The following is a 57671-nucleotide window of genomic DNA, read 5'->3' as shown; positions in this document are numbered from 1 at the left end:
CTCCTTGCTGGCGTTGGTCGAGCGGGGACGTCATCGAGGCGTGAGATCTTAGCGTTTAGCCTCGCTCAAAGCGACGAGACCTCACGCTTCGGCGTCAGCGCCCGCTGGCGTCAGCGCCCGGTTTCCGCCAGCGCCGGAAGGATGTGGTCCGTGAGCAGCGGCGCCAGGTCCCCGGGCCATTCCGCCGCGAGGTCCAGCCACCGGATCTCGGCGATCTCCGCGGAGGGGTGCGCCACCCAGGTGCCGGGCGCCGTGAAGACCGTGGCCTCGATTTCCGTGGCTGCCTCGTTGGCGGCGTCGGCCAGCCAGACGCCCATGAGCGTCAGCTCGCGGGGATCGACGACGATGCCGACCTCCTCCTGGAGCTCCCGCGCGGCGGCCTGCACAGCCGTTTCGCCGGGCTCGGGCTTGCCGCCGGGATGCATGAACTTGTCCGTGCCGCGCTTGCGGACGGTCAGGAGCCGGCCGTCGGCGTCGTAGACACACACGGCGGAAACGATGATGCGGGGATTCACGGTTTCGAGCCTAGCCCGTCTGCCCCTGCCGTCGCGGGCAGCCGCCTCAGGAGCGACTCCAGCAGCAGGTCCTTGCGCGGGCCGGTCACATCCCAGGTGTAGCTGAACTCGTCCTCGCCGTGGCGGATGTACGTGACCCGGTAGGTATCGGGATTGCACCAGTGCCGGTCCTGGCTGGCCTCGGGCGAGAAGCTCATCCGGTGGAACGGCCGGCCGTCCGGAAACAGCATGTCCATGGCGTCCGGTGTGTCCGCGGGCCTGAGCAGGTAATCGCGGGTGGCGGGGCCGGTGAAGGTTTCGCCGTCGCCGGCCGGCGAGTTAACTGAAGGCCAGACCACGGTGCCTTCCTCATGGAAGCGGAGCCCGCCGTCGTCGTCGGGGGAAAGGATGACGACGCCGGTAAAGGTGCCGCGGGTGCCGGCCGCCCGGTCCAGCATGGTCCGCTCCACGGACCAGCGGCCTGGCTGGGGGAGGTTCGGGAGGGATGGGTCCGCCGGCGCTGTGCCCAGCAGATAGTCGCGGAGCCCGGACGGGTGCTGCAGATTCAAGTGCCCTCGATTGGAATCGAACCAACGACACCGGCTTTAGGAGAGCCGTGCTCTATCCACTGAGCTACGAGGGCGGGCGCCCGCCGCGGCCGGGTTTTGGACCGGCCCGTTCGGGCACGCTTACAAGCATACAAGGTGACGGCGCGTACTACGCTCTTGGCATGGCCGCCGCAGCTCAAGTCCCCACCGCCCGGGCAACCTTCCTGCCAGACACCGCCTCCACGCGCCAGTACATCGGGGCATGGGCGGTGCTCAGTGTGGTCCAGTATTTCGTGGCGGAGGCAGCCGTCATCGGCGCCTGGGCCGGACCCGCCCCCTACAGCCGGCGGACCGGACTCATCAGTGACCTCGGTGCCCTCACCTGCGGGCTCTACAACGGCCGCAGCATCTGTTCGCCACTGCACGTGCTCATGAATTCCTCCTTCGTGGTGCAGGGCCTGGGAATGCTGCTCGGCGCGCTGCTGCTGAGCTCGGCGCTGCTGCGCGTGGCCGCCCGGGCCGGCATGCGGGTGGCAGCAAGCCACTCAGGGGAAGTGCCCTGGTATTCGGCCGTGGCGGCGCGGATCTTTACCGGGACGGCGGGCGCGGGCACGATCATCGTGGGCCTGGTCCCGGAGGACCTGGAGTCGGGCTGGCACTACGCCGGGGCCGTGATGTACTTCATCGCCGGTTCCCTGGCATTGCTGCTGCTCGGCGCGCTGTGGCTCCGGCAGTCACCGCTGGGCTGGTTCGTGCTGGCCAGCGGCGGGGTGTCCGCAGCCGCGCTCGTCACCGCCGCCTTCACCGGCCTGGACGTCCCCGAGCCCGGGACCCTGGAACGGCTGATGGGCTATCCCATCACGATCGGCCTGGCCGCGGCCGGCCTGGTCATCGCCCAGCGCGTCCGGCAGGAACGGCAGGTTCGCAAGGCCTTCGCCCGGGCGCAGGTGGCGCGAGGGGCTTAGGCTGGCTTGCGCTTAGGCTTCCTGCTGCGGGCCGGCCGGCTGACCGGCGGCTTTCTTCGCGGACCGGCGCCCCAAGAGCACGGCGGCGCCGCCGGCCACCAGGCTGGCCACAAACAGTACCCAGCCGGCCACGGTGAGGCCGGATGCCAGGGCGACCTGGCCGCCGTCGAGGTCTACCGCCGCGATCATGGAATCGATGGTGACGTTGCCCCACAGCCGGACCACCACGAACAGCAGCGGCAGAGCCCAGAGCGCCCAGCGCAGCCCTTTCCGGGCCACGTTGGTGCCGATCAGCAGCAGCCAGGTGAAGGCGAAGATCAGCGGAAACAGGGTGCCCGCGGTCTTGTGGACATAGTTGAGCTGGCCGCGGGCGTCCCCGTCCAGGGCGCGGCGGATCTGCTCGGCGTAACCGGTGTCGAAGCCGCCGACCAGGGAATCGGGCATGGCCAGGCCGCCGGACAGCTGGGTGAGCTGGTTCAGCGTGAGCAGGTGGACGTACCAGAACAGGAACAGGCTGGCCACCACGCCGGCGATGACAATCAGGTTGGCGTTGTTTTGCGCCTTTGCCGGCGTGCGGTCCGTGCCGGGATTGATCACCGGCGGCAGGTGGTGCTGGGGTACTGCGGCCTTCGCGCCGTGCTTCTTGATCCGCTGTGCAGGTGTTTTGGCCATGCGTCCATTATCGCCCGCCACACCGCCGCTGCAGTGCAGCGCATCTGCTGGCCATGGACCTCTGCTGTGCAGCGCATGCCCGGCGCCGATAGGGTGGGAACCGTGACGGAACTGGGCAGACACAAACTGGGAAAACACAGCGCCACCAACCTGAGCCCCGAGCTCGACGACTACGAGCTGGCCGCCGAGCTGGTCCGCGAGGCCGGGCAGCTGGCCCTGCTGATGCGGCAGGGCGGCCTCGATGCCCAGCACAAGACCTCGATCTCCGACGTCGTCACCGCCGCGGACCACGCCGCTGAAGCGTATGTGCTGGAGCAGCTGCAGCGCTGCCGCCCGGACGACGGCGTCCTGGGTGAGGAAGGCGCCGCGGTGCACGGCAGCAGCGGGCGGACCTGGGTCATCGACCCGGTGGACGGCACGTACAACTTCCTGCAGGGATCCACCTACTGGTGCTCGGCCATCGCGCTCAAGGACGAATCCGATGTGCTGCTCGGCGCCATTTTCCAGCCCGAGGAGGACAAGCTCTGGATCGGCGGCAAGCAGCGCGCCACCACCCTTAACGGCGATCCGGTCACCACTTTCCGGGAGGACGGGGCCAACCGCAACGCCGCGGACGTTTCCCACCTCGGCGCCGCCACCTACATCCACCCCCGGTGGCTCTCCGACCCGATGTGCGCCATGCCGTGGCACGCCGCCGCGACATCGGCCGCGACGCTGCGGATGCTCGGGTCCGGCTCGTGTGACCTGGGGCGCGTCGCCGACGGGCAGCTTGGCTGCTGGTTCCAGCACAGCTGCCCGGAATGGGACTGGCTTCCCGGGAAGGCCATCGTGACGGCCGCCGGCGGCGTCGCCGGCAGCGTCCACGTCAACGGCCTGGAATGGTTCATGGCGGGAGGAACGACGGCGGTGCACCAGTTGCGCGCCGCGCTAGAGTCAGGCTCTGTGGACTAGGTTTCCGCCGGCTTCCGGCTTGGGTATTTCCGCGCTCCACCCCGCCCCGCGCCGGGGTTATCCACAGGGCGGATTCGAGTGTCAGCCCCACCGCCTAGACTTGTAGTCACCATGGATATGTTGTTTGACCCCTACGCTGACGGTCCGTTCAAAGCTGGTTCCCACGCCGGTGCCATCACCAAGTCGCGCCCCGAAACAGGGCTGATGACGCCCGCGTTCGGCAGCGGGCCGGGCGAATCCGCAGGCCACCCGGCGGTTGGCCCGGCAGCCGGCGCCGCATCCGGCCCCGTCGATGGGGGCCCTGGCGGGGAACATGCCCGGCACCACCTTCCTGACGCCGGGGCGCTGCTGGCGGGCCTGAACCCGCAGCAGGAAGAGGCGGTCAAACACTCCGGCAGCGCACTGCTGATCGTGGCCGGTGCCGGCTCCGGTAAAACCCGCGTCCTCAGTAACCGGATCGCCTACCTCATCGCCACCAAGCGGGCCCACCACGGCGAGATCCTGGCCATCACGTTCACCAACAAGGCCGCGGCCGAAATGCGCGAGCGCATCGAGGCACTCGTGGGCGGCAGAGCCAAAGCCATGTGGATCTCCACGTTCCACTCGTCCTGCGTGCGGATCCTGCGGCGCGAGGCCGCCAACGTCGGCCTGAAATCCAACTTCTCCATCTATGACTCCGCGGACTCCCTCCGGCTGATCACGCTTGTGGCCAAGAACCTGGACCTGGACCCCAAGAAGTTCGCGCCCAAGGCCATCCAGCACAAGATTTCCGCGCTCAAGAACGAACTGATCGACGACGACTCCTTCGCGTCCGCAGCCAACCACAGTGACCCCTTCGAAAGTGCCGTAGCGGACGTCTTCAAGGGCTACACCCAGCGGCTGCGCCAGGCCAACGCCATGGACTTCGACGACCTGATCGCGCAGACCGTCTACATGTTCCGGGCCTTCCCTGCGCTCGCTGACTCCTACCGCCGCCGGTTCCGGCACGTCCTGGTGGACGAATACCAGGACACCAACCACGCGCAGTACGCCCTGGTGCGCGAAATCGTCGGCGAGGGGCCGGGATCGGCGGAACTGACCGTCGTCGGCGACTCAGACCAGTCCATCTACGCGTTCCGCGGTGCGGACATCCGCAACATCGTGGAGTTCGAGAAGGACTACCCGGACGCCCACACCATCAAGCTGGAGCAGAACTACCGCTCCACCCAGAACATCCTGAGCGCGGCCAACTCCGTTATCTCCCGCAACCCCAACCGCCCGGAGAAGAGGCTGTGGACCGCGGAGGGGGAAGGCCACAAGATCATCGGCTACGTCGGTGAAAACGAGCACGACGAAGCCCAGTTCATCGCCAAGGAGATCGACCGGCTCCAGGACGAGGACAACCTGCGCCCCGGCGACGTCGCCATCTTCTACCGCACCAACGCCCAGTCGCGTTCCATCGAAGATGTCCTGGTGCGCGTCGGCCTGCCGTACAAGGTGGTGGGCGGCACCAGGTTCTACGAGCGCAAGGAAATCAAAGACGCCCTGGCGTACCTGCGCGTGCTGGTCAACCCGGACGACGACGTCAACCTCCGCCGCGTCCTCAACGAACCCAAGCGCGGGATCGGGGACCGGGCAGAGGGTGCCGTGGCCGCCCTCGCCGAGCGGGAGCGCACCTCCTTCATCGCCGCCGCCCGCCGCGCCGATCAGGCGCCCGGCATGGCCACCCGCTCCGTCAACGCGGTGCTCGGCTTTGTGAAGCTCCTGGACGATCTCGCCGAGGTCGCGGCCGGCTCCGGTGCGGCTGCCGCGCTTGAGGCCGTGCTGGAGCAGACCGGCTACCTCGCCACCCTGCGCTCCAGCAACGATCCGCAGGACGAATCCCGCGTGGAGAACCTCGCCGAGCTCGTCGCCGTCGTGCGTGAATACGAGCAGGAGAACCCCGAAGGTTCCCTCGAGGCCTTCCTGGAGCAGGTGTCACTCGTCGCCGACGCCGACCAGATCCCGGACGCCCCCGGCGCCGACATCGACGCCGCCGTGGCGGAGGCCAAGCGGCTGGGTGTGGTCACGCTCATGACGCTGCACACGGCCAAGGGCCTGGAATTCCCGGTGGTGTTCCTGACAGGCATGGAGCACGGGCTCTTCCCGCACCAGCGTTCGGCCACGGACCCCAAGGAACTGGCGGAGGAGCGGCGGCTCGCCTACGTGGGACTGACGCGCGCCCGGAAGCGCCTCTACGTCACGCGGTCCGAGGTCCGCAACATGTGGGGCCAGAGCCAGTACAACCCGGCCAGCCAGTTCCTGGAGGAAATTCCCTCCGAGCTCGTCGAATGGAAGCGCGAGGGCACCAGCCGGCAGGTCGGCGGCTGGGGGAGCGGAGCGTCCATCGGATCGAGCCGTTACAGCGGATCCTTCTGGGGCGCCGGAACGGCCCGCGGCAGCCGTGCCGACCCGTCCGCCGGCTTCAACGCCGACGTCCCTGCCGCCGTCGCAAAAAACCGCGTGCAGCCGCAGAAGGAAGTCATCGCCGTCAGCGTGGGGGACAAGGTCAACCACACCAGCTTCGGCAACGGCACCGTGCTCGCCGTCGAAGGCGCCGGGGACAAGACCGTGGCGAAGGTGAAGTTCGATGTCGGCGAGAAGCGGCTGCTGCTCCGGTACGCGCCGCTGACCAAGATCGACGCCTGAGCGTGCAGGTGCGGCGCCTGGACCACGCTGCCGCCGGCCCCGCCATGGTGTTTTCGTTGGCCATGTTGGCAGTGACACTGGCCGGCTGTTCCGTCACCGTGGCGGATCCGGACTACACCCCGCCCCCGCCGCTGCCCGCCCTCGAACAGCTGAAACAGGCGCCGCTCACTGACCCGGCCGCCTTTGCCGCGGGTGAGGACGTGCTGGCGTTCGTCACCGCGGACCGGAACATCGTGTGCGCGCTCACGTCAGCCCGCGGGCCGCACCTGAACCTGCCCTACGAAACCAACAACTTCAGCGATCCCGGCAACGCGAAACTGGCCACCGTGCCCGTGGCGCACTGCGAGCTCGCGGCATATCCGGCACCGGCGGCCACGGACATCGCAGACGACTGCTCCGGGACCGGACTCGGCTATCTGGGCGGGACGGCACTCGCGACGCCCGGCCAGGCCCGGTACGGGGAATGCCGGTCCGGCATCACGCAGATGGAAGCCGAATACGGGCCAAAGGGCACACCCGGCGGGCCCGTCTCCAAGCTGCCCGTCCTGCCCGACGGCGGCAACCTCGAACGGAACGGCCTGCGGTGCTCCGCCTACCACTCGGGGGTGGCCTGCGGAAACGTCTCGGGCGGCGTTGGTTTCTTTATCAGCCGGGATCATTACGAGCTCATCTCCGCGAAGGGCAAAAACGTCCAAACGGTGCCCGCCAAGGCCCCAAAAACCCCGTAATCCCGGGGTTTTTCTACGGTCCATAGAATAGTGTCCTTACTCACAGAACAGGTAGTCTGGAACGGGCCGGTCCCTCCAAAGGACTAGAGTTCCCAAAGGAGCATTGCGCCGCGTGGCTCGTTTCCGGACCTGCCGCAGGGCGCGTTAATTCCGCAGCCCGGTCCGCACCTTTTGGTGTTGTCCGGCTGTACAGAAACTACTTCGACGTAGAAGGACACAAACCGTGGACCTGTTTGAATATCAGGCGCGCGATATGTTCGAAGCGCACGGTGTACCCGTGCTCGCCGGCATCGTGGCGCACACCCCTGAAGAAGCAAAGGCAGCTGCCGAGAAGATCGGCGGCGTAACTGTCGTCAAGGCACAGGTTAAGGTCGGTGGCCGCGGCAAGGCTGGCGGCGTCAAGGTTGCCAAATCCGCCGATGAGGCACTTGAGCACTCCACCAACATCCTGGGCATGGACATCAAGGGCCACACCGTCAACAAGGTGATGATCGCCCAGGGTGCGGACATCGCCGAGGAATACTACTTCTCCGTCCTTCTGGACCGGGCCAACCGCAACTACCTGGCCATGTGCTCGGTTGAAGGCGGCATGGAGATCGAGCAGCTCGCCGTTGAGCGGCCCGAGGCCCTGGCCAAGGTAGCCATCGACCCTGCCGTGGGCATCGACCAGGCCAAGGCTGACGAAATCGTCGCTGCCGCCGGGTTCGCTGAAGAACTGCGCGGCAAGGTCGCCGGCGTCATTCTGAAGCTCTGGGACGTCTTCAAGAAGGAAGACGCCACCCTCGTGGAGGTCAACCCGCTGGTCAAGACCGGCGCGGGCGAGATCGTTGCCCTCGATGGCAAGGTCACCCTCGACGAGAACGCCGAATTCCGCCACCCCAAGCACGCCCAGCTTGAGGACAAGGAATCGGCAGACCCGCTCGAGGCCAAGGCCAAGGCGCAGGACCTGAACTACGTCAAGCTGGACGGCGAAGTCGGCATCATCGGTAACGGTGCTGGCCTCGTCATGTCCACCCTGGACGTCGTCGCCTACGCCGGCGAGAACCACGGCAACGTCAAGCCCGCCAACTTCCTGGACATCGGTGGCGGAGCCTCCGCCGAGGTCATGGCCGCAGGCCTGGACGTCATCCTGGGCGACGAGCAGGTCAAGTCCGTGTTCGTCAACGTCTTCGGCGGCATCACCGCCTGTGACGCTGTCGCCAAGGGCATCGTGGGCGCACTGGCCGAGCTGGGCCACTCCGCCAACAAGCCGCTGGTTGTCCGCCTCGACGGCAACAACGTCGAAGAAGGCCGCCGCATCCTCGCCGAGGCCAACCACCCGCTGGTTACCCTGGCCGCCACCATGGACGAGGGCGCCGACAAGGCCGCCGAGCTCGCCAACGCCCGCTGATCGAGCCTGTCGAGATCTAGGAAAGAAAACATGTCTATTTATCTGAACAAGGACTCCAAGGTCATCGTCCAGGGCATCACGGGCGGCGAGGGCACCAAGCACACCGCCCTCATGCTCAAAGCCGGCACCAACATCGTGGGCGGCGTCAACGCCCGCAAGGCCGGCACCACCGTCCTGCACGGCGAAAACGAGATCACCGTTTTCGGCACCGTCAAGGAAGCCATGGCAGAGACCGGCGCCGACGTCTCCATCGTCTTCGTCCCGCCGGCATTCACCAAGAACGCCGTCGTTGAAGCCATCGAGGCCGGCATCGGCCTGGTCGTCGTCATCACCGAAGGCGTGCCGGTCCAGGACTCCGCCGAGTTCTGGGCACTGGCACAGTCCAAGGTCGACGCCGACGGCAACCAGGTCACCCGCATCATCGGACCGAACTGCCCCGGCATCATCACCCCGGGCGAGGCCCTCGTGGGCATCACTCCGGCGAACATCACCGGCAAGGGCCCCATCGGCCTCGTCTCCAAGTCCGGCACGCTGACCTACCAGATGATGTACGAACTGCGCGACCTCGGCTTCTCCACGGCCATCGGCATCGGCGGTGACCCCATCATCGGCACCACCCACATCGACGCCCTGGCTGCGTTCGAGGCTGACCCGGAGACCAAGGCCATCGTGATGATCGGTGAAATCGGCGGTGACGCCGAAGAGCGTGCCGCCGACTTCATCAAGGCCAACGTCACCAAGCCGGTCGTCGGCTACGTGGCAGGCTTCACTGCGCCGGAAGGCAAGACCATGGGCCACGCAGGCGCCATCGTCTCCGGTTCCGCCGGTACCGCCCAGGCGAAGAAGGAAGCCCTTGAGGCTGCAGGCGTGAAGGTCGGCAAGACGCCGTCCGAGACCGCCAAGCTGCTGCGCGAAGTCTACGCAGCGCTCTAAGCCTCACCTCAGGCAACGCGGGGTCACTCCCAGCCCAATCCACCCCCCGGATTGGGCGCAGAGTGACCCCGCGTTTCTTTTTAACCATTGCCCTCGGAGGGTTTGAGGTCTACGGTTTGGCTCCAGCCAGGAAGGACCGATCATGAGCAACGCACTAAAACTCACCGTCCCCGACGGCGTCCCGTTCATCGACTTTGAGCGGGAGTTCGATTTTCCGGTTTCGGAGGTGTTCCGCGCGCACAAGGACCCTGGGCTGATCGCGCAGTGGCTGGGCCCGCACGGCACGAAGATCGATATCGACCACTATGACTTCCGTTCCGGAGGCACGTATCTGTACCACCACACCGGCCCGGACGGGGTGGCGTACGCCTTCAGCGGCGTCTTCCATACCGTCCGTGAAAACGACTTCGCCATCCAGACCTTCGAGTTCAGCGGCTACCCGGACGTTGTCAGCATCGAATTCATGAGCTTCGAGGACCTGGGCGGAGGCAGGTGCCGGCTGCGGGCCCACTCCGTCTATCCCAGCCTGGAAGCCCGCGACGGCATGGCCCAGTCCGGCATGGAAGCGGGACTGCGCGAGGGCTACGAGCGGCTCGAGGAGGCGCTGGCCAAGTAGCGCCCGCACCTCAAACAACCCGCACCTCGAATAAACCATGCGACGGGCGGCCGGTGACCTTCCCCGTGAAGGTCACCGGCCGCCGTCGTCCGTTAACACCCAACTAGGTAGCAGCACAGGGCGTTCCCAGCGCTGGGAACGCCCTGTGCTGCTACCTAGTTGGGGGCCTTGCATGCTTAAATTAGTTTGATAGTATGTCAGGACAAACTATCAAAGGAGACGATATGCCTCTCGTTCGAATCGACGTCCACTCCGGCCGCGGCCGCGATGAACTCAACAGCCTCAGCCGCGGCATCCACGACGCCATTCTGGCTGAATACGGCATCCCGGAGCGCGACTACTTCCACATTGTCACCGAGCACGCACCGGGCCAGATTGTGGCGCAGGATGCCGGGCTTGGCTTCGAGCGTACCCGCGACGTCATCATGATCCAGATCTTCACCCAGGGCGGGCGCAGCCAGGAAGCGAAGCAGAGTCTCTTTGCTGCGGTGGCGGAGAAATTGGCGGCGCTGGGAGTCGCCGGCGAGGACGTTTTTATCGGCTATGTCGAGAACACTGCGGGGGACTGGTCCTTCGGATTCGGCCGAGCCCAGTATGTCACCGGCGAACTCGCCGTGCCGAAGAAATAAAGGCGGGGATACGGCCCTCCCGCATCCTTGGGAGCACCTGCGCAACTACGCTTTTCGGACGCAGTTCTGCTTGTTGTAAGTATGTCAGTACAAACTTTTGACAGGACATAAATTCTAGGGCACAGTAGTTCATGTGGTCCCGCTCACGGGGCCGCGGAACGCCGGAGCCTTGGCCGTTCGGCTGCTTAGAGGTTGAGATCCAAAAGAAAGGTCCACGATTACCGTGACCCACGAACTGCTCACGATCGGGCGCATCAGCGTTGATATCTACCCGAACGACATCGGGGTAGGACTGGAGGATGTCTCGTCCTTCGGCAAGTACCTCGGCGGCTCGCCGTCCAACGTTGCTGTTGCCGCTGCCCGCCACGGCCGCCGGACCGGCGTAATCACCCGCACCGGCGATGACCCGTTCGGCAAGTACCTGCACGGCGAACTGGAAAAGTTCGGCGTGGACGATTCCTTCGTCAGCCCGGTCCAGGGCCTTCAGACGCCGGCCACGTTCTGCGCCATCCAGCCGCCGCACGACTTCCCGCTGTACTTCTACGGCCGTTTCCCCACCGCACCGGACCTGCAGATCAAGGCCGAGGAGCTGGACACGGACGCCATCCGGGACGCGCAGATCTTCTGGTCCACGGTGACCGGACTGTGCCAGGAGCCCAGCCGCGCGGCGCACATCAAGGCCCACGAAGCCCGGCCCCGCACCGGCCTGAAGGAGGGTCAGTACACCATCCTGGACCTCGACTACCGGCCGATGTTCTGGGCTTCCGAGGAGGAAGCGCGGGAGCAGGTGGCCCGGATCCTGCCGCACGTCACCGTGGCCATCGGCAACGACCAGGAATGCTCCGTGGCCGTGGGCCCGGGCACCCCGGATGAGCAGGCGGAGCGCCTGCTGGACGCTGGCGTGGAAATCGCTGTCGTCAAGCTCGGCCCGGAGGGCGTGATGGCCAAGACCCGCACCGAGCGCGTGGTTTCCGCCCCCGTCCCGGTCGAGACCGTCAACGGACTCGGTGCCGGCGACTCCTTCGGCGGCGCCTTCGTGCACGGCCTGCTCTCGGGCTGGCCGCTGGCCCAGGTCCTGGACTACGCGAACGCGGCCGGCGCGATTGTCGCTTCCCGGCTGTCCTGCGCCGATGCGATGCCGACGCCGGCCGAGGTCACCTCGCTGCTCGCCGAGCGCGGACGCCTGGTTCCCGGCAATGCTGTCCCCACCATCTCTGTTCCCGAAGGAGCGGCCCTGTGAGCCTCAATCCCGGCACCGCTACCCTCGCGGTGGATGACAACCCCCGCCGCTACGAGCACCTGAGCACCATCCGGCTCGAGGACCCGTCGGCCATCTCCCGGGCCGCGAAGGCCCGCCGCCGCCACCCCGGCCTGAAGCACGGCCGGCAGAACTTCATCGTCGCGGCCGACCACCCGGCCCGCGGCGCCCTCTCGGTCGGCAACGACCCGGTGGCCATGGCGGACCGCCGCCAGCTGCTGGACCGCCTGCAGATCGCGCTGGCCAACCCGGCAGTGGACGGCATCCTGGCCTCGCCAGACATCATGGATGACCTGCTGCTCCTCGGGGCGCTGGAAGGCAAGCTGGTCTTCGGGTCGATGAACCGCGGCGGACTCGCCGGCCTGGTCAACGAGTTCGACGACCGTTTCACCGGCCACACCGCCGCAGCGCTGGAAGAGCTGGGCGCGGACGGCGGCAAGATGCTGACCCGCATCTGCCTCGGCGACCCGGACACCGTCTCGCTGCTCGAAGCCACCGCGAAGGCCATCGATTCGCTCGCCGAGCGCAAGCTGATCGCCATGGTGGAGCCCTTCCTGTCCGTCCGGGAAAACGGCCGGGTCCGCAACGACCTGAGCCCGGACGCCGTGATCAAGTCCATCGCCATCGCCGAAGGCCTGGGCTCCACCAGCGCCTACACCTGGATGAAACTGCCCGTGGTCGCGGAGATGGAACGCGTCATGGCCGCCACCACCATGCCCACCGTGCTGCTCGGCGGAGACCCGGCAGGCACCCAGGACGAGGTGTTCGCCACCTGGGGAGCCGCACTCGCCCTCCCCGGCGTGCAGGGACTCACCGTCGGCAGGACCCTGCTCTACCCGGCTGACGGCGATGTCGCCGGCGCCGTTGCCGCGGCCGCCTCACTCCTCCACCACACCACAGAAGCATCGGAGTAACTTCCCATGGGGACGAATACAGGAACTGGAACCCGCCGGATGACCGTGGCGCAGGCCGTGGTCGAGTATCTTTCCAAGCAGTACACCGTTGATTCCGTAGGTGGGGTCGATTTCCGTGAGCGCCTGATCCCGGGCACGTTCGGTATCTTCGGGCACGGCAACGTGGCCGGTGTGGGCCAGGCCCTGAAGCAGTACCAGCAGCTCGATCCGACGATCATGCCGTACTACCAGGGCCGCAACGAGCAGGCCCAGTCCCACCAGGCCGTCGGGTATGCCCGGCACACCCGCCGGAGGCAGACGTTCGCGATCAGCACCTCCATCGGCCCGGGCTCGTCCAACTTGCTCACCGGCGCCGCGCTGGCCACCACGAACCGTTTGCCGGTCCTGCTGCTCCCGTCGGACACGTTCGCGACCCGTGCCGCGGATCCGGTGCTGCAGCAGCTCGAACAGCCCTACGCCTACGACCTGACGGTCAACGACGCGTTCCGGCCGCTGTCCAAGTTCTTCGACCGGGTCACCCGCCCCGAGCAGCTGTTCTCCGCGTTCCACCACGGCCTTCGCGTCCTCACCGACCCGGCCGAAACCGGCGCGGTCACCATCTCGCTGCCCCAGGACGTCCAGGCCGAGGCATTCGACGTTCCCGAGGAGTTCCTGGCCGAGCGGGAGTGGCGGATCCGCCGCCCGGAAGCGGACGACGACGACATCGCCCGCGCCGCCGCAGCCATCCGGGCCGCGAAGCGGCCGCTGATCATCGCCGGCGGCGGCGTCCTCTACGCCTACGCCAACGACGAACTCGCGAAGTTCGCCGAACTGACCGGGATCCCGGTGGGCAACACGCAGGCCGGCGTCGGCGTCCTGCCCTGGGACCACAAGTACTCCCTCGGCGCGATCGGCTCCACCGGCACGACGGCGGCCAACGCCCTCGCGGCCGAAGCGGACCTGATCATCGGCATCGGCACCCGCTACGAGGACTTCACCACCGCCTCCCGGACCGCGTTCCAGAACCCGGACCTGAAGTTCATCAACATCAACGTCGCCCCGATCGACGCGTACAAGCACGGCACCAACCTGCCGATAGTGGCCGACGCCCGCAAGGCCCTCGTCAAGCTGAACCAGGCCCTGGGCGGCTACCGCGTGGGCGCCGACCTGGAGCAGAAGATCGCGGCCGAGAAGAAGCGCTGGAACACCACGGTGGATACGGCCTTCGACACCCGGTACACGCCGTTGCCGGCGCAGAACGAGATCATCGGCGCCACCAACCGGGCCATGGACGCGCAGGACGTGGTCATCTGTGCCGCCGGGTCGCTGCCGGGTGACCTGCACAAGATGTGGCGGGTCCGTGACCCGTTCGGCTACCACGTCGAATACGCGTACTCCTGCATGGGCTACGAAATCCCCGGCGGTTTGGGCGTCAAGCGCGCAGCGATCGCCGAAGCCAAGGCAGGCGGTACCCAGCGCGACGTCGTCGTGATGGTGGGGGACGGCTCCTACCTGATGATGCACACCGAACTGGTCACCGCCGTCGCCGAACGGATCAAGCTGATCGTGGTTCTGATCCAGAACCACGGCTACGCCTCCATCGGCTCGCTCTCCGAATCCCTCGGCTCGCAGCGCTTCGGCACCCAGTACCGGACCCTGGACGAAGAGAAGCACTCCTTCGACGAGGGCGAGACCCTGCCGGTGGACCTGGCCCTGAACGCCGAGTCCCTGGGCGTGAAGGTGATCCGGATCGAACCGGGCGAGAAGGCCATCGCCGAACTCGAACAGGCCATCCGCGAAGCCAAGGCAGCCCCCGAACGCGGCGGCCCGATCGTGATCCACGTCGAATCCGACCCGCTGCTGGACGCCCCGTCTTCCGAATCCTGGTGGGACGTGCCCGTCTCCCAGGTCGCCGACCTCGACTCCACCCAGCAGGCCTACCAGACCTACACCGACCACAAGAACCGCCAGCGCAAACTGCTCGGCTAACCCCCAGGCCGCAGTCTTTCCGAACAGCCAGACGAAGGAAGTCATCTCTATGTCAACGACGACCGTCACCACCACCATCAACCATTTCATCAACGGGGCCGAGACCGCCGGCGAAGGCGACCGCACCACCCCGGTCTACAACCCGGCGACCGGGCAGGTCAGCGCCGAGCTGCGCCTGGCCAACCGCGCGGACCTGGACACCACCGTCGCCGCCGCCCGCAAGGCCGCCGACACCTGGGGTGACATTTCCCTGGCCAAGCGCACCGCCGTGCTGTTCAAGTTCCGCGAACTCGTCGCCGAACACGTGGACCAGCTGGCCGAGCTGATCACCGCCGAACACGGCAAGGTCCTCTCCGACGCCAAGGGCGAGATCGGCCGCGGCCTGGAAGTCATCGAGTTCGCCTGCGGCATCCCGTCCCTGCTCAAGGGCGACTACTCCGACCAGGTCTCCACCGGCATCGACGTCTTCTCCTTCCGCGAACCCCTCGGCGTCGTCGCCGGCATCACGCCGTTCAACTTCCCCGTCATGGTGCCGCTGTGGATGGCCCCGATGGCGATCGCCACCGGCAACGCCTTCATCCTCAAGCCCTCCGAACGCGACCCCTCCGCCTCCCTGCTGCTCGCCGGGCTCTGGAAGGACGCCGGCCTGCCCGACGGCGTGTTCCAGGTCCTGCACGGCGACAAGGAAACCGTCGACGGGCTGCTGACCCACCCGGACGTGGACGGCATCTCCTTCGTCGGCTCCACCCCGATCGCCAAGTACGTCCACGAAACCGCCACCAAGCACGGCAAGCGCGTCCAGGCCCTCGGCGGGGCGAAGAACCACGCCATCATCCTGCCCGACGCCGACCTGGACAACGCCGCCGACCACCTCGCCGCCGCTGCGTTCGGCTCCGCCGGGGAACGCTGCATGGCCATCTCCGTCGCCGTCGCCGTCGGGGACGCCGCCGACCTGCTGGTCAAGAAGGTCGAAGAACGCGCCCTCGACGTCAAGGTCAACAACGGCACCGTGCCCGGGGCCGAAATGGGCCCGGTCATCACCCCCGCCTCCAAGGACCGCATCGTCAAGATCGTCACCGAAGCCGAGCAGGCTGGTGCTGCGATGGTCGTGGACGGCCGCGACCTCGTCATCCCCGGCCACGAAGACGGCTTCTGGGTCGGCCCCACCGTCCTGGACCACGTCAAAACCGAAATGAGCGCCTACACCGAGGAAATCTTCGGACCCGTCCTCGTCGTCGTCCGCGTCGACACCCTCGAAGACGGCATCAAGCTGATCAACGCCAACCCCTACGGCAACGGCACCGCGATCTTCACCTCCTCCGGCGCCGCCGCCCGCAAGTTCCAGCGCAGTGTGACCGTCGGCATGATCGGCATCAACGTGCCGCTGCCCGTCCCGGTGGCCTACCACTCCTTCGGCGGCTGGAAGGCCTCGCTCTTCGGCGACAAGCACATCTACGGCCCCGAAGGCGTCTCCTTCTACACCCGCGGCAAAGTCGTCACCTCCCGCTGGCCCGAACCCACCCACGCCTCCGGCGCCTCCTACAACTTCCCCTCCAACTAATCCCCACACCACCATCGATCGCTCCGTAACCGCCGTTTTGAGCGTCCGTAAGGGCGTCTGCGGAGCAATCGATGAGAAGGAACAGTCATGACAGAGAACAAGCTGATCATCGGCACCGCGCCCGACTCCTGGGGCGTGTGGTTTGCGGATGACCCCAAGCAGACCCCGTGGGAGCGCTTCCTGGACGAGGTGGCCGAATCCGGCTACAAGTGGATCGAACTGGGCCCCTACGGCTACCTGCCCAACGACCCCGCCCGCCTCGCCGCGGAACTGAAGCAGCGCGACCTGCAGGTCTGCGCCGGCACGGTCTTCACCGCCTTCCACCGCGGCCTTGACCAGTGGGAGTCGGCCTGGGAACCGGCCCGCAAGGTCGCCGAACTCACGGCGGCCATGGGCGGGGAGCACATCGTGGTCATCCCCGCGATGTGGCGTGACGACGTCACCGGTGAGGCCGTGGAGAGCGGCACCCTCAGCGACAAGGCCTGGAGCGACCTGTTCGCCGGCCACAACCGGCTCGGCAAGACGCTGCTCGAGGACTTCGGCCTCAAGCAGCAGTTCCACTCCCATGCCGACTCGCACGTCGGCGCCCAGGAGGACATCGAAACGCTGCTCGGCGCGACCGACGCGCAGTACCTCAACCTGTGCCTGGACACCGGCCACGCCGAATACTGCGGCGCCTCCAGCCTGGAGCTCATCAAGAACTACCCGGACCGGATCGGCTACCTGCACCTGAAACAGATAAACCCGGACGTCCTGAAGAAGGTCAACGAGGAAAACATGACCTGGGCGGCTGCCAACCTGGCCGGCGTCATGACCGAGCCGCCCAACGGCCTGCCGGACCTGCGCGCGGTCATCGAAGCCGTCGAGGCCCTGGATCGGCCGATCTTCGGCATCGTCGAGCAGGACATGTACCCGGTAGCCTTCGACGTACCGATGCCCATCGCCAAGCGCACCAAGAACTACCTGCTGTCCTGCGGTTCCCGCACGGCGGTCAACTAGCCTCCGCCCCGGCATTCCAAAACGTAAGGAAAGAACAATGACTGAAACCCTTCGCGTCGCCGTTATCGGCGCCGGCCGCATGGGCGCGGACCACATCCAGCGCCTCAGCAAGCGCATCCACGGCGCTGAAGTTGCCGCCGTCGTCGACGTTGACCTGGCCCGCGCCCGGGCCGCCATCGAAGGCATCCCCGGGGCCGTGGCCTTGGCCGACGCCGACGAGGCGCTGAACAACGGCGACGTCAACGCCGTCCTCATCGCCACCCCGGGCTTCCTGCACGAGGAGATCCTGCTCAAGGCCATCGCCAAGGACATTCCCATCCTGTGCGAGAAGCCGCTGACGCCGGACGCCGAATCATCCTGGAAGATCGTCCAGGCCGAGGAGAAGCTGGGCCGCAAGCGCATCCAGGTGGGCTTCATGCGCCGCTTCGACGCCGAATACGCCGCCCTGGGCGCTGTCATCCGCGACGGCGAGCTGGGCGAACTGCTGATGCTGCACCACCAGCACCGCAACCCGAGCACCCCCGCCGGTTTCACCAACGAGATGCTCATCAACGACTCCGTGGTCCATGAGTTCGACGCCATCCGCTTCTTCACCGGTGAAGAGATCACCTCCGTCCAGGTCCGCCTCGGCAAGGCCACCAAGAACGCCCCGGCCGGCCAGCACGACCCCCAGCACGTCCTGATCGAAACCGAATCCGGAGTCCTGGCCGACGTCGAAATTTACGTGAACGCGAAGTTCGGCTACGAAGTGGCCACGCAGGCCTCCTTCGAAGACGGCATCGTCAGCATCGGCGGCGACAGCGGACCGTACCTGCGCAGCAACGGCCGCTGGGGCGGCAAGGTCACGCCCGGGTTCGAGGAGCGCTTCGGCGCCGCCTACGACGTAGAAATCCAGGCCTGGGTGGATGCCGCGCTCCGCGGCGAAATCGGTGGACCCAGCGCCTGGGACGGCTACGCCACGGCCGCCTGCTGCGAAGCCGGCGTGGAGGCCCAGAAGAACGGCGAGAAGGTCGCCGTGAAGCTGAACGCCAAGCCCGCCCTCTACAGCTAGGCCACCTTTGGAGTTTTTGTCCAGATAACGCGACTTGGAGGCCCTCGAGGTTGCGATATCTGGACAAAAACTCCGTTCGTTACCCGTCTCTTTCCACAATGGAGTGTTCCTCGTGAAAATCGCCCTTGATCCCACCCCCTTCCACCACAGCCACAGCCTGCTGGAATTCCCCAAGGTGGTGGCCGACCTTGGCTACAAGTACATGCAGATGACGCCGCACCCGGATTTCATCCCCTTCTACAACCACCCCAAGGCCGACGACGACCTGGTGGGCCAGCTGAAGAAGGCGTGCACCGACGCGGGAATCGAAATCGCGTCCATCCTGCCTGTGCTGCGCTGGTCCGGCCCGGACGAGGATGCCCGTGAGGCGGCGGTGCGGTACTGGAAGCGCGCCATCCAGATCGCCGTGGACCTGGGCGTGAGCACCATGAACACCGAATTCAGCGGCCGGCCGGAGCTCGCCGAGGAATCCGAGCGGGCGTTCTACCGCTCCATGGAGGAACTGCTCCCCATCATTGAGCGTGAAGGCATCGACCTGCTCATCGACCCGCACCCGGACGACTTCGTGGAGGAAGGCCTCGCTGCGATCCGCGTCATCCGCGGCCTGAACTCCAAGAACGTCGGCATGGTCTACGTGGCCTCGCACAGCTTCCACATGAAGAACTCGCCGCTGGACATCATGCGTGCCGCGGGGGACAGGCTCCGTCTGGTCCATGTGGCCGACACCATGGACCACCACGCCTCGCACGGACTGCGCTACATCACCAACCCGCCGGGCAACGCCGTCCGGGTGCACCAGCACCTGAAGATGGGCGACGGCGACGTGAACTGGGACGAGTTCTTCGGCGGCCTGAAGGAAATCGGCTTCCTGGACCGGGATGACACCGTCATGGTTTCCAGCGTCTTCGCCGAAAACGAGAACGCCGAGGAGGTGTCCCGCTTCCAGCTGGACACCATGAAGCAGTACGTGCAGAAGGTCAGCGTATGACGGCCGCGCCTTCTGGGAAGGCCGACTTAAAACACCAGCGGGCGCTCCGCACCGTCACCATCATTTCCACTTTCGGCGGCCTGCTCTTCGGCTATGACACGGGCGTCATCAACGGTGCCCTGCCCTACATGCAGGAGGACCTGGGACTGACCCCGCTGGCCGAGGGCGTGGTCACGTCGTCGCTGCTCTTCGGCGCCGCCTTCGGTGCACTTTTCGGCGGCCGGCTGGCGGACCGGAACGGCCGCCGCAAGATGATCATGGTCCTGGCCGTCATCTTCCTGGTCGGGACGCTGTCCTGCACCCTGGCACCCAGCACCGAGTTCATGGTGGCGGCCCGCTTCATCCTCGGCCTGGCCGTGGGCGGCGCGTCCGTGACGGTGCCGGTGTACCTCGCGGAGGTGTCGCCGTCGGCGCGCCGCGGGCGGATCGTGACGCAGAACGAGCTCATGATCGTCACCGGCCAGTTGCTCGCCTTCATCTTCAACGCCTACCTTGTCAACACCTTCGGCGAGGCCGGGGGCATCTGGCGCTGGATGCTGGTGATCGCCACGTTGCCCGCGGTCGCCCTGTGGATCGGCATGGCCTTCATGCCCGAAAGCCCCCGCTGGCTCGCCTCGATGGGCAGCTTCGGCGAGGCCCTCGGCGTGCTCCAGCGCATCCGCTCCAAGGCCGAGGCCACGGTGGAGTTCGAAGAAGTCAAGGCCATGGCCGTGGAGGACTACAAATCCAAGATGGGTTCCTGGAAGGACTTGCAGGTTCCCTGGCTCCGGCGGATTTTCTTCGTCGGCGTCGGCCTTGCCGTGATCCAGCAGATCACCGGCGTGAACTCCATCATGTACTACGGCACGCAGATCCTGGCGGATGCCGGCTTCGGCCGGGAAGCGGCGCTGAGCGCCAACATCGCCAACGGTGTCATCTCCGTGCTGGCCACCTTCGCGGGCATTTGGCTCCTCGGCAAGGTGGGGCGGCGCCGTATGCTCATCACCGGGCAGGTCGGCACCACCTCGGCGCTGCTGCTGATCGGCCTGTTCTCGCTGGTACTGCCCGAGGGCACCGGCCGCGGCTACGTGATCCTGGCGCTGACCGTCACGTTCCTCGCATTCCAGCAGGGGGCCATTTCGCCGGTCACATGGCTGATGCTCTCGGAGATCTTCCCGCTGAAGCTGCGAGGCCTGGGCATGGGGGCATCGGCCTTCGTGCTCTGGATCGTGAACTTCCTGATCGGCTTCGGCTTCCCGCAGCTGCTCGCGGCCATCGGCATCTCCAACACGTTCTTCGTGTTCGCCGTCCTTGGAGTGGGTGCGATCCTGTTCGCCGCCAAGTACGTTCCCGAGACCAAGGACAAGAGCCTCGAGGACGTGGAGCACTACTTCAAGCATCAGGCGGGCGTCGCCGTCGAAATTAAGACTGACGCCGAAATTGAGACTGGCGCCGAATCTAAGACTGACCCCGAAGCAACGACCCGCCCCGAATCACAGGCCGGCGCCGGAGCCGGAATCCGGGTGCACTAAGCCGCTCTCACTACGGAGTTTTTGACCAGATAATGCCCTCTCGAGGCCCTCGAGGGGGCATTATCTGGACAAAAACTCGTCAGGAAAAGGCGTTCGACGGCGGGTGGCCGGCCGGGCGGGGATGTCCGACGGCGGGTGGCTGGCCGGGCGGGGATGACCGACGGCGGGTGGCCGCGCGGTCAGACGCCGGCGTGGAGCCGGGGGAGGGCGTCCACCAGGGGTGCCAGCTCCGGGACCTGCTGCGCCTCGGCGAGGGTCCGCTCGAGGGTGGCGTCGTGGACCGGCCGCGCTTCGGCGAGCAGCTTGCTTCCGCTGTCGGTCAGTTCTGTGTAGATGCCGCGGCGGTCGTCCGCGCACAGGATGCGGGTCAGCAGGCCGCGGTCCTCCAGCCGGTTCACCAGCCGGGTTGTCGCGCTGGCGCTGAGAGCCGTGGCCCGCGCCAGCTGCTGCATGCGCATGTGCCACCCGTCCTGCCGGCTGAGCGCGTCCAGCACCGTGTATTCGACGACGGACAGCTGCGCCTGCCCCTGCAGCGACCGTTCCAGTTCGGCCTCGATCAGCCCGTGCAGGGCCGCCAGGGTACGCCATCCCTGGGCGCGAACCTCCACGGCGTCGTCCTTGATGCCCACGGGCTCTCCTCCTTCAGTTCTCCGGCTCACTCGGAACAGAGCACGGCAGATAGTTGCTTGCGCGCTATATCTTTTTGTGCAATATTTGCTTGTGCAACGAAATATAGCGCGCCTGCAACTAATACCTTACGCCGCGCTCCCCATTCAGTACAGTTCCGAAGGAGCACACCCATGCCTGTTGGCCTGATAGCCCTAGCCCTTGGCGGGTTCGGCATCGGACTCACCGAATTCGTCATCATGGGGTTGCTCCCTGAAGTGGCCGCGGACTTCCGGGTGAGCGAAGCCTCCGCCGGCTGGTTCATCTCCGGCTACGCCCTCGCCGTCGTGGTGGGAGCGCTGGGACTTACCGCTGCGGTTTCCCGCTTCCAGCGCAAGCCCGTCCTGGCCGTGCTGCTGGTGCTCTTCATCGCCGGCAACCTGCTGTCCGCCATTGCCCCGGACTACTGGGCCATGATGGCGGGCCGGGTGGTTGCCGCCCTCGCGCACGGCGCCTTCTTCGGCATCGGGGCAGTGGTTGCTGCGGGGATGGTCCCGCCAACGAAGAAGGCCGCCGCCATTGCCATCATGTTCACCGGACTCACGGCCGCCAATGTCCTCGGGGTTCCGCTGGGCACGCTGCTGGGGCAGGCCGCAGGCTGGCGTTCCACCTTCTGGGCGATCACCGGCATCGGAGTGCTGGCGCTCGCCGGCATCCTTGCCCTGGTGCCCAAGGCAGGGACGGGCGACACCGCAAACGGCGGCGTCCGCAGCGAGCTGCGCGCCTTCCGCTCCGGCCAGGTGTGGCTGTCCATTCTGGTAACCATCCTCGGCTACGGCGGAATGTTCGGTGCCTTCACCTACATCGCTTTCACCCTCACCGAGGTCTCCGGATTCGCCGCCTCCACCGTGCCGTGGCTGCTGATTGTCTTTGGCGTGGGCCTGTTTGTCGGCAACACCCTCGGTGGCAGGGCGGCCGACCGCGACGTCGACCGCACCCTGCTCGTCGTGCTCTCGGTCCTCGTCGTGGTGCTGGTGGTTTTCGCCCTGAGTGCGGGCAGCCAGGTGCTCACGGTCGCCTCGCTGCTGCTCCTGGGCGGTTTCGGGTTCGCGACGGTGCCCGGCCTGCAGATGCGCGTCATGAAGTACGCGGCCAAGGCACCCACGCTGGCGTCCGGAGCCAACATCGGCGCGTTCAATGTGGGCAACGCCCTGGGCGCCTGGCTCGGCGGCGTGACCATCACCGCCGGCCTGGGCTACACCTCGCCCATTTGGGCCGGGGCGGCGATCACTCTGGTGGGCCTCGTGGTGATGGCCGGGGCCGCCGCCCGTGCCAAGGCAACTGCCCGTCGGGTTGCGGTTCCGGAGGCAACTGCCGCCACGGCCGCGTCCCAAACACGCGCGGAGACGGAAGCGGCCGGTTCAGTCCAGGCTGAACCGGCCGACGTCGGACCCGTTTCCGTCCGTTAGTCGCGCGCCTTTAGTTCCGGGCCGCCGCGCCCAAAACGCGGCGGAGGGCCCGGCAGAACTCAGGCCCCGAACGGCAGCCGGGGGTCCAGGTTCTGGCTGTCCCAGGTCTGGCGTACCCAGCCGTGGTGCGGATCGTCGCTGATGAGCCAGTCGCGCACGCGGCCGGGACCGGCCATGACGTTGAGGTAGTACATGTCGTAGCCGGGTGCGGCCATCGCTGGGCCGTGCCAGCCGTAGGGCACCAGCACCACGTCGCCCGTGCGGACCTCGGCCGAGACATCGATGGGCCGGTGGTCGGAGGCGTAGACGCGCTGGTATCCGATCGCGTCCGCATTCCGGCCGGGGCCGTTTGAACCCGGGGCGGCGGCCACCCGCGTCTCGAAGTAGTAGATCTCCTCGAGTTGGGTCTCGCCCTCCTTCTCCTCGTCGTGCTTGTGGGGAGGGTAGGAGGACCAGTTGCCGGCGGGGGTGAGGACCTCGCAGACGATGAAGCGGTCGGCTTCCAGTGCGGCGGGGGTGCCGAAATTGTGGACCTGGCGCGAGCAGTTCCCGGCGCCGCGAAGCTCCACGGGCGTTTCAGCCGCGGTGATCAGGCGGGTGGGGTACTGGACCCTGGCGGGCGCCGTCGCAATGGCAACCCGGCCGCCGTCGGACGACGTGACGGTCACCGCCTTGTCCGTTCCGGTGTACAGCACGTCGGTGGGGCCGCTGAACACGCTGGCCCGCCCGGCCAGGGGGTGGTCCAGCCCGTCCACGGTGGCCGTGAACGCCCCGCTCAGCGGGATGACAATCCGTTCCTCCGCAGCAGGGGGAAGTTCGACGACGGCGCCCGGGGCCAGCGTGGCCACCTTCAGTCCCGTGTGTTCCCAGCCTTCCACGGCAAGTTTCGAGTCGGACGTTCCCAGCGAAACGTCCCAGCAGCCTTCGGCTGCACTGCCCAGGGGGTAGACCCATTCGGCCATAAGTTGGTGTCCTTTCGGAGGTGTGGTGGTCGGTTCGTGGCACGGCGGACCTGCGCAACGGCCGGCATGTTGCCGCCCCTGCGTGCTGCCGCTGCCGCTGCGGGCTAGCGCTGGACGAGTGTCATTTCGAAGCTGTAGGAATCGCCGCGGTAGACGTGGTGTCCGGTTTCCACGTTCCGCCCCGTGTCATCGACGGCGGTGCGTTCCATGGTCACCAGGGCCGAGCCGGCTTCGGTCTCTAGGAGCGGAGCCTGGTAGTCATTGGCCACCATGGCCCCGATGCGCTGTGTGGCCAGCCGGAAGTTGACGCCGCCGCTGCGCAGGATGCTGTACAGGCCCTGCGTCCTGAGCAGGTCCTCGTCGATGTGGGTGATGTCGTCGCGCACCCAGTTCTCCATCAGGGCCAGCGGTTTGCCGCCCACCTTCCGGAGTCTGGTGAAGTGGTAGACCTTGGCCCCGGCAGCGAGGTGCAGGGCCTCCCGGGTGGCGGCGTCGGCCTCGACATGCGCAAAGGTGAGCACTTCGGTGGTGGGCTTGCTGCCGTTGTTGGTCAGGTCGTCGTACAGGCTGGACAGCTCAAGGGGGCGGCGGACCTGGCTCGACACCACCTGAGTGCCGACACCCCGCTTCCGGACGAGCAGCCCCGAGCGGACCAGTTCGTCCATTGCCTTGCGCATGGTGGGGCGCGAGAGGTTCAATTGGGCGGCGAGGTCGATCTCGTTCTCCAACCGGCTCCCAGGTTCCAGCAGGCCGGTGTGGATGGCAGCTTCAATGCCCTGGACGACCTGATGGTACAGCGGCACCGGCGATGAGCGGTCGATGCTGAGGTGAAGTTGGTTCGCCATTGAGTGCTCCCTTTGTGCTGCAGGTTCCTGCGTCCAGAAGCCTGTATGTCAGTGCATGTCCGTTTGTTAGGACATACTCTGATTTTGATCATAGCAGGAGGGCGCCGCCAGTCAAGGAAGTCGCCATTCCAGGAAGGCGGCAGTGTGGGAACGCGGCCGGTCCGGGCGGCTGGTGGGCGCCCCGGGCACTCAGCGCGTGCGGCAGGCCTCCACGAACACCCTGAACGGTGCCAGCCGTTGCTCCTCGGTCAGTTCCAGGGCCTCCGGATGCCACTGCACCGACGCGACCCACCGCTCGGGGTCCTCCAGGGCCTCCACCGTGCCGTCATCCGCCACGGCGGTTACCAGCAGCCCCGGCGCCACCCGGTCCACAGCCTGGTGGTGGCCCGAAGCGATCTTGACCTCGACGGCGGCCGCATCACCCGCTGCGGCAGCGTCTGCTGCCTTGCCCGCGGCCGCATCAGCGGTGGTCCGGGGCGCTGTGCCGCCGGACCCCGTCCCGCCGGCTTCCGGATTTTCGACGGCGGCGTACATCTTCGCCACTTTGGACCCCGGGGTGATGGTCACCTCGTGCCAGACCCAGGGCCTGTTGGCCGCTGCCGGGATCTGGCGGTGCGGCACGGTGCCCGGCGTCATGTCCTGGACCAGCGTTCCGCCGTACAGGACATTGAGCAGTTGGTGGCCGCGGCAGATCCCCAGCACCGGCGTGCCGGCATCGAGTGCGCGCCGCGCCACCGCGATGTCCAGCCGGTCCTGCTCTGCGTTGACGTCATAGAGGGAGGGCCCCGGCGCCTCGCCGTAGAGGCGCGGGTCAACGTCCCCGCCGCCGGGAAGCACGACGCCGTCAAGAGCCTCGGGCGCGTCCGGCACCTTACCGCCGTCGGAGGGTCCGCCGTCGGAAATTCCGCCGGACGGCGCGCTGTTCAGGCCGCCCGCCGGTAGCCCTTCCAAGGATTCGGGGGTGAGCAGCACCGGCTCCCCGCCGACGTCGCGGATGAGGCTGACGATGCAGCCGAAGAGGCTGTTGGCCTTGGCCACCCGCGGGTCCGGGTCCGCCGAGCTGCTCAGCCGTACGGGAATGCCGATCCGCGGCCGGCGCACGTCATCCGGCGCCGCACTCAGCGCAGCCTCTGCATCCGGCGTTGTGTCTCGGGCCTGCACTGTGTCTCCGGCCGGCTCTGTGCCCGGGTTCTGCATTGTGTCCGGGGTCTGCATTGTTCCTGAATTCCGCGTTGAATTCTGCATCCTCAAATTCTGCCCCATAACCGGGAGAATAGGCTGGGCCGATGAGCAACCGATATCTGGTGTCCCGGGACCGCTTCATCGCCGCGGCGCCGGACCGGATCTTCGAGATCCTGGCCACGCCCGCGCGGCACAGCGAAATCGACGGTTCGGGCACCGTGAAGGGCGCCCAGCCCAGGGGCCCGGGGCGCCTCGGAGCTGGGGCCAGGTTCGGCATGGAGATGAAAATCCGGGTCAATTACCGGATTCTCAACACCGTCACCGAGTTCGAGGAAGGCCGCCGGATCGCCTGGCGCCACTTCTACGGGCACGTGTGGCGTTACCTGCTGGAGCCGGGCGCAGACAGCAGCGGCGTGCCCGGAACCCTCGTCACCGAACAGTGGGATGCGCGCCATGTCCGCGGCAGATTCCTGCTTCGGCTCGCCGGCTATCTGCGCCGCCATCCCGAGAATATCGACAGGACGCTCGCCAGGCTGGACGCGTACGTTACGGGTGCCCAGGCCGCAAGCTGACGCACTTTTGGGCCTTTTTTACTGCGTCTGCCCCGGCTTCGGTAGTGTTGGGGGCATCAGGCAAGGCGAAAGTAGGGCAGTCGGTGGGGCGCAGAACACTTGTTGACGACCTCGTTGACGGTCTGCTGGACGACATCCTCGACGGCAGGCTGAAGCCGCATGACGCATTGCCGCCCGAAGCTGACATCGCCAAGGCCTACGACGTCAGCCGGCTGACCGCCCGGGAAGCCCTGAAGGCACTCCGGGCCCAGAACATCCTGTACGTCAAAGCCGGCCGCGGGACATTCGTAAATCCCGCAGACAACTGGACAGGCCTCGACGCCATCATCAAGGCGGCCTCGCACGGCAACGCGGACGACCAGGTGTCCCGCGGGCTGATCGAAGTCCGGCGCATGGTGGAAACCGGTGCCGCCGCGCTCGCCGCCAGGCGCCACACCCCCGAACATGCCGAGGAGATGCGGGCGTCCATCGCGGACATGAAGCGGTATCACCAGGCCGGCGACCTTGACGGGTTCGTGGCGGCCGACATCGCCTTTCACGACACCGTCCTGAAGGCCTCCGGCAACCCGTTTGTCCGTGCCCTCCTGGCGCAGCTGGGCCAGTCCCTCTACCGCGCCCGCCGCGAGACGTCGGCCATCGAGGAGATCCAGCGCCACGCCATCGCCTTCCATCAGCGCGTGCTGGAGAGCATCCTCACCGGCGACGCCGAGCTGGCGCGCAAGGCCATGGACGAGCACATGGACCAGACCTTCGAGGACTACGAGCGCTACGTGCATGGCCAGCGCTCCTAGCGTCTGCCGGCGCACCTAGGCCTGGGTTTTCCGGGTCCTGCAGGGCGTCCAGGTCCTGACCTGTAGCCCGCATTTTCCTGTCGTCCACCGGTCGTCTCCGGCCGCCTTCTTCAGTCCACCGGCCTCCCTGGCCTGCCATTTCCAGGCTTCAGCCGCTTCGCCTTGACGTAACGCTCGTCACCCTCCTATGCTTTTGGTCATGTTCTTCCGTCAGATGTCTGACATCAGATAAATCAGATGTAATCACTGAACCGGACAGAACCCCCACAAAGACAAACAGCGGATCCCCACCGCAAAGCCGCCGGGCCGGGAACCGCCAGACAGAAGGTCGATGATGACTTCATTAACCACAAAGTCCTCCGGACTCGGCGAGCTTGGCGACCGCACGCTCCGCAAGGTCCGTCGCCGCGTAATGCCCCTGATCGTCCTGCTCTACTTCATCGCGTACCTGGACCGGAACAACGTCGGCTTCGCCAAACTGACCATGAGCGAGGACATCGGCCTGAGCGCCGCAGCCTACGGGCTGGGCGCCGGCATCTTCTTCCTCGGCTACGCCGTGCTCGAGATCCCCAGCAACGCCGGCATGTACAAGTTCGGCGCCCGGAAATGGCTCGCCCGTATCCTCATCACCTGGGGCATCTTCGCAGCCGCGATGGCCCTGGTGAACGGCGAATCCACCTACTACATCATCCGCTTCCTGCTTGGCGCGGCCGAGGCCGGCTTCTTCCCCGCCATCCTCTTCTACCTGACCCTGTGGTTCCCTGCCGCGCAGCGCGTCACCGTGCTGGGCATCTTCATCCTCGCGCAGCCCATCTCCAACGCCCTGGGTGCACCTGTTTCCGGTCTGCTCCTCCAGATGGACGGCATCATGGGCCTGCACGGCTGGCAGTGGCTCTACATCATTGAGGGCATCCCCGCTATCCTCCTGGGTGTGCTGACCCCGTTCCTGATGACGGACCGTCCCCGCGACGCCAAGTGGCTGAACGCCGACGAACGCGAATGGCTCGCGACCACCATGGACGCCGAACTGGCCGCCAAGTCCAAGGGCAGCAGCCACAACTTCCTCGCCGGCCTCAAGGACAAGCGGACCATCGTCTACTCGGCCCTCTACTTCGGCCTGGTCTGCGGCATCTACGGCCTCGGACTCTGGATGCCCACCATCGTGGCAGCCCTGGGAAAGTTCTCCACGGCCGAGGTCGGATTCATCGTCCTCATCCCGTACGCAGTGGCAGCAGCCTTCGTCTACTTCTGGAGCAAGCGCGCTGACAAGACCGGCAAACGTGCGTGGCACAGCGCCGTAAGCATGGTCCTGGCCGGCCTGGGCCTGCTCGCCGCCGGCTACCTCCTCCCGGTCAACCCTGTCCTGGCGCTCGTCGCCCTGACCGCCTCGGCGATGGGCATCTACGGAGCCATTGCCCCGTTCCTGTCCATGCCGTCCGCAGCCCTCACCGGCGCTGCCGCAGCCTCCGGCCTGGCCATGGTCAACTCGCTGGGCAACCTGGGCGGATTCGTCGCCCCCTACGCAGTGGGCCTGCTGAAGGACGCCACCGGCAACAACCAGAGCGGCCTGCTCTTCCTCTCCTTCTGCCTCTGCGTCACAGCTGTGGCCACCTACCTCTACGCCCGCAGGCGCCCCGAAGGCGATGCGGCGCTGGATCCGGCAGTCAAGGCCTCCGCAGACGCTCCGGCCAGCCACTAAAGACCCATCCGAGAACCACCCGAAGGAATACCCGCAATGAGCTCAATCACCCCTTTCCCCGCAGAGCGCACCGTTGTGCTGACCGGCGCAGCGTCTGCCCGCGGCATCGGCCGTGCCGCCGCTGACCGCATGGCCAGCGAAGGCTGGTCCATCGCGATCCTGGACATCAACGCCGAGGACGCGAAGGCCGCCGCCGCGGAGATCGGGTCCAACCGTGCAGTGAAGGCGATCGGCGTGGGCGCAGACGTCTCCGACGAAGCTTCCGTAGACCGGGCGATCACCGAGATCGAAGCATCCCTGCCGCCGATCGTGGCTCTTGCCAACCTGGCCGGCATCAGCTCGCCGACGCCCTTCATGGAAACCACGGTTGCCGAGTGGGACAAGGTCTTCGCCATCAACATGCGCGGCACCTTTGTGGTCTCCCAGCGGGTGCTCAAGGGAATGATCGAGCGCAAGCTCGGCCGCATCGTGAGCATCTCCTCCATCTCCGCCCAGCGCGGCGGCGGCACCTACTCCAAGGTGGCCTACAGCGCTTCCAAGGCCGGCATCATCGGCTTCACCCGTGCCCTGGCCCGCGAAGTCGGCGAGTTCGGCGTGACGGTGAACGCCATCGCCCCGGGCCCGATCGACACCGACATCATGGGCGGCACGCTGACCGACGAGCGCAAGGCGCAGATGTCCGAGGGCATCATGATGGGCCGCGTGGGCACGCGCGAGGAAGTGGCTGCTCTGATCTCCTTCCTGCTGGGCGCTGACTCGGGCTACATCACGGCCGCCACCTACGACATCAACGGCGGCCTCCAGGTTTCCTGACCCGTTCCTGGTGTATCCACCCAACTAGGTAGCAGCAGAGGGCGTTCTCAGCGCTGGGAACGCCCACAGCTGCTACCTAGTTGGGTTTTCAGGGGGCGGAGTTCGCGGCACGGGTTCGGCGGCAGTGCTGGACACGGCACTAGGCTGGGCCTCATGAATCCCTCCGGCAGCCTGAACCCCAGCCCGCGGACCCTTGAGGTGGACAGCCTCGCCCGCTTTGACCGGCTGGTGAGCGCTGGAGCCAGGGCGATGCACGGCTGGCACGCCCAGTCGCTGGACCTGCGCGGACGCGGCACCGCACTGGCAACCCTGGACGCCGAGGGCGCGGTTTTCCTGGGCTGCACCTTCGACCCGGGCGTGGAGGCTTCACTCCGCAGCCGGGGCGCACTGATCTTCCCCCGGCTCACCGGCGTCCCCTTCAATCCCTACCGTGCCGGGCTCTACACCCCGCAGGAGCTGTACGCGGGCATCGTCGATGAGCCGTACGAGAAGACCCCCGACGCCCTGGTCTACCAATGGAGCATGCGGCCGGGCCAGCGGAACCGGCTCGACTCCACCCTCGCGGCAGCGCTGCACGACCACGCCGTCGGCGATGCGCTGGAGGAATTCGTCCGCACCCTCAACAGCGGCGGCCGTTCCATCGTCGGAGTCATGGGCGGCCATGCCCTGCAGCGGGGGACCGGCGGCTTCGCCGCGGCCGCCACACTCGGCCGGCTCCTGGCCCGGCGCGGCCACCTGGTGGCCACCGGCGGCGGCCCCGGAGCCATGGAGGCCGCCAACCTGGGTGCCTACCTCAGCACGGCCGACGACGACGATTTCCACGGTGTGCTTCGGGAGCTTGCTGCCGTCCCCGGCTTCCGTCCCTCGGTGTCCGCGTGGGCACGTGCCGCGGCAGCCGCCGTCGGACGCTTCCCGGGCGGGACCGCGTCCCTCGGCATTCCCACCTGGTTTTACGGCCACGAACCGCCCAACTATTTCGCCACCCACATCGCCAAGTACTTTGCCAATGCCGTCCGGGAGGCCATTCTCCTGGAGGTCTGCAACGGCGGGATCGTGTTCCTGCCGGGCGCCGCGGGTACGGTGCAGGAGATCTTCCAGGACGCCTGCGAGAACTACTACGGCGCCCCGGAGACCATGACCCCCATGGTGCTGGTGGGCAGGGAGCACTGGGAGCAGCGGTTCCCGGCCTGGCCAATGCTGCGAAGCCTCGCGGCAGGGCGGGCCATGGAGCAGCGGATCTTCCTGGTGGACAGCGTGGACGAGGCGCTTGCGGTCCTCGGCGGGTGAACCCGGCGCGGCCTGGAATTCGGAGCCAGCCTAGAGATCCCCGCGGCAGGGTGTCTTGCCGAGCTGGTAGAGGCCGTTCAGGTCGCCGGCGGCGAGGCCGTCGGGCGCGCCGATCTCCGGATACATGAGCTGCACGGGGTCGTTCACGTGCTCCAGTCCCATCACGTGGCCCAGTTCATGGAGGATGACGGCGGTGGCGTACGCGGTGCCGTCGGGGCGTTCCAGCTCGATGGCCATCTGCGGGGCATCCAGTTCCAGGCTGCCGGTGACGTAGCTCTTGGGACCGTTCCCGTAGCTGTAGTGGGTGCTGCCGCCGGTGCCGATGACCTTGCCGCCCAGTTTGGGAGCCGCCTCCGGCGTGGTCCAGCTAATCAGCAGGGGCGCCCAGCGGTCGCCGTAGGCTTCGGGCTGGTAGGGGGCACGCTGGTCCGAGGGCTGCTCGTCGGTGGCGCCGTCGTCCACGAACTGGATGCCGGTGACGCGGGAAATTTCCCGGATTGCCAAGGGAACCAGGCCGGCCGCACCCGCCGGCGCAAGGCCGGCATTCACCACGTAGTGCAGCGGACGGCACGGCGAGTAGCCCACGGGGGAGCCGTCGCTGTTCACGGCAAGGAACTTGTACGAATTGCTGGGCTCCGGAGGCGGTGCCGGGGTTCCCAGGGGAGTGGCTGCCTCCCCGAGGCCCGGCGGCGGTGCACCCGCGGTACTGCCTGGGCCTCCGGGCTCGCCGGCCCCGCCAGACGAGCTGTGTCCGGGCTGCCCCGCCTGCCCGGCGGGGTCCTGCCCGGCCGTATCCTCCGCGGCACCATCGGGCCCGGCATTATCCTGGCCGGCGTCCTCCTGCCGGGACGAGGACTGGTCCCCGGAGCCGATGCGGAAGTTCAGCACGCCGGCAAAGCGGGGGTCCCCGTAGGCCATTCCCGCGGCGAGGAAGGCAGCACAACCGAGGGCAGCGAGCACGATCAGGCGGCGGATAAACTTTGCCGCCGCGGTGGCCGGACCCGAGTGGCGCGGCTCGTGCCGGTGACGGCGTTGACTGGACCCGGGCTCCTGACCCTCCACTGCACCCCTTTCACGGCATTCCTCTGCCGCGGCGCCCCCACAAGGGAAAACAGGCATCAGGCAAACAGACACACTTTACAGTTCCGCTAACGGGCGCAGGAAACTGGCCCAGCCAGCCGTGCCGACCGGCTAGCCCGGTCAGTTAGCCAGCTAGCCAGCCAGCCGGGCGCGGACCGCCAGCCGCCAACCAGCCAGCCGCGGATCAGGCGATCACAGCGCCAAACGCCATGCCTAGAAGGTAGGTCACGCCGGCCGCCCCAAGGCCGATGGCGAGCTGCCGCAGGCCTCGGGTCAGCGGCGAGGTGCCGGACAGCAGGCCGACGGTGCCGCCGGTTGCCAGCAGTGCGATGCCCACCAGGACTGCGGCCACGATGAGGGCTCCGATCCCGGTCATGCCGAAAAGGAAGGGAATGATGGGCACGATCGCGCCCGAGGCGAAGAAGCAGAAGCTGGAGAGCGCGGCGCCCCAGGCAGTGCCCACGGCCTCGTGCTCGTCCTCGGTCTCGGGGAGCTCGGGATGGAGCGAGAGGCTCGGATCGCAGTCGCACGTGAAGAGGCCCATGCGTTCGGCCACGCGGTGTTCGGCGGCCTCGCGGGACATGCCGCGGGCCAGGTAGACCAGCAGGAGCTCGTTGTGCTCGATGTCCAGCTGGGGTGCCGCCACCAGCGTCACCTGGGTGGGACGGGTGGCGTCCAGCAGCTCGCGCTGGGAACGGACGGAGACGAATTCGCCGGCGCCCATGGAGAACGCGCCGGCCAAGAGCCCGGAGATGCCGCTGAGCAGGACCACACCGCTGCCAACGCCCGTGGCGGCCATGCCCATGACCAGCGAGAGGTTGCTGACCAGGCCGTCGTTGGCGCCGAAGACGGCGGCGCGGAACGTGCCGGCCAGCCGGTTGCGGCCGCGGGTTGCCAGGCCGCGGACCACCTCCTCATGGATTTGCTCGTCGGCCGCCATGGCCGGGGTGGCGGACGGTTCCCTGGTGTAGGGGGAGCGGCCCTCGGCCCGCTGCGCCAGCGCGAGCACGAACACGGACCCGAAGTGCCGGGCGAGGAAGCCCAGAAGGCGGCTGCGCAAGGAAGCGTGCCGGGGCTTGCCGGCGTGCTCGCCCAGCAGCTTCAGCCAGTGCGCCTCGTGGCGGCCTTCGGCTTCGGCGAGGGCCAAAAGGATGGCGCGCTCCTCGCCCGTGCGGTTCTGCGCGAGGTCGCGGTAGACGGCGGCCTCGGCCCGTTCGTCGGCGAGGTACTGGCGCCAGCGTTTGATGTCCGCGGCGCTGGGTTCCGGCCGGGACGCCACGGGGTTGGAAGCCTGGGCGCCGGCAGCGGGGCCGGTGGTTGCGGCAGAGGGGGCGGAGGCGTTGCCGTTGGTGTGGGGGTCAGATTTTGCGTGCTGAGACACGGGAGCTCCTGGGTAGATGGGACATGCTGCGGCCCCATTGCACGGCCCACTTTACCCCGTAATTCCGCGGATTTTCGGCCGGCAACCCTTAGTCAAAAGTTTAGGGAAACCTCAATATCGCCGGCCGCCCGAGGCTGTGCCGCGGGCACGTCTGAATGCCCTTGACCGCCCGAACCTGCGGTGATCTGATGAAAATGTGCCCCGCCGACGGCGGGTACGGAAGTCCAACCACACGGAGGTCTGCCTGATGAACACCAACGGATCGCGCCCCGAGCCGGACACCCGCCAAACCATCGAGTCCGATCCCGCCTACGATTTTGCCGAGGACGCGCCCGTGGACGAAGACTGGGACGCGGAAGACGAATTCCTTGATTCCGAAGAGCGGGTTGTTCCCGCCAACTCCGAGGCAGTGGACGACGACGAACGGACAGTTCCGCTGGACGCCGACGACGAGTTCCGTGCGGACGAAAGCTACGAAGCCTAGGGCGTGACCGTTCCCTCCCGGTGTAGCCCAACTCCTGGGCCCACGCCCGCCGGGAGCCGATGTGGACTTGCGAAGGAAGGGAGCGGGTGGGGACGACGGCGGTGCCTCCCTGTGCTGGGAGGCACCGCCGTCGTCGTACTTTCCTAAAACTGCCGGAGGCAGCCCACCGTCACCGGACGGGACATCATTGTGCCGTGACCATCAACGGACAGTGGCCGAAACCGGTACTTCCTCCGTGTCCTTGCCAGCCACCCGGCGGTACCAGCGGCTCATGACCGCGGGGTCCGTGGGCCTGGTCAGCAGCGACACTGCCACGTAGACCACCGCGGAAGCGAGCAGGCCGTAGTAGATCGGCTCGTTCGCAAAGATGCCGTCCAGCGGGGCCTTGGCGTTGATCTCCAGGACGATCATGGTGCCCAGCGTCACCACGGAACCCACGGCCATGGACGCCGCGGCCGCGATGCCGGTGCCGCGCTTCCAGATGAGGCCGCCGAGGATGGCCACGAGGAGGCCGCCCACCAGGATGTCGTAGGCGATGGTGAGGGCCGCGACGACGTCCTTGGTGATGATGGCGATCAGGATGGCGACGATGCCCAGGCCGAGGACCCACATGCGGTTGGCCTTGACGTCGTGCTCGGGGTTGTCGGAATCGTCGGTGTTGATGGTTTTGCCGAACCAGCTGGCGACGAACGGCAGCACGTCCGCGCGTGCCACGGTGGCGGCGGCGATCAGGGCGCCGGACGCGGTGGACATCATGGCCGCGACGGCGGCGGCGAGCACCAGGCCGCCGATGCCGATGGGCAGCAGGTTCTGCGCCACCTCGGCATAGACAACATCCTTGCCTTCGGTGGCGACGTCGATGTTGGGCAGCGCCACCCTCGCGCCGAGGCCGATCAGTGCACCGGCCGCGCCGTAGAGGATGCAGTAGATGCCGGCGGTGGCGCCGCCCCAGCGGGCAACCCGTGGCGTCTTGGCGGTGAACACGCGCTGCCAGATGTCCTGGCCGATCAGCAGGCCGAGGGTGTAAACGACGAAGTACGTGATGATCGTCTGGACGCCGATGCCGTCAATCTGGAAGAAGCTCGCCTCCACGCGGCTGCGGATGCCGTCCAGGCCGCCTGCTGCGTTGAGCGTGAAGGGCAGCATGAGGAAGAAGATCCCCACGGTCTTGATGACGAACTGGACCTGGTCGGCCAGGGTGATGGACCACATGCCGCCGATGGTGGAGTAGACCAGCACGATGGCGCCGCCGATGGCGATGGCCAGCGCCCGGTCCCAGCCGAACAGCACCACGAAGATGGTGGCGTAGGCGCTGGTGGAGGTGGCGCAGAGCATCAGGGTGTAGGCGAGCATGACGATGCCGGAGGTCCGGGTGGCCTGGCTGCCGTAGCGCAGGGACAGCATCTGGGAAACGGTGTAGATCTTCAGCTTCTGGATGGTGCCCGCGAACAGCAGGCTCAGCAGCAGGACACCGGCACCGATCGCCACCACGAGCCACATGCCCGAGATGCCGAACTTGTAACCCAGGCCGACGCCGCCAACGGTGGAGGCACCGCCCAGGACGACGGCGGCCATGGTCCCGGTGTAGAGGAACGGGCCGAGGCGGCGGCCAGCCACGAGGAAGTCACTGTTGTTCTTGGTGCGGGACTTGCCCCACCAGCCGAAGGCCAGCATGGCGGCCAGATAGACCACCACGATGGCGATATTGACGAAACTTGCGTCCATGATTGGGGATCCTTGGAGCTTTGGCAGCTTGCGGGCCTGGCCGGGTACGGGCTGGCCGGGTGGCGCTGCGCTGAACGGAAATCTGGGGGAACGCTGGGTTCCTTGCTGGGCGTCTCCTCGTGGGAGTTGTTTCACAAGCAACACTTGTTGCATAAAAGCGTAGGCTGTGATTCGAGTAACAGTCAAGACGCATAGCTCCAGGTCGCGGTTTGCCCCGCGTCACAGAAGGTCCGGGCCGATACTATGACTCCAATGATGGGGCCGGGCTGCCGGCCGTGAAAGGTTCGTAAATGAAGGCACTACCAGTTGAGCCGAGCAATGTTCCGGTTGCCATCGGTTCAAGAATCCGTGCCGCGCGCCAGTCACAGCGGCTCACCATCGAGCAGGTGGCCGACGCCACCGGGCTGACCAAAGGATTCCTGAGCCGCGTGGAGCGCGATCTGACCTCGCCGTCCGTGGCCTCGCTCGTCACCCTGTGCCAGGTTCTCTCGATCTCCATTGGCGACCTGTTCGCTGCTCCCGAAACGCATCTGACCAAGCGCGACTCCGGTCCCCGGATCTCCCTTGGCGGGGAGGGGATCGTCGAGCGGCTGCTGACAGCGCGGTCCGAGCGGCGCGTGCAGATCATCCAGGCCGTCATCGACCCGCGTGGCCGCGGCGAATCGGAGCTCTACGCCGTTGACTGCGATGTCGATGTCCTGCATGTGATCAGGGGGACCATCAAGCTCATCCTGACCAACGAGGAGTATGAGCTGTCCAGCGGCGACACCGTGACCTTCCCCGGCCGGGAGCCCCATACCTGGGTCAATCCGACCGATGAACCCGTCGAGGTTTTATGGGTGCTGGTGCCGGCCGCGAGCCGGTAGCTTTCTTGGATCCGCCCGGGCCCGCCCCTTGTTGGCGGTCCCGGTTTTTTCTTGCCCTTTTTTCGGGAACTAAGTAAACAGCCGGTGCACATTTGGCAACTTCGAGTGTATGATGGCTGTCACAACCCACCCTCGACAATTCATCCTCGAAGGAGAGGCGTTCCTTTGGAAGAGCTGCGCATCGAAGCCAACGGCAACCTTGGCCCCATCGATTCATCCCGTATTCCCCGCTACGCCGGGGCCGCAACCTATGCCCGCCTGCCGCGCCTGGACCAGGTGGCCAAGTCCGACATCACCGTGGTGGGCGTGCCCTTCGATTCCGGCGTCTCCTACCGTCCGGGCGCGCGCTTTGGCGCGAACCACGTCCGCGAGGCCAGCCGGCTGCTCCGCCCGTACAACCCGGCGTGGGATGTCAGCCCGTTCGAAAACTGCCAGGTGGCCGACGCCGGCGACATGGCAGTGAATCCGTTCAACATCAACGAGGCCATCGAAACCATCCAGCAGAACGCCCTCGACCTGACCGCCGGCGGCAGCAAGCTGGTCACCCTGGGCGGCGACCACACCATCGCGCTGCCGCTGCTGCGCACCGCGGCCGAGCGCGCTGGCGGCCCCGTCGCCATGCTGCACTTCGACGCCCACCTGGACACCTGGGACACCTACTTCGGCGCGGAGTACACCCACGGCACTCCGTTCCGCCGTGCTGTGGAGGAGGGCATCCTGGACACGGAGGCCATCAGCCACATCGGCACCCGCGGCCCGCTGTACGGGAAGAAGGATCTCGACGACGACCACCGCTTTGGGTTCGGCATCGTCACCTCCGCTGACGTTTACTACCAGGGCGTCCTCGAGACGGTGGCGAAGGTGCGGGACCGGATCGGCGACCGTCCGCTGTACATCTCCGTGGACATCGACGTTCTGGACCCCGCCCACGCGCCGGGCACCGGCACGCCCGAAGCCGGCGGCATCACCAGCCGTGAACTCCTTGAGATCATCCGCGGCTTCCGCGGCATGAACCTCGTCGGCGCCGACGTCGTCGAAGTGGCCCCGGCCTACGACCATGCCGAGATCACCGGCGTTGCCGCCAGCCACGTGGCCTACGAGCTCGTCACCCTGATGGCCGACAACACGGTCGCCGGAAACCGCTTCGGCGCCGAGACCGGCTACGCCGCCCAGGCGCTGGGCCGGGAAGCCCACCGTCCGGCAGGGTTCGCGGCAGCCTCGCCCGCGCCGGCCGACAACGGCGCTGTCCGTGCCGCCGTGGGGGAGTACTCCCAGTGACCGCCGTCGAGCCTGGCGCGGCGTCGGCTCCGGCGGCTGCTCCCGCTGGGGAAGGCCCTGCTGGGGAAGACTCTGTCGGGGAAGACTCCGGTGCGGCGGACGCCCGGACCGGTGTCCGCAACGGCGGGGATCTCGTCGTCGAAACCCTCGAGGCGCTCGGCGCGAAGACGGTGTTCGGTATCCCCGGCCAGCATGCGCTGGGCCTCTTCGACGCGATGGGCCGGGGCAACCTGAAATTCGTGTCCTCCCGGGTGGAGAACAACAGCGCCTTCGCCGCCGATGGCTACTCGCGGGCTACGGGGGAGGTGGGCGTGCTGTTCCTGTCCACCGGGCCGGGCGCGCTGACGTCCCTCGCCGGGCTGCAGGAAGCCTACGCCACGGGTGTGCCCATGGTGGTGGTCGCCAGCCAGATCCCGCTCGAGGGCCTGGGCGCCCGCCGGAAGGGCATGCTGCACCAGCTCGATGACCAGAAGGCCTCGGCCGCCAACGTCACCAAGAGCCAGCGGCTGATCCAGCACGCCTCCGGCATTCCGTCCGCCATCCAGGACGCCTGGACCGAGGCGATCTCCTCGCCGCAGGGCCCGGTTTGGCTGGAGATCCCGCAGAACGTGCTGCTGGACCCCATCGTGGTGCCGCCCGTCGAGGATGCGCTGGCCGAAGCGGCGGACAACCCGCCGCGCGTCGAGCTTGTCCGGGAAGCCGTGAAATGGCTGTCGACGGCGGAGCGTCCCGCCATCATCGCAGGCGGCGGAACCCGCCGGGGCCGGGCGGAAAAGTCGCTGCTCTCGATCGCGGAAAAACTGCGCGCGCCGGTCATCTGCACGCCCGGCGGCAACGGCGCCTTCCCGTGGAACCACGAGCTGTCGCTGCAGTCGTGGATCGAGGACCGGCACATGACGGACGTCCTGGAGGACGCCGACGTGCTGGTGGTCATCGGCTCCTCGCTCGGCGAGGTCACATCCAACTACTTCACCTTTGAACCGCGCGGGCGGATCATCCAGATCGACGCCGAACCCCGCGTGCTGGAATCCAACCGGCCCGGCCTGGGGATCCGGGCCGACGCCGGTCAGGCGCTCGCAGCCCTCGACGCGTCGCTGGTGGTGCCCGCCGATGCCCGGCCCGACTGGCACGGAATTTCGCCCGAGGACCTCGTCCGGGAGTCGCTGCTCAAGGTCAGGGAGCGGCTGGAATCGCAGGACCTGGCCAAGGAGCTGAAGTTCATGGCCGATATCCGCGAGGCCGTTCCGGCGGACATGCAGACGTTCTGGGACATGACCATCTCGGCGTACTGGGGCTGGAGTTGCTGGGACGCCCGCGAGGGCCAGTTCCATTCCGCCCAGGGTGCCGGCGGCCTGGGCTACGGCTTCCCGGCCGCAATTGGCGGGGCTGTGGGCCTGGAGACCGTGGGCAAGTCCGCGGCGTCGGCCCGCGTGCTCGCTGTGTCCGGTGACGGCTCGGCCATGTACTCCATTGCCGAACTCGCCACGGCCAAACAGCACAACGTGCCCGTCACCTGGCTGATCGTGGACGACGGCGGCTACGGCATCCTGCGTGAATACATGGTGGGGGCCTTCGGCAAGGCCACCGCCACCGAACTCGCGCGGCCGGACTTCGTGAAGCTGGCCGAATCCTTCGGCGTGCCGGCCACCCGTGTCGCCCCGGAAAACGTGGGGGACGCGCTCAAAGCGGGCTTCGCCGCGGACGGGCCGAACGTCGTCGTGGTTGAAACGCTGCTGCAGATGTTCGCCCCCACCCACCTGGACAACTAACTCACCTCCCACAACCAGCGCGAACGTACAGTTGTGGCCCCATTTCCACCAGGATCTGGGGCCACAACTGTACGTTCGCGCTTCTGCCTTTTAACAAGGCTGGCCCCTGCCAGATTGCTTAGTTTCCTAAAGCAACCTTTTATTGCTATAGTTGCCTAAGGCAAGCAATAGGGGGTTTCTCATCATGGCAGTTGCACCAAACACGGCGGCCGAACTCGTGCGGCAGATCTTCGACCTCCAGCGCGCCGTCCGGTGCGTGGCCGTCTCCAACTCGCGCGGCCTGGAAGCGGGAATCGCGCTGCAGGGCGTCCTGCGGTTCGTGGGGGAGAAGGAATCCCGCGCCACTCACCTCGCCACGCGGCTGGGCGTCAGCGCTCCCGTCCTCAGCCGGCACATCGCAGAGCTCGAGGAACTGGGGCTGGTCCACCGCCGGCCCGATCCCGACGACGGCAGGGCGCAGCTGGTGGCCCTCACCGACGCCGGCCGGGCGAAACTCATCGAGATCGAGGAACACCGCGTGGCCACCCTGCAGGAATTCCTGCAGGACTGGAGCCAGCAGGACGCCGAGGAGACGGCGAAAGTACTCTCCAAACTTGCGGAATCCCTTCGGGAATCCGCCCGGGCAACGACGGCCGGCCCCACCGCAACCACCACCAAACGCAAGGAGCAGTTCATTGGCTAGCCACGCTGCCGTCCCCGCGACGGCCACGTCACGCCCCTCGGCCCACCCGCCCCAGGCACCCATGACGCACCGGCAGATCATGGAGGCCCTGACCGGGCTCCTGGCCGCCTTCTTCACCGCGATCCTCAGCAGCACCATCGTGGCCAACGCGCTGCCCACCATCATGTCCGAGCTCAAGGGCACGCAGACGGACTTCGCCTGGGTCATCACCGCAGCGCTGCTGGCCAACGCGGCCACCACCCCGATCTGGGGCAAGCTCGCCGACCTGTTCGACAAGAAGGTCCTCGTCCAGCTCAGCATCGTGATCTTCGTGGCGGGCTCGGTGATGGCCGGCCTGTCCGAAACCATCCCGCTGCTGCTGACGGCCCGCGTCGTCCAGGGCATCGCCATGGGCGGCCTGACCGCGCTGGCCCAGGCGATCATCGGCTCCATGATCCCGCCGCGCGACCGCGGAAAGTACTCCGGCTACATGGGCGCCGTCATGGCCGTCGGCACGGCCGGCGGGCCGTTGCTGGGCGGTTTCATCGTTGACAGCCCGCTCGGCTGGCGCTGGACGTTCTTCGTGTGCGTGCCGCTCGCCGTCGTCGCCCTCATCCTGCTCCAGATCACCCTGAAGATCCAGCACGTCAAGCGGCCGGCCAAAATCGACTGGCTCGGCTCCATCCTCCTCACGTCCGGTGTCAGCCTTCTCCTCATCTGGGTATCGTTCGCCGGCAACCCCGACTACTACGACTGGTGGTCCTGGCAGTCGGCACTCATGGTGGGCGGCGGCGTCGTTCTCCTGGCGCTGCTCGTTGTGGTGGAATCCAAAGTTGAGCAGCCCATCATCCCGCTGAAGATCATCTCCGAGCGCACCACCGCCCTGGCCATCTGGGCCTCCGTGGCCGTGGGCGTGGCGATGTTCGGATCCTCCACCTTCCTGGGCCAGTACTTCCAGGTGGCACGCGGCGCAACACCCACCGAGGCAGGCCTGCTGACCCTGCCCATGATCGCCGGCAACCTGATCGGCTCTGTGGTTTCAGGACAGCTGATCAGCCGCACCGGCAAGTGGAAGCGCTACCTGATCGCCGGCACAGTGCTGCTGATCGGCGGCCTGGGACTTGCCGGCACCATGGACCACACCACGGAACTGTGGCATACCGGAGTCTTCACCGCGGTCCTCGGCCTGGGGCTCGGCATGCTCCTGCAGAACCTCGTCCTGGCAGTACAGAACACGGTCAGCGCCAGTAACATCGGTACCGCCAGTGCTTCCGTGGCGTTCTTCCGATCCGTGGGCGGTGCGATCGGCGTGTCCGTGCTGGGCGCGGTCATGAGCAACAGGGTCAAGGAGCTGGCCACCCAAGGCCTTGCCGACGCCGGCATCAAGGCAGGCTCCGGCGCTTCCGGCGCCAGCCTCGACCTGGCCCACATGCCTGGCCCGATCCGGGACATCATGCGGGCGGCCTACGGCGATGCCACGGCCGAGATCTTCCTGATCTCTGGCGTCATTGCGGTTGTTGCCCTCATCGCCGTGCTCCTGATCAAGGAACAGCCGCTGCGCCGGACCGTGGACATCCGTCCGGAGGGCGGTGCTCCGGCCACCGGTTCCACGGACGCAGTGCAGGGTTCCGGGATGGCAGGCGCTGACTACTCCGACGACGACCTCGAACGTGAGTTTGCCGAAGTGCTGACCCGCCAGCTGGCCGACGACGCCAAGGCTCCGTCCTACCCCGGGCGGCAGGGGACGGAAACACCCGTCCTGCCGATGAATGAACCGCCGGCGCGGGCCCGGACTCTGCTGGCCGAGATGCACAACAAGCCTGCCGACCTGGTGCCGCTCATCCAGGAAACCCAAGGGCTTCTCGCGGAGCAGCAGCTTCAGCTGGCCACGGCCCTGAACGCCGTCGCCCGGCAGGCCGAGCAGCAGCGGATCCTTGCCGAGGAACAGGCCCGGGTCAGTGCCGAGCTGAAGGAGCTGAGCAGGAGGCTGGCCAAGGAACGCAAGCTGCAAAGCGCCGCCGCGCACTACATCGCCTCGCACGGCAAGCACCGCGGCGAGTAGGCCCGCGTCACCCGAGTTTTTGTCCAGATAATGGCCGCTAAACCCCCGCGGGAGGCCATTATCTGGACAAAAACTCCAGTTAAAGGGCGGGAAGTACGACGGCGGGGGCCGGCTGGGGTGCTGAAGTGTACGTTCGCGCTCTGGCGCGGGAGCCGGCGTCGTCCGTTGGGATGATCTTCGCCAGCGACGTTTCACACGGGCAACAGATTTCGTAGAGTTGGAAGGCTTGGGCTGTCAGACCCGTCTGCTATTACTTCCCTCAACTTATTCGCGCTCTCCCGAAGGATCCGTGAGCATGCTCGTCACCCTCATACGGCGTTATTCCAAACCGTATTTGCCGTACATCCTGGCTGTCATCGCATTCCAGCTGGCATCCACCATTGCGGCGCTCTACCTGCCCAGCCTTAACGCCCAGATCATTGACGAGGGCGTCTCCCGCGGCGACACCGACTTCATCTGGCGCACCGGCGCCGTCATGCTCCTCGTGGCCTTCCTCCAGGTGGGCACCGCCATCGCCGGAGTCTACTTCGGATCGAAAACTGCCATGGCCGTGGGCCGTGACCTCCGCCGCGGCGTTTTCCGCAAGGTGACCAGCTTCTCGGCCAAGGACGTCAATGCGTTCGGCGCGCCCACCTTGATCACCCGCGGCACGAACGACGTCCAGCAGGTCCAGATGCTGGTGCTGATGGGCCTGAACTTCATGGTGTCCACGCCCATCATGTGCATCGGCGGCATCATCATGGCCCTGCGCGAGGACATCAACCTGTCCTGGCTGGTCTGGGTGTCGGTCCCCATCCTCATTGTGGTGGTGGGCTACATCGTGGTTCGCCTCATGCCGCTGTTCCGCTCCATGCAGAAGAAGATCGACCGCATCAACGAGGTCCTGCGCGAGCAGATCATCGGCATCCGCGTGGTCCGCGCCTTCGTCCGGGAACCGTACGAAACGGACCGCTTCGGCCTGGCCAACAGGGAACTGACGGACGTCTCGCTCAAGATCGGCTCGCTGTTCGTCCTGATGTTCCCCGCCATCGGCATGATCCTGCACCTGTCCACCGCCGCCGTGCTCTGGTTCGGCGGCCAGCGCGTGGATTCCGGCGACATGCAGGTCGGCTCCCTGACAGCGTTCCTGCAGTACCTGCTGCAGATTCTCATGGCGGTGATGATGGGAACGTTCATGGCCATGATGATCCCGCGCGCGTCTGTCTGCGCGGACCGCATCGGCGAGGTGCTCGACGTCGAACCGTCCATCCACGACCCCCGGCAGCCCGTCACCCCGGGGCGGCTGGAAGGCGTGGTGGAGTACCGCAACGTCACGTTCGCCTACCCCGGAGCCGAGGCCCCGGTCCTGAGCAACATCAGCTTCACTGCCCGGCCGGGGGAGACCGTGGCCATCATCGGCTCCACCGGTGCCGGCAAGACCTCCCTGCTGTCACTGCTGCCGCGGCTCTACGACGTGGCCGAGGGCGAAGTGCTCCTTGACGGCGTTCCCGTGAGCCAGCTGGACCGGGAGGAAATCACCAAGCGCGTTGCCCTGGTTCCGCAGCGGCCCTACCTGTTCTCCGGCACCATTGAGCACAACCTCCGCTTTGGAAAGCCGGACGCTTCCGACGACGAACTCTGGGATGCGCTGCATGTTTCCCAAGGCGACGGTTTCGTGAAGGAAAAGAAAAACGGGCTCGCTTCGCGCATCGCCCAGGGCGGCACCAACGTGTCCGGCGGCCAGCGCCAGCGCCTGTGCATCGCGCGGGCCCTGGTCACAAAGCCCAAGGTCTACCTGTTCGACGACTCCTTCTCCGCGCTGGACGTCGCCACCGACGCCCGGCTGCGTGCCGCGCTCAAGCGCACCACCGCCGACGCCACCGTCATCATCGTCGCGCAGCGCATCTCCACCATCACCGAAGCGGACCAGATCCTGGTGCTGGACAACGGCAGGATCGTGGACCGCGGCACGCACGAGGAACTCCTCGAAACGTCGCCCACCTACCAGGAAATTGTTGAGTCCCAGCTGAGCGTGGAGGAAGTGGCATGAGCGCCGACAAGAAGGGCACCAGCCAGAACCCCGGAACGAGCCACGACGCCGACGAGCTTCAGGGCGCCGGGAAGCTTCAGGGCCAGACCGCCGCGGACGCACCGGTCCTCGAGGACGACGACTTCGTCGAGGAGGAGTACAAGCCGGGCGAGGCCGACGGCGGCATGTTCGGCGCGATGCCGGCCAAGAAGGCCCAGCACTTCTGGCCCTCCGCCAAGCGCCTCATGGGCCTGCTGAAACCGGAAGCCGCCGGCATCTACGTCGTGGTGGGCATGGTCATCGTTTCGGTGATCCTCAACGTCATTGCGCCCAAGGTGCTGGGCCAGGCCATGGACGTCATCTTCGGCGGAGTGGTGGGCAAGCAGCTGCCCGCCGGCGTCAGCAAGGACCAGTTCGTCGCGGGGCTCCGGGAACAGGGCCAGAACAACTTCGCGGACATGGTCTCGCGGATGGAGCTCGTGCCCGGAACCGGCATCGACTTCCAGAAGCTGACCGTCCTGATTTCGGCCGTGCTGCTGATCTACTTCGTGGCCAACATCTTCCTGTGGCTGCAGGGCTACGTCCTCAACAGGATCGTCATGAAGGTGATCCGGCAGCTCCGCGACGACACGGAAAAGAAGCTCAACCGGCTGCCGCTGAACTACTTCGACACCCGCCAGCGCGGTGACGTGCTCTCCCGGGTGACGAACGACGTCGACAACGTCCAGCAGGCCCTGCAGCAGGCGTTCGCCCAGCTCATCAGCTCGGTGCTGACCGTGGTGGGCATCGTCATCATGATGTTCATCGTCTCGTGGCAGCTGGCCCTGATCGCCCTCATTGCGCTGCCGCTGTCCGGTGCCGCGGCCGGCGTGATCGGCGCGCGCAGCCAGAAGCTGTTCGCCGCGCAGTGGAAGAACACCGGTGAGCTGAACGGCCAGATCGAAGAGTCCTTCTCCGCCCATGACCTGGTGCGGGTCTTCGGCCGCGAGGCCGACATGCTGGAGCGCTTCGAGGAGCGCAACGAGGCCCTGTACAAGGCCAGCTTCGGCGCGCAGTTCGTGTCCGGCATCATCTTCCCCGTGATGCAGTTCGTCTCCTACCTCAGCTACGTCGGCATTGCGGTGGTAGGCGGCCTGCGGGTCGCCTCGGGCAGCATGAGCCTGGGCGACGCCACGGCGTTCATCCAGTACTCGCGCGAGTTCACCCAGCCGCTGGGGCAGATGGCGGGCATGGCCAACATGCTCCAGTCCGGTGTGGCATCCGCCGAGCGCGTCTTCGAGTTCCTGGACGCGGATGAGCAGGACGCCGAGACCGCCACGAAGCACCTCCCGGCCAAGACCGACGGCCACGTGGAATTCCAGGACGTCACGTTCAGCTACACGCCGGACAAGCCGCTGATCGAAAACCTGTCCTTCACCGCCGAACCGGGGCACACCGTGGCCATCGTCGGACCCACCGGCGCGGGCAAGACCACGCTGGTGAACCTGGTCATGCGCTTCTACGAGCTCAACTCCGGCTCCATCACGCTCGACGGCGTGGACGTCACCCAGCTGAGCCGCGCGGAACTTCGCTCCAAGGTGGGCATGGTGCTGCAGGATGCCTGGCTGTTCGGCGGCTCCATTTACGACAACATCCGGTACGGCAAGCTGGACGCCACCGAGGAGCAGGTCATGGCGGCGGCCAAGGCCACGTTCGTGGACCGCTTCGTCCGGGCCCTGCCCGACGGGTACAGCACGGTCATCGATGAGGAGGGCAACAACGTCAGCGCCGGTGAAAAGCAGCTCATCACCATCGCCCGCGCGTTCGTGGCCAACCCGTCACTGCTCATCCTGGACGAGGCAACCAGCTCGGTGGACACCCGCACGGAACTCCTGGTGCAGAAGGCCATGGCCGCACTGCGCACGGACCGGACCAGCTTCGTCATCGCGCACCGCCTCTCAACCATCCGCGACGCCGACACCATCCTGGTCATGGAAAACGGCAAGATCGTGGAGCAGGGCAACCACCAGACCCTCCTTGCCGCTGAAGGCGCCTACTACCGGCTGTACATGTCGCAGTTCGCCGGTGCGGATGCCGAGGAGACTCCGGTGGACGATTCGACGGCGGTGCACAGCTGACCGCCGCAAAGCCCGGAGGCCACCCGGACCCCCGGCGCATTGAGGTGCTCGTGCCCATGCGCTGGGGTGACATGGACGCTTACGGGCACATCAACAACGTCGAGATCGTCCGCATGCTGGAGGAGGCGCGCATCGCCGCCTTCGGCCCACCCGCCGGTGCCGGGCTGCCCGGGATCGATCCCCACGTGTCGCTGTTCAATGACGTTCCCAAAGACACCATGGCGCTCGTGGTGGACCACCGGATCCGGTACGTGAAGACCCTCGAATACCGCAACGTCCCCGCGGCGGTCCAGGTCTGGGTTGGCGCCGTCAAGGGTGCGAGCTTCGACATTCACTACCTTGTGCAGGACCCCGTAACTGGCGACGATTGTGTGAAGGCCTCAAGCCATTTGGCCTTCGTCGATGAAGCCACCGGAAGGGTATTGCGGCTGACTCCGAAGCAGAAGCAGCTGCTGGAGCCCTTCAAAGAGCGCAAGGAGCATTGACCGTGGGAACGAAGCGCAGGGGAACCAGAAACCTGGGATCGAAAAGAGCAGGCTGGAAGAAGAACAAATCCTGGAAGGAGCTTCCGCCGGCTGCGCGCATCGGCACCATCGTGATTGGAGCCGCGCAGCTCGCCTTCCTCACCGCGGCCCAGCGCGACCTTTCGCGGCGCCCCGCCGAGCAGATCCGGGGCTCCAAGATGTTCTGGCGGCTGGCCACCCTGGTCAACTTCATCGGTCCCGGCTGCTATTTCGCCTTCGGCCGGAAGCGGCTGCCCGCTGTTACCCGGAAGTAGCTTTACGGCCGGGCATGGTGCTGGCGCTCAGGTTTACCCTGTAAATTTGAACGCATGACCCCCGCCCCAAAGCCTGCCATGCACCGCGCCCTCGGAGTCTCCAAAGAGATCGAGGATGCGGCGTGGTTCGTCCTCGGCGCCGGGCTGCAGGGCAGGCCGTCGGCGCTGGACGGCCGCACGCAGACGTGGACGGCGGAGGCCGCGACGGAACTGCTGGAACGGCTGGAACGGGGAGTCGCGGACGCCAAGGCGCCCATGATGACCAACCTGCGGCACAACCTGGCGGACGCGTCCCCGTCGGCGAAGCAGCTCGCCGTGGAGCTGCTCTTCCTGCAGTCCCTGCCGCTGGCCCACGAGGTCAAGTCGCTCAAGGTCAAACGGGCGCGCGTCGCCGAGGCCGCGTCCTGGCTCGAGCCGCCGCTGGAGCTCCCGGACGAGCTGTACCAGGGCATGACCGACCACGGCGTCATCCGCGACCGGACCGCCGAGTTCAACTGGACCATCTGGGACCACCTGAAATGGCTTTGCCGGTTTGTGCAGAACGTCGACCGGCAGTCCACGGCCGAAATCGGGAAGGCCCTGAAGGATCCGCTGGCATTCCACGTGCTGGCGGCGAGCACGCCTGATGACCAGCCGGCCATCCGGCGCAGCATCGAGTACCTCGCCTGGCCCAGCTACTTCGAGCCCGTGGTGGCGGACATCGAACGCCAGGAGATCCGCGATGCCTTCGCCTCTCTCGTTGGCGGGGCCAAGGGGGACAGCGAGGAGGAAATCACCGCTGACATCCGCCGCATCCGCCTGCACCTGGACGAGCAGGCCGGCCAGCGCATCGACTGGTATGCCCGGCAGCTGGTGAGCCAGTGGCGGAAGGTCGGGGACCCGGGCCGCCGCGCCTGGTTGCTGCGCACCCACCACGACAACGCCGAGCTTCTGGCTGCCTGGCAGGCAGAGGAGAAGGTGACGCTCGACGTCGAACACCTCCGCCTGCTCGACGCCGGCGTTACTGCCGGGCTGGTTCAGCACGCCGTCGATGAGGACTACAAGCACCTCGGTTACGTGGAGCGTGAGGACACGAAGACTGCCGTCTTCGCCTTCCTGACCGTGATGAAGCCGGGCGACTTCGCGCTGTACCAGAACGCCGGAACTGTGCGGATCGGCGTCGTGCTGGGGGAGCCGGACCACAACGGGGACAACCGGCGGATGCGCCGCAAGGTGCGCTGGTTCGACGAGGCGCACGCCGTGACGGACTTGCCGCGGCACATCCAGCGCCAGCTGGCCACCCCGGGCATCGTCGTCGACGTCACCCGCGTGGTGCAGGCGCTGCAGGCGCTGCTGCCCGCCGAGGCGGAAACCGAGCCCGACGCCGATGCGTCGCCGGCGACCGTCGCCCTCCCGGTCCTGGACGGCTTCCGCCCGGTAACGCGAGAATTCGCGGACTCGCTCCACATGGAGGTGGAGCCGCTGCAGGAGATCGCCGACCTGCTGGAGGAGAACCGGCAGCTGGTCCTGTACGGCCCGCCGGGAACCGGCAAAACCTACCTCGCCAAGCACCTCGCGGCCGAGCTGGCGCAGGACAGCACCGACGAGCGGGTGAAGCTCGTCCAGTTCCACCCGTCCTACGCCTACGAGGACTTCTTCGAGGGGTACCGGCCGGACAAGACCGACGAGGGCCAGGTTTCCTTCAAGCTCGTGGCGGGTCCGCTGCGCAGGCTCGCGGAGGAAGCAGCGAAGCCGGGCAACGAGTCCAAGCCGTACTTCCTGATCATCGACGAGATGAACCGCGCCAACCTGGCCAAGGTGTTCGGCGAGCTGTATTTCCTGCTGGAATACCGCGATGACCGGATCTACCTGCAGTACAGCCCCAACGAGCCGTTCACGCTGCCGGACAACCTGTACATCATCGGCACCATGAACACAGCGGACCGTTCCATCGCGATGATGGACGCCGCCATCCGCCGCCGCTTTGCCTTCATCGAACTGCACCCGCAGACCGAGCCGGTGAAGGGATCGCTGCTGCGGTTCCTGGAGGCCCGGCAGCTGGACACCACCCCGGCGCTGCTGCTGGACGCGCTCAACCAGGCCATCGACGAATGGGACCGCGACCTCATGATTGGGCCGTCCTACTTCATGAAGAAGGCCGCCCAGACCCCCGCGGGCCTGCGCCGGATCTGGAAGTACGAGCTCATGCCGCTGCTGGAGGAGCACTACCACGGGCAGCTGAACCGGGCCCAGCTCGAAGAGCGCTTCGGCCTGGACCAGCTGCTGGGACGCCTTGCGGCTCGCTAACCCCGCCGCCCTGGCGGCCTCTACGACGGCGGCCTCTATGACGGCGGCTTCCGTCGCCGCCGCTGGCTCCGGAGCCGGCGCCGCTGCGGCCCGCGGCTGCCGCGGCGCAGCGCCGGCAGTGCGGCACATCGTCCTCGACGAGCTGTCCGGCGGCACCGTGGAGAAGCTCGACGCCGAAAGCGCCGCCTTCCTGAACTCCAGTGGCCTGGCCAAGGCGACGCCGTTGGGCATGGGGCTTTTCCGGATCGAGCCGGTCGGCATGGTGGGTTCCGTGCGGACCCCGCTCGTGCAGCTCGACGTGCGGCCCAAGGACCGGCTCGGGCTGAGCCGGCTGCTCTTCCTGCTGAGCTACGCCGGAGACCAGGGCTTCCGTGACGACACCGTGGCGGCCGACGAGGATGCCGAGCTGTGGAGCGCCCTGGCGGCGTCACTCGTCCAGCTCGCCGAGCGCGCCCTGCAGCGCGGCGTCCTGCAGGGCTACGTCATGGTCGACGAGTCGCTGCGCACGGTCAAGGGCCGCATCCGGATCTCCGACCAGATCTCCCGCCGGCCGGGAATGCTGGTGCCGCTGGAAGTCTCCTACGACGAGTTCACGGAGGACATCCCGGAGAACCGCATCCTGCGCGCCGCGCTTGACCGCATGTCCTGCGTCCCCGGTGTCCGCCCGGATGTGCTGGGCCGCCTGCGGCAGCTGAAGGGAAAGCTCGACGGCGTCACGCGCCTCCACGCCGGCGCTCCGCTTCCGCCGTGGCAGGCAAGCCGGATGAACCTCCGGTACCATTCGGCGCTGCGGCTCTCCGAGGTGATCCTGCGCAATGCGTCGGCCGAGGCGGGGGAGGGCAAGCAGCAGACGGCGTCCTTCGTCGTCGACATGGGCAAGGTCTTCGAGGACTTCGTCGGCGCAGCCTTGCGCCGGGCCATGGGGGCCTTCCCCGGCGAGATGCGGCTGCAGTACAACGCGATGCTGAACGAGGCGGTCCGGGACTCGGACCGGCTGACCGTGCGCCCGGACGCCGTACACCTGCTGGGCGGCCGGCCGGTGGTGGTGTACGACGCCCAGTACCGCGCGGGCACCGACCAGGGGGCGTCGCTTTCGGCGGACCATTTCCAGATGCTGGCTTACTGCACGGCCTTGCGCGTGCCCACGGCCTGGCTGGTCTACGCCGGCGCCGGTGAGATGAAGCTGAGGCGGATCCTCAACACCGACATCGACATCGTGGAGTTTCCGCTGGATCTTTCCCGGCCGCCGTCGGAAATCCTGGCAGCGGTGGCCGACCTGGCCGAGCAGTCCTGGGGAGAAGTGGTACGCCAGGCGAGCCTCGGCCGCTAGCCCTGCGTGTCCTGGTCCTGCGGACGCAACGCTCAGTCACGCGGGAGCAAACTGTGGGCATCCAACCGCAGGTATTTCGTCATAACAACCACTCGCTACGTCGACGTTTCGGTTCAATCCCGAGCACTGAACGGGTCAAGGCTGCTACTCGAAAATTGCACTGGTGTCCCTGAAGAATAATGCAAGACAGACAGGTCTGTCTTGCATTTTGGGATAGAATAATCCTAATGGCAGAGGTACCCAGCTCCGAGCCGTGGAGCGCCGGGAGAATACCTTCCGGAGGTCTCCAAACTGGGCCGCAGCCGGCCGCCACGCCGGGCTTCCCGCCCACATCGGGAAGCCGGATGATTGGCGAGGAGAGTGCGGCGTCCGGTGTTGCCGGAATGCGCGAACGCATAGTCGGCGCGGCCTACGACCTCTTCACCCGCCGCGGCGTCCGCGACGTGGGCATCAATGAACTCATCAGCAGCTCCGGGGTCGCAAAGGCCACGTTCTACCGCCATTTCGCATCCAAGGACGAGCTCGTACTGGCCTTCCTGGAGAAGCGCGACCAGGTGTGGACGGTCAACGCCATCATGGGCGAGGCGCGGCTGCGGGCCGGCACTCCCGAGCAGCAGCTGCTGGCCATCTTCGATGTCTTCACCGACTGGTTCCACCGGACCGACTTTGAGGCCTGCTCCTTCATCAATGTGCTGCTGGAGATGGGCGCGTCGCATCCGCTGGGACGGGCCAGCATCGATTACCTCGCCAGGATCCGCGGTCACGTGAAGCAGCTCGCGGACGAGGCCGGGCTGCAGCGGACCGACGACTTCTCCCGCTCCTGGCACATCCTGATGAAGGGCTCGATCATCTCCGCGGCCGAGGGCGACCTGGACGCGGCCCAGCGGGCCCGAAAGCTCGCCAGCTGGCTGATCGAGGACCACCGGGCGTAGGCAAACAACTCAGTTCTGCACCGGCGCGTCAGTTCTGGACCGGCACGGCAAACGTGAACGTGGTGCCTTTTCCCACTTCGCTGCGCAGCGAAACCCGGCCGCCGTGGGCCTCCACAATGGCCTTGCTGATGGACAGCCCCAGCCCGACGCCGGGAATGGTTGAGTTGCGGACAGCTGCGGACCGGAAGAACTTGGCGAAGACCTCCTCCTGGTCCTGCTGGCTCATTCCCATGCCGGTATCGCTCACGCTGCACACCATGTGGCCGCCCTCGGACCGCAGCGACACCACCACGTCGCCGCCGTCGGGCGAGTATTTGATGGCGTTCGATACGAGGTTGTCCAGGACCTGGGAGATGCGCGCGGCGTCGATGTGCGCCTCCAGGCGCTCCGGGGCATCGGCGCGCAGCTGGATGCCGGATTCTGCGGCGCGCGGCAGCGCGGCGGTGACGCTCGTGCGCACGAGCTCGGCCACGTTCACGGACTCCGGGGTCACGAGCAGCTGGCCGTTGCGGCTGGAGAGCAGGTCCGAGACCAACGTGAGCAGCCGTTCGGAGTTCCGCCGGATGATTTCCAGGGGGCCGCGCTGGGAGTCGGTGAGGTCGTCGTCGTCCAACAAAAGCTCGACGTAACCAAGAATGGAGGTGAGCGGCGTACGGAACTCGTGCGAGACGTTCGAGACGAAATCGTCCTTGGCGGCCAGCGCATTCACGAGCTCGGTGACGTCGCTGAACACGATGACGGAGCCGGCAAAATTCCCGTCCTGGTCCTTCATGGGCCTCGCACTGGTGGATATGGCGCGTTGTTCGGCACCGGCGCCGAGCCACACCAGGTAGTCGGTGAATTCCTCGCCGAGGACCGCTCGCCGGACGGGCCGATCGTCGACCGGGACTAGGGTGGTCCGGTCAGTGGAGAACACGAGCAGTTGGGACTCATTGGGATCGTCGATGGTTGGCGGCGTAGCCAGCAGATGATGCTTGCGCTGCTTGCGGTTCATCAGGATGTCGTGGCCATCCGCATCGACGGCCAGGACACCCAGGTGCACCGTGTCCAGGATGGTGTTCAGCAGCCGTTCCTGGCGCTTGCTGCCGGTCAGCACGCCGCGAAGCTGGGAGTCCTTTTCTTCCAGGTCCCGCTGCTGCCCCTCGAGGTCCCGCTGCTGCCGGACCATGCTGAGCGTCATGACGGACACGGTGACGCCGATGCCCAGCATCATCACCGGCAACAGGAAGGAGCGCGCCAGGTCCTGACCGGAGATGGCGCCGCGGATAAACAGCGGCACCCAGATAATTCCCAGGGGGCCGAAAAAGGACAGGGCCACCGCGGCTTTGGGGAACAGCCCGGAGGCGCACATCCAGATAACCGGAAAAACGGCCATCAGGCTGAGCCCCGTCAGGCTGTCCTGGCCGCCCTCCCTGCCCAGGGCAATGGACACCAGGTCCAGGAGGGGAATGACGAGGAATGACGGGTAGGGCAGCCGCTGCCAGGGCACGGCATAGCAAAGGATCAGTATTACTGCCTGTGACAGCAGAAAACTGATGAAAAGGGGGTTGAGCAGCGTCTCCGGAAAGAACGCCAGAATGAGGAACGCCGTGATTCCTGCCGTTACAGAAAGCGGCATTTGGCTCAGCATCACCCTGCCCCGCAAGGAATACTCGTGGAAGGGCCGCCGGAAGAGCAGAATCCGGCCGGAGGAGTCTTTCCAGGCAATACTGCTCATGGGCGATGGTCCATCTGGGCGGGGCGTGAGAAACGCATAGGAGCAGGATATCCGCCGGGAGCTATACTTCAGACGGGATGTAGCGGGCTGAGGGGGCTGCGATGGGTGATACACGCGTGGGGCTGGTCATCGAGGATGACCACGATATTCGCGAATTGGTGCGCGTTGTTTTGACGCAGGCCGGCTTTGAGGTGCGCGCCGCAAGCAGCGGAGCCGAGGGCGTTCTTGCCGCCAAAGAACTGGACCCAGCGGTCATCACGCTCGACCTTGGACTGCCGGACATCGACGGCTTCGAAGTGGCGCGGCAGATCCGTCAGTTCTCCGATGCCTATATCGTCATGCTCACCGCCCGTGCGGAGGAGCTCGACACCCTGATCGGACTCGAGTCGGGTGCCGACGATTACCTCACCAAACCGTTCCGTCCACGTGAGCTGCGGGCCCGCGTTGCGGCCATGATGCGGCGTCCGCGTTCGACGCCGGAACTCGCCGAGGAGTCCGGCTCACCAGCCGCCGCCGTGAACGAGGGGCGGAAGTACACCCACAACGGCCTGGACCTGAGCTACGAGTCCCGGACCGTGGCCGTTGACGGCCAGGAGCTGAGCCTGACACGCACCGAATTCGACCTGCTCCACGCCCTTCTTGAGGCGGGTCGCATGGTCCGTACCAAAGCGGATCTGGTGCGCCGGCTGCGGGACGAACCGTACGACGTCGGAAGTTACATCAGCGAGGCGGACGAGCGGTCCGTTGAGGTGCACATGGGCAACCTGCGGAAGAAGCTCGGCGATTCGGCACAGAACCCGCGCTGGCTGCAGACTGTCCGCGGCGTGGGCTACCGGCTGGCTCCGGCTGAGAACTGAGCCGCGCTTAGTCTGGATCAGCCCGCGGCCAGGAACAGCTCCAGCTGCTTCTCGACGGCGGACATGTCCCTGAGTTCGCACTCCCAGACGGTCAGTACTTCCCACCCGTCGTTTTCGAGCTGATGGCGCTGGCTGGCGTCGCGGTCCCGAGTGCGGCTGCGTTTCGTTTCCCAAAATTCGGCGTTGGCCTTGGGAGAGTGCTGGCCCACCCTGCAGTCGTGGAAGTGCCAGAAGCAGCCGTTGACGAAGATGACCTTGCGCCTGCCCGCGAAGACCAGGTCCGGGTTGCCGGGCAGCTTGATGCCGCCGGAGGCGCCGTGCAGGCGGTAGCGGTAACCCTTGGCATGCAGGAGGCGGCGCACCAGCAGTTCGGGCTTGGTGTTCTTGCCCCGGATGCGGGACATGTTCCAGCTGCGCTGCTCAGGGGTCAGCCGGTCCGCCATATTTCCAGTCTAGGCCGGCAGCCTCTCTAGAAATCGCGCTCCGGCTGCTCGCCAAACTGGAAGTGCCGGCCGCTGACGGAGCCGGGATCGATCTCGACGTAGAAGTCCTTCAGTGTGGGAACCCAGGACGCGAGCCCGAGCTCTTCGGCTTCGGCGATTTCGGCTGACTTGTTCAGGACCCGGGCCGTGCCGCGGAGCACCACCGACCACGCCTGGTCCGACATGATGCCGTCCGTCTCGAACAGGACCCTGTCGTTGATGGTCACCTGGGCGAGCTTGTTGCCCGGCGCCGTCCGGAAGTACAGCTTCCTCCGGCTGGTTACGTAGTTCACGGGGAAGATATCCGGCTCGCCCGCCACGGTGACCACGAGGCGGCCATGCCTGGTGCCCTCCAGAAGCTGCCAGCACTGCTCTTCGTCGAGGATCAGGATGGGGTCGCCGTCGGCGTGGTTGAACATCATGTGCTCCATTCTTCTACGGCTTGTAGAAAAACGATAGGGTATGGACAGATTTTCCCAGTAGGCGCGGTGCTGCGCCACCGGGCGAAGCGGCAGTTTGACGGATGCGTAGGACACTTTACATGGCTGTAATGGCCCCGGAACCGAACGGTCGCACGGCATGACTAGCGTCGGCGAAGAAGACAAACCGGTGACGAAAGCGGATGCCTCATGACAAATGACCTGCAGGACAGCGAACTGTTGGATAGCCCGGGCGGGGGCACCGCCGTCGGGCTGGAGACCAAGCGGCCCCGGACGGCGACCAAAGCGGCGGCAAACAACTCGGACGCCTTGAGCGCCACGAAGGAGAGCCTGGAGGATTACACGCTTAGGTTCGCACCCCGGTCCTACCGGAAGTGGAGCGCAGGCGTGGTGGCAACGAGTGCGCTGGGAGGCATTGCCTACCTTGCTGATTTTTCGATTGGCGCGAATATCGGTATTGCTTACGGCACGGTGAATGCGATTTTCGGAATTGTCGTGGCCGCCGTCATTATCTTCGCTACGGGTTTTCCGCTTGCCTATTATGCAGCCCGGTACAACATTGATTTGGACCTCATTACCCGCGGTTCCGGGTTCGGCTATTACGGTTCCGTGGTGACGAACGTGATCTTTGCGACCTTCACGTTTATCTTCTTCGCTCTGGAAGGGTCAATCATGGCGCAGGGCCTCGAACTGGGCCTGGGGATTCCGCAATGGCTGGGTTATGCGGCGTCCACGATCATCATCATTCCGCTGGTCATTTACGGGATGAACACGCTGGCCAAACTCCAGGTCTGGACCACGCCGCTGTGGCTGCTCCTGATGGTGGTTCCGGTCGGCTACCTGCTGGTGTCCCACCCCGGCAGTATCGATGACTTCTTCGCCTTCACGGGGAATTCCGGTGGCGCGGGAACCAGCCTGGCATCGGTCATGCTGGCCGCCGGCGTCTGCCTGTCCCTGATGGCGCAGATCGCGGAGCAGATCGACTACCTGCGGTTCATGCCGCCCAAGACCGCCGACAATAAGGGCGCGTGGTGGCGGGCCGTGATCCTTGCCGGGCCTGGCTGGGTTCTGTTTGGCGCGATCAAGCAGATCGTCGGGATGTTTATCGCCGTTTACCTGATTGCCAAGCTGGATCCGGCGGCCTCGGCGACTGCGAACGAGCCGGTCCACCAGTTCCTCGGCGTGTACGAGGAGATGATGCCGGCATGGCTGGCGATGAGCCTGGCCGTGGTGCTGGTGGTGATTTCGCAGATCAAGATTAATGTCACCAACGCCTACTCGGGTTCGCTGGCGTGGACCAACAGCTTCACGCGGGTGACCAAGACCTATCCCGGGCGGATGGTGTTCGTGGCGGTGAATCTGCTGATTGCCCTGGTCCTCATGGAGGCCAATATGTTCGACTTCCTCAACACGATTCTGGGCTTCTACGCCAACTGCGCCATGGCCTGGGTCGTCACTGTGGCGTCGGACATCGCCATCAACAAGTACCTGCTGAAGATTTCGCCCAAGACCCCCGAGTTCCGGCGGGGCATGCTGCACGCTGTGAACCCAGTGGGGTTTGTGTCCATGCTGGTTTCTGCCGGGATTTCCATCGCGGTGTTCTTCGGCGCTTTTGGTTCGGGCATCCAGCCATATTCGCCGATTTTCGCGGTGGGGCTGGCACTTGTGCTGCCACCGGTTCTGGCGGTCCTGACCAAGGGCAGGTACTATCTGCGGCGCACCGATGACGGCATCGACCTGCCGATGTTCGACGCCGACGGTAACCCCAGCGATGCAAAGCTGCTCTGCCATGTGACCGGGATTGAGTTCGAGCGCCCGGACATGATGCGCTCCGCCCAGGACGGGCCCGACGGCGAACCCCAGTATGTTTCGTCGCTCGCCTTGTCGACGGACAAGGCAGGCGATTTGGTTCTCCCGGCGCATTCCAAGGGGTAGGGCTTTGTAGTTCTTGGGTTGCGGCTCGCAGGTGACGGCGCTGGCAGCGTCGCGATTTGTGGCTGCGTGATTGGGATTCCAGCGGGCCCGGTGAGATTCTCACCGGGCCCGCTTTGCGTTGTGCCCTGGGGTGTTTGCCTGTTTGCCCGGGCCTAAAGGGGCTGTGGATAACTTTGAGCCGAAAGATGTGATCTCGGTTACCCTTTAATCACTGTTCGGACACAGATGTCTTGAAACCTATCCGGGGGGATTAGCGCATGACTTCTCGTACCTGCATTTCTGAACGCCTCCGTTTGCCTGTCATTTCCGCCATCGCTGTGTCCGCCATTGTGCTTAGCGCCTGCAGCGGTGGCGGCAACCCCCAAGCTGGTCCGACGGGCACCGCCGCCGTTTCGCCAGCTCAGTCCGCTTCCG

The 57671-nt window shown here is 66.5% G+C and carries 51 protein-coding genes and 1 tRNA gene (1 of these 52 only partly in view); 38 read left to right on the top strand and 14 right to left on the bottom strand.

The genetic code is table 11. The features are described from left to right. Positions 1 to 110: 110 nt before the first annotated feature. The 3 genes from R5O87_RS09195 to R5O87_RS09185 form a co-directional block, all read right to left on the bottom strand. Positions 111 to 515, bottom strand: a complete 405-nt coding sequence (locus R5O87_RS09195) for an NUDIX hydrolase (protein WP_410555326.1) — start codon at positions 513 to 515, stop codon at positions 111 to 113. Next, positions 512 to 1063: a DUF6314 family protein gene (locus R5O87_RS09190; protein WP_410555327.1), complete on the bottom strand. Its 552-nt coding sequence runs from the start codon at positions 1061 to 1063 to the stop codon at positions 512 to 514. Before R5O87_RS09190 ends, R5O87_RS09195 begins: the two co-directional genes overlap by 4 nt. Position 1064: 1 nt before the next feature. Next, positions 1065 to 1137: transfer RNA gene (locus tag R5O87_RS09185), tRNA-Arg, on the bottom strand. A gap of 87 nt (positions 1138 to 1224) precedes the next feature. On the opposite strand from R5O87_RS09185, the gene R5O87_RS09180 reads away from it, so the two are divergent. After that, positions 1225 to 2007 carry a hypothetical protein gene (locus R5O87_RS09180; protein WP_410555328.1) on the top strand — a complete coding sequence of 261 codons (783 nt, stop codon included), beginning with the start codon at positions 1225 to 1227 and terminating at the stop codon, positions 2005 to 2007. A 12-nt stretch (positions 2008 to 2019) separates the two neighbouring features. On the opposite strand, the gene R5O87_RS09175 is transcribed toward R5O87_RS09180, so the two are convergent. Next, the gene (locus tag R5O87_RS09175; protein WP_410555329.1) at positions 2020 to 2679 is read right to left on the bottom strand and encodes a hypothetical protein; all 660 of its coding nucleotides are present in this window, start codon (positions 2677 to 2679) and stop codon (positions 2020 to 2022) included. Positions 2680 to 2781: 102 nt separating this feature from the next. On the opposite strand from R5O87_RS09175, the gene R5O87_RS09170 reads away from it, so the two are divergent. The 15 genes from R5O87_RS09170 (at position 2782) to R5O87_RS09100 (ending at position 20843) form a co-directional block, all read left to right on the top strand. Further along, positions 2782 to 3630, top strand: coding sequence for an inositol monophosphatase family protein (locus R5O87_RS09170; RefSeq protein WP_462836419.1), 849 nt, complete (start codon positions 2782 to 2784; stop codon positions 3628 to 3630). A 117-nt stretch (positions 3631 to 3747) separates the two neighbouring features. Then, positions 3748 to 6297: a DNA helicase PcrA gene (gene pcrA, locus R5O87_RS09165; RefSeq protein WP_410555421.1), complete on the top strand. Its 2550-nt coding sequence runs from the start codon at positions 3748 to 3750 to the stop codon at positions 6295 to 6297. 44 nt (positions 6298 to 6341) lie between these two features. Beyond that, positions 6342 to 7025 carry a hypothetical protein gene (locus R5O87_RS09160; RefSeq protein WP_410555422.1) on the top strand — a complete coding sequence of 228 codons (684 nt, stop codon included), beginning with the start codon at positions 6342 to 6344 and terminating at the stop codon, positions 7023 to 7025. 223 nt (positions 7026 to 7248) lie between these two features. Then, a complete protein-coding gene (gene sucC / locus R5O87_RS09155) occupies positions 7249 to 8415 on the top strand; it encodes an ADP-forming succinate--CoA ligase subunit beta (RefSeq protein WP_003804621.1) in 1167 nt (388 codons plus the stop codon). Between the two features lie 30 nt (positions 8416 to 8445). Continuing rightward, entirely contained in the window at positions 8446 to 9348 is a 903-nt protein-coding gene (gene sucD / locus R5O87_RS09150; protein WP_003804619.1) for a succinate--CoA ligase subunit alpha, read from the top strand. Between the two features lie 142 nt (positions 9349 to 9490). Beyond that, on the top strand, positions 9491 to 9964 hold the full coding sequence (locus R5O87_RS09145) for an SRPBCC family protein (RefSeq protein WP_410555330.1): 474 nt from the start codon (positions 9491 to 9493) through the stop codon (positions 9962 to 9964). A gap of 224 nt (positions 9965 to 10188) precedes the next feature. Then, the gene (locus tag R5O87_RS09140; RefSeq protein ID WP_410557774.1) at positions 10189 to 10593 is read left to right on the top strand and encodes a tautomerase family protein; all 405 of its coding nucleotides are present in this window, start codon (positions 10189 to 10191) and stop codon (positions 10591 to 10593) included. A gap of 223 nt (positions 10594 to 10816) precedes the next feature. Further along, positions 10817 to 11833, top strand: coding sequence for a 5-dehydro-2-deoxygluconokinase (gene iolC / locus R5O87_RS09135; protein WP_410557773.1), 1017 nt, complete (start codon positions 10817 to 10819; stop codon positions 11831 to 11833). Next, on the top strand, positions 11830 to 12765 hold the full coding sequence (locus R5O87_RS09130) for a Cgl0159 family (beta/alpha)8-fold protein (RefSeq protein ID WP_410557772.1): 936 nt from the start codon (positions 11830 to 11832) through the stop codon (positions 12763 to 12765). The genes iolC and R5O87_RS09130 overlap by 4 nt, the downstream gene beginning before the upstream one ends. A 39-nt stretch (positions 12766 to 12804) precedes the next feature. Beyond that, positions 12805 to 14733, top strand: a complete 1929-nt coding sequence (gene iolD / locus R5O87_RS09125) for a 3D-(3,5/4)-trihydroxycyclohexane-1,2-dione acylhydrolase (decyclizing) (protein WP_410557778.1) — start codon at positions 12805 to 12807, stop codon at positions 14731 to 14733. Positions 14734 to 14782: 49 nt separating this feature from the next. Further along, the gene (locus R5O87_RS09120; protein ID WP_410557771.1) at positions 14783 to 16294 is read left to right on the top strand and encodes a CoA-acylating methylmalonate-semialdehyde dehydrogenase; all 1512 of its coding nucleotides are present in this window, start codon (positions 14783 to 14785) and stop codon (positions 16292 to 16294) included. Between the two features lie 87 nt (positions 16295 to 16381). Next, positions 16382 to 17293: a sugar phosphate isomerase/epimerase family protein gene (locus R5O87_RS09115; protein WP_410557770.1), complete on the top strand. Its 912-nt coding sequence runs from the start codon at positions 16382 to 16384 to the stop codon at positions 17291 to 17293. A gap of 37 nt (positions 17294 to 17330) precedes the next feature. Continuing rightward, entirely contained in the window at positions 17331 to 18344 is a 1014-nt protein-coding gene (locus R5O87_RS09110; RefSeq protein WP_410557769.1) for a Gfo/Idh/MocA family protein, read from the top strand. A 112-nt stretch (positions 18345 to 18456) separates the two neighbouring features. Continuing rightward, entirely contained in the window at positions 18457 to 19332 is an 876-nt protein-coding gene (locus R5O87_RS09105) for a sugar phosphate isomerase/epimerase family protein (RefSeq protein ID WP_410557768.1), read from the top strand. Beyond that, complete coding sequence (locus tag R5O87_RS09100; RefSeq protein WP_410557767.1) at positions 19329 to 20843, top strand: sugar porter family MFS transporter; 1515 nt, start codon at positions 19329 to 19331, stop codon at positions 20841 to 20843. Before R5O87_RS09105 ends, R5O87_RS09100 begins: the two co-directional genes overlap by 4 nt. 179 nt (positions 20844 to 21022) lie before the next feature. Here R5O87_RS09100 and R5O87_RS09095 read toward each other — a convergent pair whose 3' ends face one another. Then, complete coding sequence (locus R5O87_RS09095; protein ID WP_236807221.1) at positions 21023 to 21472, bottom strand: MarR family winged helix-turn-helix transcriptional regulator; 450 nt, start codon at positions 21470 to 21472, stop codon at positions 21023 to 21025. 171 nt (positions 21473 to 21643) lie between these two features. Between R5O87_RS09095 and R5O87_RS09090 the strand changes: the two genes are divergently transcribed. After that, entirely contained in the window at positions 21644 to 22918 is a 1275-nt protein-coding gene (locus tag R5O87_RS09090) for an MFS transporter (protein ID WP_410557766.1), read from the top strand. Between the two features lie 59 nt (positions 22919 to 22977). Here the strand turns inward: R5O87_RS09090 and iolB are convergent, their stop codons facing one another. The 3 genes from iolB to R5O87_RS09075 all read right to left on the bottom strand — a co-directional run bounded on the left by iolB (position 22978) and on the right by R5O87_RS09075 (position 25970). Then, positions 22978 to 23880: a 5-deoxy-glucuronate isomerase gene (gene iolB / locus R5O87_RS09085; protein WP_410557765.1), complete on the bottom strand. Its 903-nt coding sequence runs from the start codon at positions 23878 to 23880 to the stop codon at positions 22978 to 22980. Positions 23881 to 23984: 104 nt separating this feature from the next. Next, positions 23985 to 24725, bottom strand: coding sequence for a GntR family transcriptional regulator (locus tag R5O87_RS09080; RefSeq protein ID WP_410557764.1), 741 nt, complete (start codon positions 24723 to 24725; stop codon positions 23985 to 23987). Between the two features lie 189 nt (positions 24726 to 24914). Continuing rightward, positions 24915 to 25970: a gamma-glutamyl-gamma-aminobutyrate hydrolase family protein gene (locus tag R5O87_RS09075; protein ID WP_410557763.1), complete on the bottom strand. Its 1056-nt coding sequence runs from the start codon at positions 25968 to 25970 to the stop codon at positions 24915 to 24917. Between the two features lie 41 nt (positions 25971 to 26011). On the opposite strand from R5O87_RS09075, the gene R5O87_RS09070 reads away from it, so the two are divergent. The 5 genes from R5O87_RS09070 to R5O87_RS09050 all read left to right on the top strand — a co-directional run bounded on the left by R5O87_RS09070 (position 26012) and on the right by R5O87_RS09050 (position 31069). Further along, positions 26012 to 26479, top strand: coding sequence for an SRPBCC family protein (locus R5O87_RS09070; RefSeq protein ID WP_410557762.1), 468 nt, complete (start codon positions 26012 to 26014; stop codon positions 26477 to 26479). Positions 26480 to 26562: 83 nt separating this feature from the next. Beyond that, complete coding sequence (locus tag R5O87_RS09065; protein ID WP_003804580.1) at positions 26563 to 27270, top strand: FadR/GntR family transcriptional regulator; 708 nt, start codon at positions 26563 to 26565, stop codon at positions 27268 to 27270. Between the two features lie 331 nt (positions 27271 to 27601). Further along, complete coding sequence (locus R5O87_RS09060) at positions 27602 to 28969, top strand: MFS transporter (RefSeq protein ID WP_410557760.1); 1368 nt, start codon at positions 27602 to 27604, stop codon at positions 28967 to 28969. A 36-nt stretch (positions 28970 to 29005) separates the two neighbouring features. Beyond that, on the top strand, positions 29006 to 29782 hold the full coding sequence (locus R5O87_RS09055; protein WP_410557758.1) for an SDR family NAD(P)-dependent oxidoreductase: 777 nt from the start codon (positions 29006 to 29008) through the stop codon (positions 29780 to 29782). A gap of 153 nt (positions 29783 to 29935) precedes the next feature. Next, on the top strand, positions 29936 to 31069 hold the full coding sequence (locus R5O87_RS09050; RefSeq protein WP_410557756.1) for an LOG family protein: 1134 nt from the start codon (positions 29936 to 29938) through the stop codon (positions 31067 to 31069). A gap of 30 nt (positions 31070 to 31099) precedes the next feature. Here the strand turns inward: R5O87_RS09050 and R5O87_RS09045 are convergent, their stop codons facing one another. Next, positions 31100 to 32131 (bottom strand): matrixin family metalloprotease, encoded by a 1032-nt coding sequence (locus tag R5O87_RS09045; RefSeq protein ID WP_410557755.1) that lies wholly within the window; start codon positions 32129 to 32131, stop codon positions 31100 to 31102. Positions 32132 to 32333: 202 nt separating this feature from the next. After that, positions 32334 to 33530, bottom strand: a complete 1197-nt coding sequence (locus R5O87_RS09040) for a VIT1/CCC1 transporter family protein (RefSeq protein WP_410557754.1) — start codon at positions 33528 to 33530, stop codon at positions 32334 to 32336. A gap of 247 nt (positions 33531 to 33777) precedes the next feature. Here R5O87_RS09040 and R5O87_RS09035 point away from each other — a divergent pair, with 247 nt between their 5' ends. Then, positions 33778 to 34014 (top strand): hypothetical protein, encoded by a 237-nt coding sequence (locus R5O87_RS09035; RefSeq protein ID WP_410557753.1) that lies wholly within the window; start codon positions 33778 to 33780, stop codon positions 34012 to 34014. Positions 34015 to 34215: 201 nt separating this feature from the next. Here the strand turns inward: R5O87_RS09035 and R5O87_RS09030 are convergent, their stop codons facing one another. Further along, positions 34216 to 35739, bottom strand: coding sequence for a sodium:solute symporter family protein (locus tag R5O87_RS09030; RefSeq protein ID WP_410557752.1), 1524 nt, complete (start codon positions 35737 to 35739; stop codon positions 34216 to 34218). A gap of 290 nt (positions 35740 to 36029) precedes the next feature. On the opposite strand from R5O87_RS09030, the gene R5O87_RS09025 reads away from it, so the two are divergent. From R5O87_RS09025 to R5O87_RS08970, 12 genes are all read left to right on the top strand, one after another. Then, complete coding sequence (locus R5O87_RS09025) at positions 36030 to 36605, top strand: helix-turn-helix domain-containing protein (RefSeq protein WP_410557751.1); 576 nt, start codon at positions 36030 to 36032, stop codon at positions 36603 to 36605. Positions 36606 to 36770: 165 nt separating this feature from the next. Next, positions 36771 to 37883, top strand: coding sequence for an agmatinase (speB, locus tag R5O87_RS09020; protein WP_410557750.1), 1113 nt, complete (start codon positions 36771 to 36773; stop codon positions 37881 to 37883). Next, entirely contained in the window at positions 37880 to 39652 is a 1773-nt protein-coding gene (locus R5O87_RS09015) for a thiamine pyrophosphate-binding protein (RefSeq protein ID WP_410557749.1), read from the top strand. Before speB ends, R5O87_RS09015 begins: the two co-directional genes overlap by 4 nt. Positions 39653 to 39836: 184 nt before the next feature. Beyond that, entirely contained in the window at positions 39837 to 40334 is a 498-nt protein-coding gene (locus tag R5O87_RS09010; RefSeq protein WP_410557748.1) for a MarR family winged helix-turn-helix transcriptional regulator, read from the top strand. Positions 40335 to 40395: 61 nt separating this feature from the next. Then, the gene (locus R5O87_RS09005) at positions 40396 to 42375 is read left to right on the top strand and encodes an MFS transporter (RefSeq protein ID WP_410557777.1); all 1980 of its coding nucleotides are present in this window, start codon (positions 40396 to 40398) and stop codon (positions 42373 to 42375) included. A 295-nt stretch (positions 42376 to 42670) separates the two neighbouring features. Further along, on the top strand, positions 42671 to 44404 hold the full coding sequence (locus tag R5O87_RS09000; RefSeq protein ID WP_410557747.1) for an ABC transporter ATP-binding protein: 1734 nt from the start codon (positions 42671 to 42673) through the stop codon (positions 44402 to 44404). Further along, positions 44401 to 46500: an ABC transporter ATP-binding protein gene (locus R5O87_RS08995; protein ID WP_410557746.1), complete on the top strand. Its 2100-nt coding sequence runs from the start codon at positions 44401 to 44403 to the stop codon at positions 46498 to 46500. Before R5O87_RS09000 ends, R5O87_RS08995 begins: the two co-directional genes overlap by 4 nt. A 56-nt stretch (positions 46501 to 46556) precedes the next feature. After that, complete coding sequence (locus R5O87_RS08990) at positions 46557 to 46985, top strand: acyl-CoA thioesterase (protein WP_410557745.1); 429 nt, start codon at positions 46557 to 46559, stop codon at positions 46983 to 46985. Between the two features lie 2 nt (positions 46986 to 46987). Then, on the top strand, positions 46988 to 47278 hold the full coding sequence (locus R5O87_RS08985; protein ID WP_410557744.1) for a hypothetical protein: 291 nt from the start codon (positions 46988 to 46990) through the stop codon (positions 47276 to 47278). A gap of 54 nt (positions 47279 to 47332) precedes the next feature. Next, positions 47333 to 49564 (top strand): McrB family protein, encoded by a 2232-nt coding sequence (locus R5O87_RS08980; RefSeq protein ID WP_410557743.1) that lies wholly within the window; start codon positions 47333 to 47335, stop codon positions 49562 to 49564. 37 nt (positions 49565 to 49601) lie between these two features. Further along, positions 49602 to 50894, top strand: a complete 1293-nt coding sequence (locus R5O87_RS08975) for a 5-methylcytosine restriction system specificity protein McrC (protein WP_410557742.1) — start codon at positions 49602 to 49604, stop codon at positions 50892 to 50894. Between the two features lie 344 nt (positions 50895 to 51238). Next, positions 51239 to 51826, top strand: coding sequence for a TetR/AcrR family transcriptional regulator (locus tag R5O87_RS08970; protein ID WP_410557776.1), 588 nt, complete (start codon positions 51239 to 51241; stop codon positions 51824 to 51826). 28 nt (positions 51827 to 51854) lie between these two features. Here the strand turns inward: R5O87_RS08970 and R5O87_RS08965 are convergent, their stop codons facing one another. After that, positions 51855 to 53543, bottom strand: coding sequence for a sensor histidine kinase (locus R5O87_RS08965; RefSeq protein ID WP_410557741.1), 1689 nt, complete (start codon positions 53541 to 53543; stop codon positions 51855 to 51857). 101 nt (positions 53544 to 53644) lie between these two features. On the opposite strand from R5O87_RS08965, the gene R5O87_RS08960 reads away from it, so the two are divergent. Next, on the top strand, positions 53645 to 54400 hold the full coding sequence (locus R5O87_RS08960) for a response regulator transcription factor (protein WP_410557740.1): 756 nt from the start codon (positions 53645 to 53647) through the stop codon (positions 54398 to 54400). Between the two features lie 17 nt (positions 54401 to 54417). Here the strand turns inward: R5O87_RS08960 and R5O87_RS08955 are convergent, their stop codons facing one another. Together R5O87_RS08955 and R5O87_RS08950 are read right to left on the bottom strand one after the other, a co-directional pair. Beyond that, positions 54418 to 54843 carry a very short patch repair endonuclease gene (locus R5O87_RS08955; RefSeq protein ID WP_410557739.1) on the bottom strand — a complete coding sequence of 142 codons (426 nt, stop codon included), beginning with the start codon at positions 54841 to 54843 and terminating at the stop codon, positions 54418 to 54420. Positions 54844 to 54869: 26 nt separating this feature from the next. Continuing rightward, a complete protein-coding gene (locus R5O87_RS08950) occupies positions 54870 to 55304 on the bottom strand; it encodes a pyridoxamine 5'-phosphate oxidase family protein (protein ID WP_410557738.1) in 435 nt (144 codons plus the stop codon). A 207-nt stretch (positions 55305 to 55511) separates the two neighbouring features. Between R5O87_RS08950 and R5O87_RS08945 the strand changes: the two genes are divergently transcribed. Continuing rightward, complete coding sequence (locus R5O87_RS08945) at positions 55512 to 57257, top strand: purine-cytosine permease family protein (RefSeq protein WP_410557737.1); 1746 nt, start codon at positions 55512 to 55514, stop codon at positions 57255 to 57257. Positions 57258 to 57514: 257 nt separating this feature from the next. Next, a protein-coding gene (locus R5O87_RS08940; protein ID WP_410557736.1) for a DUF6318 family protein crosses the window boundary here: on the top strand, positions 57515 to 57671 show its 5' end (the start). It continues 524 nt past the right edge of the window; the window shows 157 of its 681 coding nt (coding positions 1–157); its start codon is at positions 57515 to 57517; its stop codon lies beyond the right edge, outside the window.

Source organism: Arthrobacter globiformis, from assembly GCF_046536215.2.
In the GTDB taxonomy this organism is placed as follows: Bacteria; Actinomycetota; Actinomycetes; order Actinomycetales; family Micrococcaceae; genus Arthrobacter; species Arthrobacter globiformis_E.
Note: the sequence above shows the minus strand (reverse complement) of the source record. Positions and strands in the feature narration are given on the sequence as shown.

Coding starts and splice junctions, on each gene's coding strand:
- R5O87_RS09180 (WP_410555328.1), top strand. CDS start 1,225: ATGGCCGCCGCAGCTCAAGTCCCCACCGCCCGGGCAACCTTCCTGCCA.
- R5O87_RS09175 (WP_410555329.1), bottom strand. CDS start 2,679: ATGGCCAAAACACCTGCACAGCGGATCAAGAAGCACGGCGCGAAGGCC.
- pcrA (WP_410555421.1), top strand. CDS start 3,748: ATGTTGTTTGACCCCTACGCTGACGGTCCGTTCAAAGCTGGTTCCCAC.
- R5O87_RS09160 (WP_410555422.1), top strand. CDS start 6,342: ATGGTGTTTTCGTTGGCCATGTTGGCAGTGACACTGGCCGGCTGTTCC.
- sucD (WP_003804619.1), top strand. CDS start 8,446: ATGTCTATTTATCTGAACAAGGACTCCAAGGTCATCGTCCAGGGCATC.
- R5O87_RS09145 (WP_410555330.1), top strand. CDS start 9,491: ATGAGCAACGCACTAAAACTCACCGTCCCCGACGGCGTCCCGTTCATC.
- R5O87_RS09140 (WP_410557774.1), top strand. CDS start 10,189: ATGCCTCTCGTTCGAATCGACGTCCACTCCGGCCGCGGCCGCGATGAA.
- iolD (WP_410557778.1), top strand. CDS start 12,805: ATGACCGTGGCGCAGGCCGTGGTCGAGTATCTTTCCAAGCAGTACACC.
- R5O87_RS09120 (WP_410557771.1), top strand. CDS start 14,783: ATGTCAACGACGACCGTCACCACCACCATCAACCATTTCATCAACGGG.
- R5O87_RS09115 (WP_410557770.1), top strand. CDS start 16,382: ATGACAGAGAACAAGCTGATCATCGGCACCGCGCCCGACTCCTGGGGC.
- R5O87_RS09110 (WP_410557769.1), top strand. CDS start 17,331: ATGACTGAAACCCTTCGCGTCGCCGTTATCGGCGCCGGCCGCATGGGC.
- R5O87_RS09100 (WP_410557767.1), top strand. CDS start 19,329: ATGACGGCCGCGCCTTCTGGGAAGGCCGACTTAAAACACCAGCGGGCG.
- R5O87_RS09090 (WP_410557766.1), top strand. CDS start 21,644: ATGCCTGTTGGCCTGATAGCCCTAGCCCTTGGCGGGTTCGGCATCGGA.
- iolB (WP_410557765.1), bottom strand. CDS start 23,880: ATGGCCGAATGGGTCTACCCCCTGGGCAGTGCAGCCGAAGGCTGCTGG.
- R5O87_RS09080 (WP_410557764.1), bottom strand. CDS start 24,725: ATGGCGAACCAACTTCACCTCAGCATCGACCGCTCATCGCCGGTGCCG.
- R5O87_RS09075 (WP_410557763.1), bottom strand. CDS start 25,970: ATGCAGAATTCAACGCGGAATTCAGGAACAATGCAGACCCCGGACACA.
- R5O87_RS09070 (WP_410557762.1), top strand. CDS start 26,012: ATGAGCAACCGATATCTGGTGTCCCGGGACCGCTTCATCGCCGCGGCG.
- R5O87_RS09060 (WP_410557760.1), top strand. CDS start 27,602: ATGATGACTTCATTAACCACAAAGTCCTCCGGACTCGGCGAGCTTGGC.
- R5O87_RS09055 (WP_410557758.1), top strand. CDS start 29,006: ATGAGCTCAATCACCCCTTTCCCCGCAGAGCGCACCGTTGTGCTGACC.
- R5O87_RS09050 (WP_410557756.1), top strand. CDS start 29,936: ATGAATCCCTCCGGCAGCCTGAACCCCAGCCCGCGGACCCTTGAGGTG.
- R5O87_RS09035 (WP_410557753.1), top strand. CDS start 33,778: ATGAACACCAACGGATCGCGCCCCGAGCCGGACACCCGCCAAACCATC.
- R5O87_RS09030 (WP_410557752.1), bottom strand. CDS start 35,739: ATGGACGCAAGTTTCGTCAATATCGCCATCGTGGTGGTCTATCTGGCC.
- R5O87_RS09025 (WP_410557751.1), top strand. CDS start 36,030: ATGAAGGCACTACCAGTTGAGCCGAGCAATGTTCCGGTTGCCATCGGT.
- R5O87_RS09010 (WP_410557748.1), top strand. CDS start 39,837: ATGGCAGTTGCACCAAACACGGCGGCCGAACTCGTGCGGCAGATCTTC.
- R5O87_RS09005 (WP_410557777.1), top strand. CDS start 40,396: ATGACGCACCGGCAGATCATGGAGGCCCTGACCGGGCTCCTGGCCGCC.
- R5O87_RS09000 (WP_410557747.1), top strand. CDS start 42,671: ATGCTCGTCACCCTCATACGGCGTTATTCCAAACCGTATTTGCCGTAC.
- R5O87_RS08995 (WP_410557746.1), top strand. CDS start 44,401: ATGAGCGCCGACAAGAAGGGCACCAGCCAGAACCCCGGAACGAGCCAC.
- R5O87_RS08990 (WP_410557745.1), top strand. CDS start 46,557: ATGCGCTGGGGTGACATGGACGCTTACGGGCACATCAACAACGTCGAG.
- R5O87_RS08980 (WP_410557743.1), top strand. CDS start 47,333: ATGACCCCCGCCCCAAAGCCTGCCATGCACCGCGCCCTCGGAGTCTCC.
- R5O87_RS08975 (WP_410557742.1), top strand. CDS start 49,602: ATGACGGCGGCTTCCGTCGCCGCCGCTGGCTCCGGAGCCGGCGCCGCT.
- R5O87_RS08970 (WP_410557776.1), top strand. CDS start 51,239: ATGATTGGCGAGGAGAGTGCGGCGTCCGGTGTTGCCGGAATGCGCGAA.
- R5O87_RS08965 (WP_410557741.1), bottom strand. CDS start 53,543: ATGAGCAGTATTGCCTGGAAAGACTCCTCCGGCCGGATTCTGCTCTTC.
- R5O87_RS08960 (WP_410557740.1), top strand. CDS start 53,645: ATGGGTGATACACGCGTGGGGCTGGTCATCGAGGATGACCACGATATT.
- R5O87_RS08955 (WP_410557739.1), bottom strand. CDS start 54,843: ATGGCGGACCGGCTGACCCCTGAGCAGCGCAGCTGGAACATGTCCCGC.
- R5O87_RS08950 (WP_410557738.1), bottom strand. CDS start 55,304: ATGATGTTCAACCACGCCGACGGCGACCCCATCCTGATCCTCGACGAA.
- R5O87_RS08945 (WP_410557737.1), top strand. CDS start 55,512: ATGACAAATGACCTGCAGGACAGCGAACTGTTGGATAGCCCGGGCGGG.